This is a genomic window from Corynebacterium aurimucosum (assembly GCF_046895345.1).
Lineage (GTDB): Bacteria > Actinomycetota > Actinomycetes > Mycobacteriales > Mycobacteriaceae > Corynebacterium > Corynebacterium aurimucosum_G.
This window is the reverse complement of sequence record NZ_CP160096.1, coordinates 568,397-625,141: the sequence shown is the minus strand read 5'-3', so window position 1 is coordinate 625,141 and position 56,745 is coordinate 568,397. Positions and strand designations below refer to the sequence as shown.

At 60.0% G+C, this 56,745-nt stretch carries 54 protein-coding genes and 1 pseudogene (2 of these 55 only partly in view); 19 read left to right on the top strand and 36 right to left on the bottom strand.

The window, feature by feature from the left end; all coding sequences use genetic code 11:
• Positions 1-1,609: the end of an ATP-dependent RNA helicase HrpA gene (gene hrpA, locus ABZS45_RS03070; protein WP_412100588.1), read on the top strand. It extends 2,267 nt beyond the left edge of the window; 1,609 of the gene's 3,876 nt are visible here — the last part of the coding sequence; its start codon lies off the left edge, out of view; its stop codon occupies positions 1,607-1,609.
• Here hrpA and nrdR read toward each other — a convergent pair.
• On the bottom strand, positions 1,606-2,064 hold the full coding sequence (gene nrdR, locus ABZS45_RS03065) for a transcriptional regulator NrdR (RefSeq protein WP_010190258.1): 459 nt from the start codon (positions 2,062-2,064) through the stop codon (positions 1,606-1,608). The two genes, hrpA and nrdR, sit on opposite strands and share 4 nt — an antisense overlap.
• Before the next feature lie 750 nt (positions 2,065-2,814).
• Here nrdR and lexA point away from each other — a divergent pair.
• Entirely contained in the window at positions 2,815-3,537 is a 723-nt protein-coding gene (gene lexA, locus ABZS45_RS03060; RefSeq protein ID WP_070644943.1) for a transcriptional repressor LexA, read from the top strand.
• 368 nt (positions 3,538-3,905) lie between these two features.
• Positions 3,906-4,688 (top strand): DeoR/GlpR family DNA-binding transcription regulator, encoded by a 783-nt coding sequence (locus tag ABZS45_RS03055; protein WP_070446745.1) that lies wholly within the window; start codon positions 3,906-3,908, stop codon positions 4,686-4,688.
• Between the two features lie 83 nt (positions 4,689-4,771).
• On the opposite strand, the gene ptsP is transcribed toward ABZS45_RS03055, so the two are convergent.
• Positions 4,772-6,466 carry a phosphoenolpyruvate--protein phosphotransferase gene (gene ptsP / locus ABZS45_RS03050; RefSeq protein ID WP_395419918.1) on the bottom strand — a complete coding sequence of 565 codons (1,695 nt, stop codon included), beginning with the start codon at positions 6,464-6,466 and terminating at the stop codon, positions 4,772-4,774.
• A gap of 238 nt (positions 6,467-6,704) precedes the next feature.
• Between ptsP and ABZS45_RS03045 the strand changes: the two genes are divergently transcribed.
• The 4 genes from ABZS45_RS03045 (at position 6,705) to ABZS45_RS03030 (ending at position 10,582) form a co-directional block, all read left to right on the top strand.
• Positions 6,705-7,676, top strand: a complete 972-nt coding sequence (locus tag ABZS45_RS03045) for a 1-phosphofructokinase family hexose kinase (RefSeq protein WP_412100587.1) — start codon at positions 6,705-6,707, stop codon at positions 7,674-7,676.
• A 23-nt stretch (positions 7,677-7,699) separates the two neighbouring features.
• Positions 7,700-9,784 carry a fructose-specific PTS transporter subunit EIIC gene (locus ABZS45_RS03040; protein WP_412100586.1) on the top strand — a complete coding sequence of 695 codons (2,085 nt, stop codon included), beginning with the start codon at positions 7,700-7,702 and terminating at the stop codon, positions 9,782-9,784.
• A gap of 58 nt (positions 9,785-9,842) precedes the next feature.
• The gene (locus ABZS45_RS03035) at positions 9,843-10,112 is read left to right on the top strand and encodes an HPr family phosphocarrier protein (RefSeq protein WP_010190265.1); all 270 of its coding nucleotides are present in this window, start codon (positions 9,843-9,845) and stop codon (positions 10,110-10,112) included.
• Between the two features lie 146 nt (positions 10,113-10,258).
• Positions 10,259-10,582 (top strand): hypothetical protein, encoded by a 324-nt coding sequence (locus ABZS45_RS03030; protein ID WP_412100585.1) that lies wholly within the window; start codon positions 10,259-10,261, stop codon positions 10,580-10,582.
• A gap of 29 nt (positions 10,583-10,611) precedes the next feature.
• On the opposite strand, the gene ABZS45_RS03025 is transcribed toward ABZS45_RS03030, so the two are convergent.
• Together ABZS45_RS03025 and hflX are read right to left on the bottom strand one after the other, a co-directional pair.
• Positions 10,612-11,961 carry a uracil-xanthine permease family protein gene (locus ABZS45_RS03025; RefSeq protein WP_412100584.1) on the bottom strand — a complete coding sequence of 450 codons (1,350 nt, stop codon included), beginning with the start codon at positions 11,959-11,961 and terminating at the stop codon, positions 10,612-10,614.
• 34 nt (positions 11,962-11,995) lie between these two features.
• Positions 11,996-13,474 carry a GTPase HflX gene (gene hflX, locus ABZS45_RS03020; RefSeq protein WP_070731267.1) on the bottom strand — a complete coding sequence of 493 codons (1,479 nt, stop codon included), beginning with the start codon at positions 13,472-13,474 and terminating at the stop codon, positions 11,996-11,998.
• Positions 13,475-13,596: 122 nt separating this feature from the next.
• Here hflX and ABZS45_RS03015 point away from each other — a divergent pair, with 122 nt between their 5' ends.
• Both ABZS45_RS03015 and ABZS45_RS03010 read left to right on the top strand, forming a co-directional pair.
• The gene (locus ABZS45_RS03015) at positions 13,597-14,379 is read left to right on the top strand and encodes a hypothetical protein (RefSeq protein WP_070711317.1); all 783 of its coding nucleotides are present in this window, start codon (positions 13,597-13,599) and stop codon (positions 14,377-14,379) included.
• 20 nt (positions 14,380-14,399) lie between these two features.
• On the top strand, positions 14,400-14,933 hold the full coding sequence (locus tag ABZS45_RS03010) for a hypothetical protein (RefSeq protein WP_070446737.1): 534 nt from the start codon (positions 14,400-14,402) through the stop codon (positions 14,931-14,933).
• An 18-nt stretch (positions 14,934-14,951) separates the two neighbouring features.
• Here ABZS45_RS03010 and dapF read toward each other — a convergent pair whose 3' ends face one another.
• The 3 genes from dapF to ABZS45_RS02995 are packed head-to-tail and all read right to left on the bottom strand — an operon-like array spanning position 14,952 to position 17,358.
• The gene (gene dapF, locus ABZS45_RS03005) at positions 14,952-15,788 is read right to left on the bottom strand and encodes a diaminopimelate epimerase (RefSeq protein WP_070446736.1); all 837 of its coding nucleotides are present in this window, start codon (positions 15,786-15,788) and stop codon (positions 14,952-14,954) included.
• Between the two features lie 11 nt (positions 15,789-15,799).
• Positions 15,800-16,726, bottom strand: a complete 927-nt coding sequence (gene miaA / locus ABZS45_RS03000; protein ID WP_070446946.1) for a tRNA (adenosine(37)-N6)-dimethylallyltransferase MiaA — start codon at positions 16,724-16,726, stop codon at positions 15,800-15,802.
• Positions 16,726-17,358, bottom strand: coding sequence for a hypothetical protein (locus tag ABZS45_RS02995; RefSeq protein WP_070644956.1), 633 nt, complete (start codon positions 17,356-17,358; stop codon positions 16,726-16,728). The genes miaA and ABZS45_RS02995 overlap by 1 nt, the downstream gene beginning before the upstream one ends.
• 131 nt (positions 17,359-17,489) lie before the next feature.
• On the opposite strand from ABZS45_RS02995, the gene ABZS45_RS02990 reads away from it, so the two are divergent.
• Together ABZS45_RS02990 and ABZS45_RS02985 are read left to right on the top strand one after the other, a co-directional pair.
• Positions 17,490-18,806 (top strand): DUF349 domain-containing protein, encoded by a 1,317-nt coding sequence (locus ABZS45_RS02990; protein ID WP_412100583.1) that lies wholly within the window; start codon positions 17,490-17,492, stop codon positions 18,804-18,806.
• 15 nt (positions 18,807-18,821) lie between these two features.
• Complete coding sequence (locus tag ABZS45_RS02985; RefSeq protein ID WP_412100582.1) at positions 18,822-19,898, top strand: GNAT family N-acetyltransferase; 1,077 nt, start codon at positions 18,822-18,824, stop codon at positions 19,896-19,898.
• Here the strand turns inward: ABZS45_RS02985 and ABZS45_RS02980 are convergent.
• From ABZS45_RS02980 to ABZS45_RS02955, 6 genes and pseudogenes are all read right to left on the bottom strand, one after another.
• Positions 19,880-20,967 (bottom strand): annotated as a pseudogene (locus tag ABZS45_RS02980) (alkene reductase). The gene ABZS45_RS02985 and the pseudogene ABZS45_RS02980 sit on opposite strands and share 19 nt — an antisense overlap.
• Positions 20,968-20,995: 28 nt before the next feature.
• On the bottom strand, positions 20,996-21,628 hold the full coding sequence (locus ABZS45_RS02975; protein ID WP_412100581.1) for a hypothetical protein: 633 nt from the start codon (positions 21,626-21,628) through the stop codon (positions 20,996-20,998).
• A gap of 21 nt (positions 21,629-21,649) precedes the next feature.
• Positions 21,650-23,200, bottom strand: a complete 1,551-nt coding sequence (gene miaB / locus ABZS45_RS02970) for a tRNA (N6-isopentenyl adenosine(37)-C2)-methylthiotransferase MiaB (protein WP_412100580.1) — start codon at positions 23,198-23,200, stop codon at positions 21,650-21,652.
• A gap of 8 nt (positions 23,201-23,208) precedes the next feature.
• Positions 23,209-23,808, bottom strand: coding sequence for a recombination regulator RecX (recX, locus tag ABZS45_RS02965; RefSeq protein WP_412100579.1), 600 nt, complete (start codon positions 23,806-23,808; stop codon positions 23,209-23,211).
• A 9-nt stretch (positions 23,809-23,817) separates the two neighbouring features.
• Positions 23,818-24,951: a recombinase RecA gene (gene recA, locus ABZS45_RS02960; protein WP_412100578.1), complete on the bottom strand. Its 1,134-nt coding sequence runs from the start codon at positions 24,949-24,951 to the stop codon at positions 23,818-23,820.
• Between the two features lie 267 nt (positions 24,952-25,218).
• On the bottom strand, positions 25,219-25,740 hold the full coding sequence (locus tag ABZS45_RS02955) for a hypothetical protein (protein WP_412100577.1): 522 nt from the start codon (positions 25,738-25,740) through the stop codon (positions 25,219-25,221).
• Positions 25,741-25,851: 111 nt separating this feature from the next.
• Between ABZS45_RS02955 and ABZS45_RS02950 the strand changes: the two genes are divergently transcribed.
• Genes ABZS45_RS02950 through ABZS45_RS02940 form a run of 3 tightly spaced genes read left to right on the top strand, consistent with a single transcriptional unit; the run spans position 25,852 to position 27,740 of the window.
• Positions 25,852-26,424, top strand: a complete 573-nt coding sequence (locus ABZS45_RS02950) for a biotin transporter BioY (RefSeq protein ID WP_070711323.1) — start codon at positions 25,852-25,854, stop codon at positions 26,422-26,424.
• 5 nt (positions 26,425-26,429) lie between these two features.
• The gene (locus tag ABZS45_RS02945; protein WP_070446726.1) at positions 26,430-27,122 is read left to right on the top strand and encodes an energy-coupling factor ABC transporter ATP-binding protein; all 693 of its coding nucleotides are present in this window, start codon (positions 26,430-26,432) and stop codon (positions 27,120-27,122) included.
• A 3-nt stretch (positions 27,123-27,125) separates the two neighbouring features.
• Entirely contained in the window at positions 27,126-27,740 is a 615-nt protein-coding gene (locus ABZS45_RS02940) for an energy-coupling factor transporter transmembrane component T family protein (RefSeq protein ID WP_070446725.1), read from the top strand.
• Between the two features lie 3 nt (positions 27,741-27,743).
• Here ABZS45_RS02940 and ABZS45_RS02935 read toward each other — a convergent pair whose 3' ends face one another.
• The 4 genes from ABZS45_RS02935 to pgsA form a co-directional block, all read right to left on the bottom strand.
• The gene (locus ABZS45_RS02935) at positions 27,744-28,580 is read right to left on the bottom strand and encodes a PspA/IM30 family protein (protein ID WP_070446724.1); all 837 of its coding nucleotides are present in this window, start codon (positions 28,578-28,580) and stop codon (positions 27,744-27,746) included.
• Between the two features lie 105 nt (positions 28,581-28,685).
• Entirely contained in the window at positions 28,686-29,033 is a 348-nt protein-coding gene (locus ABZS45_RS02930; protein WP_049157573.1) for a helix-turn-helix domain-containing protein, read from the bottom strand.
• Positions 29,034-29,078: 45 nt separating this feature from the next.
• Complete coding sequence (locus tag ABZS45_RS02925; protein ID WP_412100576.1) at positions 29,079-29,564, bottom strand: nicotinamide-nucleotide amidohydrolase family protein; 486 nt, start codon at positions 29,562-29,564, stop codon at positions 29,079-29,081.
• Positions 29,561-30,151: a CDP-diacylglycerol--glycerol-3-phosphate 3-phosphatidyltransferase gene (pgsA, locus tag ABZS45_RS02920; protein ID WP_412100575.1), complete on the bottom strand. Its 591-nt coding sequence runs from the start codon at positions 30,149-30,151 to the stop codon at positions 29,561-29,563. The genes ABZS45_RS02925 and pgsA overlap by 4 nt, the downstream gene beginning before the upstream one ends.
• A 47-nt stretch (positions 30,152-30,198) precedes the next feature.
• Here pgsA and ABZS45_RS02915 point away from each other — a divergent pair, with 47 nt between their 5' ends.
• On the top strand, positions 30,199-30,489 hold the full coding sequence (locus ABZS45_RS02915) for a YciI family protein (protein ID WP_049157577.1): 291 nt from the start codon (positions 30,199-30,201) through the stop codon (positions 30,487-30,489).
• Positions 30,490-30,505: 16 nt separating this feature from the next.
• Here the strand turns inward: ABZS45_RS02915 and ABZS45_RS02910 are convergent, their stop codons facing one another.
• The 7 genes from ABZS45_RS02910 to dapB all read right to left on the bottom strand — a co-directional run bounded on the left by ABZS45_RS02910 (position 30,506) and on the right by dapB (position 40,333).
• On the bottom strand, positions 30,506-31,624 hold the full coding sequence (locus ABZS45_RS02910; RefSeq protein ID WP_412100574.1) for a TerC/Alx family metal homeostasis membrane protein: 1,119 nt from the start codon (positions 31,622-31,624) through the stop codon (positions 30,506-30,508).
• A 179-nt stretch (positions 31,625-31,803) separates the two neighbouring features.
• Positions 31,804-35,022: a DNA translocase FtsK 4TM domain-containing protein gene (locus ABZS45_RS02905; protein ID WP_412100573.1), complete on the bottom strand. Its 3,219-nt coding sequence runs from the start codon at positions 35,020-35,022 to the stop codon at positions 31,804-31,806.
• Between the two features lie 77 nt (positions 35,023-35,099).
• A complete protein-coding gene (locus ABZS45_RS02900; RefSeq protein ID WP_395419907.1) occupies positions 35,100-35,741 on the bottom strand; it encodes a TIGR03085 family metal-binding protein in 642 nt (213 codons plus the stop codon).
• A gap of 43 nt (positions 35,742-35,784) precedes the next feature.
• A complete protein-coding gene (locus ABZS45_RS02895) occupies positions 35,785-37,854 on the bottom strand; it encodes a ribonuclease J (protein WP_070446719.1) in 2,070 nt (689 codons plus the stop codon).
• Between the two features lie 2 nt (positions 37,855-37,856).
• On the bottom strand, positions 37,857-38,765 hold the full coding sequence (dapA, locus tag ABZS45_RS02890; RefSeq protein ID WP_412100572.1) for a 4-hydroxy-tetrahydrodipicolinate synthase: 909 nt from the start codon (positions 38,763-38,765) through the stop codon (positions 37,857-37,859).
• Positions 38,766-38,837: 72 nt separating this feature from the next.
• Positions 38,838-39,587: an FAD-dependent thymidylate synthase gene (gene thyX, locus ABZS45_RS02885; protein ID WP_070513046.1), complete on the bottom strand. Its 750-nt coding sequence runs from the start codon at positions 39,585-39,587 to the stop codon at positions 38,838-38,840.
• On the bottom strand, positions 39,587-40,333 hold the full coding sequence (gene dapB / locus ABZS45_RS02880; protein WP_412100571.1) for a 4-hydroxy-tetrahydrodipicolinate reductase: 747 nt from the start codon (positions 40,331-40,333) through the stop codon (positions 39,587-39,589). Before dapB ends, thyX begins: the two co-directional genes overlap by 1 nt.
• Before the next feature lie 423 nt (positions 40,334-40,756).
• Between dapB and ABZS45_RS02875 the strand changes: the two genes are divergently transcribed.
• From ABZS45_RS02875 to ABZS45_RS02865, 3 genes are all read left to right on the top strand, one after another.
• The gene (locus tag ABZS45_RS02875; protein WP_412100570.1) at positions 40,757-41,908 is read left to right on the top strand and encodes an HNH endonuclease signature motif containing protein; all 1,152 of its coding nucleotides are present in this window, start codon (positions 40,757-40,759) and stop codon (positions 41,906-41,908) included.
• 180 nt (positions 41,909-42,088) lie between these two features.
• The gene (locus ABZS45_RS02870) at positions 42,089-42,478 is read left to right on the top strand and encodes a VOC family protein (protein ID WP_144657746.1); all 390 of its coding nucleotides are present in this window, start codon (positions 42,089-42,091) and stop codon (positions 42,476-42,478) included.
• Positions 42,479-42,545: 67 nt separating this feature from the next.
• Positions 42,546-43,148: a hypothetical protein gene (locus tag ABZS45_RS02865; protein ID WP_412100569.1), complete on the top strand. Its 603-nt coding sequence runs from the start codon at positions 42,546-42,548 to the stop codon at positions 43,146-43,148.
• A 96-nt stretch (positions 43,149-43,244) separates the two neighbouring features.
• Here the strand turns inward: ABZS45_RS02865 and ABZS45_RS02860 are convergent, their stop codons facing one another.
• The 4 genes from ABZS45_RS02860 to ABZS45_RS02845 all read right to left on the bottom strand — a co-directional run bounded on the left by ABZS45_RS02860 (position 43,245) and on the right by ABZS45_RS02845 (position 47,902).
• Complete coding sequence (locus tag ABZS45_RS02860; protein WP_070547208.1) at positions 43,245-45,515, bottom strand: polyribonucleotide nucleotidyltransferase; 2,271 nt, start codon at positions 45,513-45,515, stop codon at positions 43,245-43,247.
• A gap of 140 nt (positions 45,516-45,655) precedes the next feature.
• Positions 45,656-45,925 carry a 30S ribosomal protein S15 gene (gene rpsO, locus ABZS45_RS02855; protein WP_010190317.1) on the bottom strand — a complete coding sequence of 90 codons (270 nt, stop codon included), beginning with the start codon at positions 45,923-45,925 and terminating at the stop codon, positions 45,656-45,658.
• 78 nt (positions 45,926-46,003) lie between these two features.
• Positions 46,004-46,921 (bottom strand): nucleoside hydrolase, encoded by a 918-nt coding sequence (locus ABZS45_RS02850; RefSeq protein ID WP_144657748.1) that lies wholly within the window; start codon positions 46,919-46,921, stop codon positions 46,004-46,006.
• Complete coding sequence (locus ABZS45_RS02845; protein WP_311520710.1) at positions 46,922-47,902, bottom strand: bifunctional riboflavin kinase/FAD synthetase; 981 nt, start codon at positions 47,900-47,902, stop codon at positions 46,922-46,924.
• Positions 47,903-47,939: 37 nt separating this feature from the next.
• On the opposite strand from ABZS45_RS02845, the gene truB reads away from it, so the two are divergent.
• A complete protein-coding gene (gene truB, locus ABZS45_RS02840; protein ID WP_070445674.1) occupies positions 47,940-48,833 on the top strand; it encodes a tRNA pseudouridine(55) synthase TruB in 894 nt (297 codons plus the stop codon).
• A 9-nt stretch (positions 48,834-48,842) separates the two neighbouring features.
• On the opposite strand, the gene ABZS45_RS02835 is transcribed toward truB, so the two are convergent.
• The 8 genes from ABZS45_RS02835 to nusA form a co-directional block, all read right to left on the bottom strand.
• On the bottom strand, positions 48,843-49,517 hold the full coding sequence (locus ABZS45_RS02835; protein WP_070643882.1) for a 4'-phosphopantetheinyl transferase family protein: 675 nt from the start codon (positions 49,515-49,517) through the stop codon (positions 48,843-48,845).
• Positions 49,510-50,331: a metallophosphoesterase family protein gene (locus tag ABZS45_RS02830; RefSeq protein WP_070643879.1), complete on the bottom strand. Its 822-nt coding sequence runs from the start codon at positions 50,329-50,331 to the stop codon at positions 49,510-49,512. The genes ABZS45_RS02835 and ABZS45_RS02830 overlap by 8 nt, the downstream gene beginning before the upstream one ends.
• A gap of 44 nt (positions 50,332-50,375) precedes the next feature.
• Positions 50,376-51,674 carry an MATE family efflux transporter gene (locus ABZS45_RS02825; RefSeq protein ID WP_311520708.1) on the bottom strand — a complete coding sequence of 433 codons (1,299 nt, stop codon included), beginning with the start codon at positions 51,672-51,674 and terminating at the stop codon, positions 50,376-50,378.
• Positions 51,675-52,637 carry a DHH family phosphoesterase gene (locus ABZS45_RS02820; RefSeq protein WP_070445659.1) on the bottom strand — a complete coding sequence of 321 codons (963 nt, stop codon included), beginning with the start codon at positions 52,635-52,637 and terminating at the stop codon, positions 51,675-51,677.
• Positions 52,638-53,081, bottom strand: coding sequence for a 30S ribosome-binding factor RbfA (gene rbfA / locus ABZS45_RS02815; protein WP_070445656.1), 444 nt, complete (start codon positions 53,079-53,081; stop codon positions 52,638-52,640).
• Between the two features lie 130 nt (positions 53,082-53,211).
• Complete coding sequence (infB, locus tag ABZS45_RS02810) at positions 53,212-55,929, bottom strand: translation initiation factor IF-2 (RefSeq protein ID WP_284761904.1); 2,718 nt, start codon at positions 55,927-55,929, stop codon at positions 53,212-53,214.
• A 109-nt stretch (positions 55,930-56,038) separates the two neighbouring features.
• Positions 56,039-56,374: a YlxR family protein gene (locus ABZS45_RS02805; protein WP_083276446.1), complete on the bottom strand. Its 336-nt coding sequence runs from the start codon at positions 56,372-56,374 to the stop codon at positions 56,039-56,041.
• Between the two features lie 120 nt (positions 56,375-56,494).
• Positions 56,495-56,745 carry the end of a transcription termination factor NusA gene (gene nusA / locus ABZS45_RS02800; RefSeq protein ID WP_412100567.1) on the bottom strand. Its footprint extends 766 nt past the window's final position, so 251 of the gene's 1,017 nt are visible here — the last part of the coding sequence; its start codon lies beyond the right edge, outside the window; the stop codon is at positions 56,495-56,497.

Genomic DNA, 56,745 nt, shown 5'->3' with positions numbered 1-56,745 from the left:
GACCACCCACCATCACTTCTTCCACGACAACAAGCGCAAGCTTGCCGAGGCCTCCGAGTATGAGGAGAAGGCCCGTCGGCGCGGGCTCGTGGTGGATGAAGACACTCTTTTCGACTTCTACGACCAGAGGATCCCCGAGTCTGTCACTACTGCTCGGCACTTCGATTCTTGGTGGAAGAAACAGAAGAACAGGCACTCTTTGGACTTCGACCCAGAAGCACTCCTCGAAGAGGACCACGCTGTTACTGAGGAGGCTTTCCCCGACCGTTGGCTGAAGGGAAGCATCGACTACGACCTCTCTTATAAATTTGAACCCGGTGACCCCCTCGATGGTGTCACACTCATGGTCCCTGTCCCCCTCCTTGCAGGATTGGACTCCGAGGGCTTCGACTGGCTCGTACCCGGCCTGCGGCTAGAGCTGGTAACGGAGCTGATTCGCTCACTCCCGAAGGCTCTTCGCCGCACTGTGGTTCCAGCGCCCGAATTTGCTGAACGAGCGCTGCCTCAGCTTGTGCCCTATGAAGGGGCGCTCACTGAGCAACTCGCTGCGGTTCTGCAAGAGATGGGCGGCCAAGGCATCAACGCAGGGGATTTCCGCCCCGACCAGCTCCCTCCGCACCTGCGCATGAACTATGCGGCAGTGGACAAACGAGGAAAGGTCATCGATTCCGATCGGGACTTGAAGGCGCTCGTGCAACGCCAAGCCGGGCATATCTCGTCCTCCGTCTCGCGTGTTGGCCGGGCAGCTGAATCTACCGCCGTCAAGGAATGGTCAAAGGACACGCTGGGCACTATCGATGAAGAGGTCACCACTGTCGTTGATGGGCACGAGGTCACCGCCTATCCAGCACTCGTAGCAACGAAGGAAGGCGTCGCTCTTAAGGTGCACCCGACAAAAGCGGCTGCCGACGCCTCCATGATCACCGCCACCCTCACCTTGTTGCTTCGGGAAATCTCCGTGAGTGCACAACAGATGGTCAAGGGCTTACCGCTACAGCAGCGGGTAGCTGTCGACTCCTACCCACACGGCGGAGCCGAAGGGTTGGTCAACGATGCACGAGTAGCCGCAGTGCGCGACATCATGATGGAGAAGGGCGGGCCCGTAAGAACTCCTGAGGAATTTACCGCCTTGCTGAACGCCGTAAAGCCTGAGGTCCCGGGGCGTGTGCGTCAGGCGGTGGTGGCCATTGCCCCAGGGTTGGCAGAGTACTCCAACCTCAACGCAGAGCTGAAGCACTGGGAGGGGCCGGCAATCGATGATATTCGCGCTCAGCTCGACTTCCTATTGCCACCGCACGCCATCACCGTGCATGGAATCCAACACTTGCGCCACCTACCGCGCTATATCCAGGCTGCACGTATCAGGCTTGATGATATGAACCTGGATCCAGATCGTGACGCTGACCGCCAGGCAGATGTCGACGAGGCCAAGGCCTACCTGAATAATCGTTTGCGCTCCTTGCCTGCAGGCCGCGAGAAGACGCGTGAAGTTAAGGAGATCTTGTGGATGATCGAGGAGTTGCGCGTATCGCTCTTCGCGCAACGCCTAGGAACCGCTCATGCGGTGTCTGTTCGGAGAATCCAAAAGGCCGCGGATAAATTGCGCTAGAAGCTATCGCGGTCACGCCGACGCATCAGGCGAATTTCCGATTCGAAGTCGTCTGCGCTTTCGAAAGACTTGTATACGGAGGCGAAGCGCAGGTAGGCGACCTCATCGAGATCGCGGAGAGGCTCCAAGATGGCAAGGCCGATGTCGTTGGCATTGACTTGGGAGGACCCATGACTGCGCACGGTCTCCTCGACTTCTTGTGCAAGCTTCTTCAGAGCATCATCACTTACATCACGCCCTTGGCACGCGCGTTTGACGCCGCGAATCAGCTTGTCGCGGCTGAAGGGCTCCGCTAAGCCATTGCGCTTGACTACCGACAGGACCGCCTTTTCGATCGTGGTAAAACGGCCTTTACATGCGGCGCATTCGCGACGCCGCCGGATTGAGGTTCCACTATCAATCACGCGCGAATCGATGACTCGTGACTGTTCATTGTGACAGAACGGGCAATACATAGTGCCGTAACCTTCCTCTCCGCCGATGCGCCTTGCTTCCCCGGCCCAAGGAATTCTAGCGCGAAGTTGCCTCCGCGGTAGCTGAAGCACCATTGTTACTAGGAACCTCACTATCGATGCTGAGGCCACCCCACACTGTTCCAATAAAGACTGCAGCGCCAAAGACCGCGCCCAAAACATAGTTACCTACGTTCGACCCTCCACGCCGGCTCCGCGACACACTCCGCGGGGAAGAAACACAGGATGGTGCCGAGCTGATCGTGCGCCCCTGTGTTCTACCCTCCGAAGAGAGCGTTCGAACAACAGACGAGCCACGAGAAGAAGTAGGTGATAATTCATGGGTTCGCACCTGGCGCTGCACAGGATCCCAAATTGCCGCCGGAGGGACCAGCACTGCCGTATTGCGAGGCTTCCGACGAACATCCCTACGCAGTACAGAGGCATTATTGAGAGCGATAGCCATGACGGCTCCTTTCTAGTTCTTCCTTCTCCATCGACGCAATATCCGAAGTATAAGAATCCAGGCAGACACTTTCGAACATCACCATCGACCAACCGTTCGATTTAGCGTGTATGTTCGATTTATAGCACCGTCTCGAAAATTTGTCCACAATTCGGCGACGCCAGTCGAACATTTTTTCCTGTCGTGCTAAAAAGGAAAGCGGAAGCACCACCGGCAGTCCCATACATGCCTGGCACGCCAAAGCCTCAACCACGAATGTGCACATCGCAATAGTTTTAGGAGAAAGAATGGCCCGCAAATCCAAGCGAAGCGACCACCCTTCCCTCGACACCCTGTCCGCCCGCCAGCGCCGCATCCTGGAGGTTATCCATGATGCCGTAATGCTCCGCGGATACCCGCCAAGCATTCGTGAGATCGGTGATGCCACCGGCCTACAGTCCACATCATCCGTGGCCTACCAGCTGAAGCAGCTTGAGGAGAAGGGCTTCCTGCGCCGCGATCCAAACAAGCCGCGCGCCGTTGATGTCCGCCACTTCCCCGGTGCCGAAGACTCGAAGAAGCCCGGCCGCAAGACAAGCCAGGCAAACAAGTCTCCGGATCTTTCCACCCCCGATATCCCCGAGGACGCAGCGACGCCGAACTATATCCCTGTTGTCGGCCGCATTGCCGCAGGTTCCCCAATTACCGCCGAAGAAAACGTTGACGCTTATTTCCCCATGCCGGGCGAAATCCTTGGCAGCGGCGAACTTTACATGCTACAGGTCGTGGGCGATTCTATGCAGGACGCCGGAATCCTCAACGGCGATTGGGTGATTATTCGCTCACAATCCGTCGCAGAGGAAGGCGAGTTCGTCGCCGCTCTCCTAGACGGCGAAGAAGCCACCGTAAAGGAATTTCACCGCGACTCCTCCGGCGTCTGGCTTCTCCCCCATAATGATGCCTACTCCCCCATCAAGGGCGACGAAGCTGAGATCATGGGCAAGGTAGTGTCAGTTTTCCGCAAGCTCTAGGAATCATCACTTCGCAGCCATCCCCCAGGGCCCTACCCACCCCGCAGCGCCAGTCCACTCGGTGCGGGCGTAAAGGGCCGGGGGATTGTTTCTTTCTACCCCCTTGTGTGTGTACATGCCCGATTCCCACCGCTTTAGCGTCCGACATCACACATTTGCATATGTGCAGGTTATGGCGGAATTTTTACACTAAGACAGAAATCTCAATGTGAGTTTTTCTTTGTTTCGTTCCGTTTTCTTCACCTTCAGTGGGACAATAGAAGCATCGCCGCAACATTCGTTGTTCTTTTCGTTCACACGCCCCAGCCCCGTTTCCTTTCCGCGGCGGGCGCAGTGACCACCACAGGCAGACTTCACCGGGAGGAACTATGTACGCAGAAGAGCGTCGCCGACAAATTGCCTCATTGACCGCCGTCGAAGGCCGTGTCAATGTCACCGAACTTTCTGAACGCTTCGATGTTACCGCTGAGACGATTCGCCGCGATCTCGCAGTTTTGGACCGGGAAGGAGTCGTGCACCGAGTCCATGGCGGTGCGGTTGCCTCCCAATCCTTCCAAACCGCGGAGTTAACCCTTGATACCCGTCAACGCTCGGCCACGGGCGCCAAGATGGCCATTGCGCGCGCTGCGCTGGAACAGCTCCCCGATGGCGGCAGCATCTTCCTCGACGCCGGCACCACGACGAATGCGCTTGCTGATCTCATTGGCCAGCGCTATTCGGCAGGTCAGTTCAGCATCGTCTCCAACAGCCTGCCGATCGCCCTTTCGCTAGCCAGCAACGGGGTATCCGAAGTCCAGCTCCTTGGCGGTACAGTACGGGCAATTACCCAGGCCGTGGTTGGTGATACCGCCCTTCGCACCATGGCGCTCATGCGTGCCGACGTGGCTTTTGTCGGCACCAACGCACTGACCATTGATCACGGTCTCTCAACGGCAGACTCGCAAGAGGCTGCGATCAAGTCCGCTTTCGTCACCAATGCGCACCGCGTCGTCGTACTGTGCGATTCTTCAAAGCTGGGCAATGACTACCTCGTGAGCTTTGCGTCCCTCGATGAAATTGATGTCGTTATCACCGACGCCGGCGCACCCGCTTCCTACGTTGAAGCGCTGCGTGAGCACGGCATTGAGGTGATCATTGCTGCAGAAAAGTAGGCGCCTTACGCCCACTAGATCGTTTCAGGAGGTGTGCACCCCGCATAGTAAGGGGCGCACACCTCCTTCGCATTCAAAATAATCTAGGACGCTTGGAATTGCTCCAATAGGTCAATCACTGCGGCGCGGGCATCAGCTGGGCCCTCAGCGTTTACTGCTGCATCCGCCATCTTCCGGCATTGCTCAAGAGTGACCTCAGCAAGCTGTGCGCCAACACCTGCGACCGCAGTCGACGCCGCAGACAGTGATGTCACACCAAGGCCAGTTAGCACGCAGGCGAGCATGGGATCAGCTGCTGCTTCGCCGCAGACGCCCACCGGAACGTTATTATCGCGCCCGACCACGCAGGTGTGCTGGATCAAACGCAACACGGCCGGTTGCCACGGATCGGTCAAGTAGGCCAGCTGGGGCGATAGGCGGTCAGCGGCCATAGTGTACTGCGTCAAGTCATTAGTACCGATGGACACGAAGTCGAGGTGCGGCAAGATAGTATCCGCCATCAGGGCTGCAGCCGGTACCTCAATCATCGCACCAGCCGTGAGCCCACGCTCGCGACAGAGTTCGGCGAACCACTTTGCCTCGACTGCCGTGGCCACCATCGGTGCCATAACCCACGTCGTGGCACCTTCGGCACGCTTTTCTGCGGCCTGCGCGATGGCATCGAGCTGACGGGTCAAAAGTGCCTCGTTATCGCGGGCGATGCGCAGGCCCCGGACGCCCAAGGCGGGGTTCTCCTCAGAGTCCAACGTGGCATAGGAGATCGGCTTATCAGAACCAGCATCGAGCGTTCGAACAACGACCTTGGAGTCCGGGAAAGCGTTGAAAACCTTGCCGTAGATGCGTGCTTGCTCCTCCACGGTGGGCTCTTCGCTCGCGGAGAGGAAGGACAGCTCTGTACGGTACAAACCGATACCTTCTGCCTGCGAATCAGAGGCGATGCGAGCTGCGTTGCCGTCGGCAACATTGGCGAGCAACTGCACGCGGTGTCCATCCTTGGTCTGGGCCGGACCCCGCCACTCGGCCACTCGTGCCGCCTTCTCGCGGTATTCCTCTACAGCCTTGAGCGAGGCAGCGCGATCCGCACCAAGGGCCACTGTTCCCACGGAGCCATCGACGAAGATCTGGGTTCCCGCCTCAATCGTGCGCAGCTCAGCGCCGACCGCCACGATGCACGGAAGGTCGAGCTGACGAGCGATAATTGCCGTGTGGCTGGTGGGACCGCCCAGCTCGGTCACAAGCGCCTTGATATGGGTGGTGTCCAAGGTTGCGGTATCCGCCGGTGCAAGGTCATCCGCCAGCAGCACCGCCTCCCCTTCAACCATGGGCAGGCCCGGCTCTTGCTCACCACGCAGTTGTGCGATGACGCGGTCGCGCACGTCCTTGAGGTCAGTCGTGCGCTCGGCCATTACGCCGCCGGCGGCCTCAAACATGGTGACAAACCTGTCTGTGGCACCAACAACTGCATATTCGGCGTTCTTGCCGCTGCGAATGCCCTTGCGCACTGCCTTGTGCCAACCTCGGTCCTTGACCATTCCAGCAGTAGCGCCCAGAACTTCTGCTGCCTGACCTTCAGCACCAGCGGCACGCTGTTCTAGCCTGCTGGCAACGATGTCGGCGGCTTCGAGGAAGCGATCGTATTCAGCATCACGTTGCTCTTCCGCCACGGTTTCTCCAGCCGTGGGCAGTTCTGGGCGTGGGCGAACCCACACCGCCTCAGCGTATGCAACGCCGGCGACGACGCCGGTGCCTTTAATGGTGGATGGGGATGCGTTTTCCATGACACATTTCCTTACGGAGACGATGTTTTTCTCTATCCAGATCATCACAAGTCGGTCAAAAATGCAACGAAAACCACAGTGATTCCGTTGACATTCGGACACATACGGGCAATAATCAACATTAAGCAACATTACTTTCACGCTGACCACGGGCAATCCGCACGGGAGTTCTCGTTTAAGCCGCCGAGGCGCGTTTGCCCCCAATATACGCACTCCGCGAAAGGGGACATTGTCCACAATGATCCTTACCTTGACCCCCAACCCAAGCATCGACGCCACCGTGCGCCTAAACGAGGAACTCGAGCCTGGTGCTGTACACCGCGCAGGGTCTGTATCCAGCGTTGCCGGTGGTAAAGGCGTCAACGTCACGCACGCCGTAACGCTCGCCAACGTCGACAGTCTGGCCCTTCTACCGGCTGTGGCCTCAGACCCTTTCTTAGCCCTCGCCGCTGACGCGTCTATCCCCGTGCACGCCGTGCCGGCACATGACGCGGTGCGCACCAATACCACCCTGACCGAACCGGATGGCCGTACGACCAAACTCAACGGACCCGGCCCCACGCTCGATGAATCAGTTCAGCAAGACGTGGCACAGGCCGTTGCTGAACTCTGCGCTGACGCCGAGTGGATCGTCATGGCGGGCTCTCTTCCCCAAGGCGTTCCTACAGATTGGTACACGCAGCTCATCTGTGTCGCGCGCGAAGCCAACCCCGGCATCCGTGTAGCCGTCGACACCTCCGATGCCCCTATGGTGGCTCTCGGAGAAAACCTCGAAACCGCCAGCCCCGACCTCATCAAGCCGAATGGTCTTGAGCTTGGCCAGCTAGCCAACGTGGATGGTCAGGCCCTCGAAGCTGCCGCCGAGAACGGTGATTTTAGCGGTGTGGTCAAGGCCGCGAGGGTCGTCGTCAAGCGCGGCATCCCCGAGGTTCTCGTCACCCTGGGTGGCGCTGGCGCAGTGCTGGTCACTGCCGATGAAGCGTGGGCCGCTACTCCCCCGCCGATTACCCTGCGCTCTACCGTGGGCGCCGGTGATTCTTCGCTCTCCGGCTATATCCTCGCCCGCCGCTCGGGTGCCTCCTACTCGGAAGCCCTGCGCCAAGCGGTGGCCTACGGCTCGGCTGCCGCAGCACTCCCGGGAACCCAGATACCAACCCCTGAAGAACTAGATATCGAACACACGACGGTTCAGGCCGTCACCGACTTTTAGCAGTACTGAGGAGTACGTACCCGATGTCATCAGAACTCATCACCACCGATCTTGTGGCGCTCGACGCCGACTTCGGTGACAGCATCGAATCAGTCATTACCAACCTGGCCACGCTTGTCCACGACACCGGCCGCGCCACCTCCGTGGAGGAACTGGCTGGCCCCGCCATCGAGCGTGAAGCAAAAGCTGGCACCGGTGTCCCCGGTGGCGTTGCCATCCCACACTGCCGCTCCGCCGCAGTGTCTGAACCCACCTTGGCCTTCGCCCGCCTCTCGCGCGGTGTAGACTTCTCCGGGCCCGATGGCGACGCCCACCTGGTGTTCCTCATCGCCGCCCCGGAAGGTGGCGGTAAAGCACACCTGAAGATCCTTTCCAAGCTGGCTCGCGCGCTGGTGAAGAAGGACTTCTTGGAGGCTCTGCGCACCGCGCAGACCAAGGAGGAAATCGTCTCCCTGGTACTCGACGTGGTTAACGCCGAAAAACCGAAGAAGAAGGCTACGGCCAGCGAATCGGCACCTGCAGCTGCGGCTGCTGTGCCTGCGGCGAGCAAGGCTGCGGATTCACAGAAGACCCGCATCGTGGCCGTGACCGCATGCCCGACCGGCATTGCCCACACATACATGGCAGCCGACGCCCTCACCCAAACCGCCGAGGAGCGCGACGATGTCGAGCTCACCGTAGAAACCCAGGGTTCCTCCAATAACACCGCTGTTTCTGCAGACACCATCGCGGCTGCCGACGCCGTCATCTTCGCTACCGATGTCGGTGTTCGCGACCGGGAGCGCTTCGCCGGAAAGCCCGTTATTGAATCAGGCGTCAAGCGCGCCATCAACGAGCCGGGCGTGATGCTCGATGAAGCTATCGCTGCGTCCAAGAACCCCAACGCACACAAGGTCGCAGGCACGGCAGGCGCAGCCTCCTCTAGTTCCGCAGAAGAAGGCGAAGGACTGGGCTGGGGCAAGCGCATTCAGCAGGCCATCATGACCGGTGTGTCCTACATGGTGCCCTTCGTCGCTGCCGGTGGCCTCCTCTTGGCCTTGGGCTTCCTCTTCGGTGGCTACGACATGGCCAACGGTTGGCAGGCCATTACCAGCGATTACTCGTTGACCAACCTGCCGGGCCATGACGTCATGGTTGATGGCGAAATGATGACCTTCAAGAAGGCAGGGTTCGCCCTGTACATCGGCGCCGTGCTCTTCGCCATCGGTCAAGCATCGATGGGATTCATCGTCGCGGCGCTCTCCGGCTACATTGCCTTCGCGCTGGCGGGCCGCCCGGGCATCGCGCCGGGCTTCGCCGGTGGTGCCATTGCGGTCACCCTCGGTGCGGGCTTCATCGGTGGTCTGGTCACCGGCCTTATCGCTGGCTTTGTTGCGATGTGGATTGGCAAGTGGAAGGTCCCGCGCTGGATCGGCTCCCTCATGCCTGTGGTCATCATCCCGCTGCTCGCCACCATGGTTACTGGCCTGCTCATGTACCTGCTGCTCGGTGCACCGCTGGCCGCCATCATGGAAGGCCTGCAGAACTGGCTGTCCTCTATGTCCGGTTCCTCCGCGGTCCTTCTGGGCATCATCCTGGGACTTATGATGTGCTCCGACTTGGGTGGCCCGGTCAACAAGGCTGCTTACCTCTTCGCTACTGCTGGCCTGTCCACGGGTGATGAGGCTTCCATGAAGATCATGGCCGCCGTTATGGCCTCCGGCATGGTTCCGCCGATCGCACTGTCCATCGCTACCTTCGTACGCAAGAACCTGTTCACGCCTGCGGAGCAGGAAAACGGTAAGTCCGCCTGGCTGCTGGGGCTGTCCTTCGTCTCCGAGGGCGCTATCCCGTTCGCTGCTGCCGACCCGCTGCGTGTCATCCCGTCAATGATGCTCGGTGGCGCAGTAACTGGTGCTCTGTCGATGTCCCTGGACGTCATGTCTCGCGCCCCGCACGGCGGTATCTTTGTTATCTTCGCTATCGAACCTGCGTGGGCCTACTTCGTGGCTATCCTTGCCGGCGTCATCGTGTCCGCCATTGCGGTCATCGCGATGAAGCAATTCTGGCCTAACAAGGCTGCTGAAGAAGCTGCTGCGAAGGCAGACAAGGCCAAGGCCGCCGCCTAGCGCCTAAGCCGCGTACACTTGTAAGCACGAAACACCGTAATTCGAAAGGATTATTATCATGGCTTCTAAGACCGTCAAGGTTGGCTCCTCCGTCGGACTGCACGCACGTCCGGCCTCCATCATCGCCGATGCCGCCGCTGAGTTTGACGAGGACATCTTCCTGACCCTCGTTGGCGATGAGGACGAGGATGAGACCGATGCTGCATCCTCCCTCATGATCATGGCTCTCGGCGCCGAGCAGGGCGACGAAGTCACCGTGACTTCTGAGAACGAGGCCGCTGTGGAGAAGATCGCCGGTCTCATCGAGCAGGACCTCGACGCTTCCTAAAGCACTTTCCGTCTATAGAACGGCAGAGCTCCCGCTTCCCTCTTGTACTGAGGGTGGCGGGAGCTTTTTGTTTCTCCGTGTCTGCGCGGGCTCTTTCTCTTGTCTTCTCCCCTCCACTGAGTGATCTACTGTGTAGAGTCAAAGAGATGACTGGCCAGCCAACAACGCCCCCAGACGTCGGCTACGAGGTCATGGGAGCGTTGACCCGGTTCCGCGGCGACCTCGATACCGAAACCCTCTACCACGGAGTCGCCTCACGCCTCTGGGCGGATCAATTAGCGGGAGATTATCCGATTGGAAAAGCAGACTTCGCCAACCCCGAAACCATTTCGTGGCCAACTCATACCGACGACGAGGTATACATACACACGGTGGAAGAGCTGCTGGACTACGCACAGGCTCATTCCGGCAGTGATGATGTCTGGCTGGATGATGAGTTCGTGGGGAGAGCTTTAAAGGGACCGAAGTAAAAGCACCTTATGCAGACTTCTGCACACATTCACCTGGGGTTTTCTAAATCAAAGCCTCCAGATGGTGCCTTTACTCCGTTCAGGCGGCGAGGGTATGTATAGTACTTCGCGCCGCGGCCCTCACCAATGGAGCCGTAGAGCTTCTTCATCACCGGGTAGAGCACGATGATGCCGACAGAGCCCCAGGCAATGCCCTCAAGCGTCACGCCAAAGACGTCGAGGGTGAGGTTGCCAATACCCGCGATGAGCGCCACCGCCGCAGCAGTGAGGTTCACCGGGTTATTGAAGTTGACCTTGTTGTCCATCCAGATGCGCACGCCGAGCATGCCGATGAGCCCGTAGAGGACAATGCAAGCACCACCCAGCACGCCGGTGGGGATGGTAAAGATGAGCGCGCCAAACTTCGGGATGAAGGCCAGAGCGATGGCTGTGATAGCAGCTACCCAGTAGGCGGCCGTGGAGTAGACGCGGGTCGCGGCCATCACGCCGATATTCTCCGCGTAGGTCGTAGTACCTGAGCCACCGAAACCACCAGCCAGGGAGGTGGCAAGACCGTCTGCAATGAGGGCGTCACCGGCCAGATCATCGAGATCGCGTTTGGTCATCTCCGAGACGGCCTTGACGTGACCGACGTTCTCAGCAATCAGCACAACCAGCACCGGCAGGGCTGCCGCGATGGCGGAGACGTGGAACTCCGGCGCATGGAACTGCGGGAAGCCAATCCAGGCTGCTTCGCGGATGGACTGCACAGCGCCTTCGCCAAGGTTGCCCGTGGCAGCCGCAAAAGCCCAACCGACAACGACACCGATAAGAATCGACAGGCGCGACACCATGCCGCGACCAGCGACGGTGGCCAGGATGATGACCGCCAGCGTCACCGTGGCAACCAGAGGCTGGCTCGAATAATTGGTGGCAGCATTGGGCGCCAAGTTAAGGCCAATCAGTGCCACGATGGCGCCGGTCACAGCCGGCGGCATGACGGCGTCAAGGACCTTCCGGCCCGCCGCCTTCACCGCGAAACCAATCGCCACCAGGACCAGGCCAGTCACTAAGACGGAACCCGCCTGTGCGCCAATGCCGTACTGCTGGGAGGCGCTCAGCGGCGCAATGAACGCGAAAGAGGATCCCAGGTAGGAAGGCAGGCGGTTGCGGGTAATCAGGAGGAATAGGATTGTTCCCAGGCCTGAAAACAGCAACGTCGTATTGACCGGGAATCCGGTCAGGGTGGGCACCAGCAGTGTCGCGCCGAACATGGCCACGACGTGCTGCATGCCAATGCCGATAGTGCGGCCCCAGCTCAATCGTTCTTCGGGTGCGACGACCGCGCCCGGCTTAATCGTTTTTCCGTCCCCGTGGACGGCCCAGCCAAAATTACTCACGAACCATAATTATGGCTCACGGGAGCACTGAAACCTAAGCGTCCTCACCGGCCACGCGAAATTCCCTGAGTTCGGCGGCAATAGAGGCGGGCAGGCGAACGTCGACAAGCGTGCCCTGACCCGTGTACTCCTCACTGCGCACGGTGCCCTGGGTATGGATGCGATCGACCACGTCCCCGCGGGTAAACGGAATGAGCAACTGCACGTGCTCGTCTTGGGAATTGAGGAACAGCTCCACACGCGCAGTGAGCTCATCGATGCCCTCCCCCGTCTTGGCGGAGACATAGACGACATTGTCGCGGTCGAGGGCGTGGCGCAGCTCCGCGAGTACCAGGGGGTCAGCCTGGTCAATCTTATTAATGACGATAATCTCCGGCGGGGCTTCCTCACCGGTGTCCTTCACAATGTCATAGATGACCTTGTTGACCGCTTCAATCTGCTTGAGCGGGAAAGGATCAGAGCCGTCCACCACATGAAGCATCAAGTCCGCTGCGAGGACTTCCTCCAAGGTGGATTTGAAGGCTTCCACCAGCTGCGTCGGCAGGTGGCGCACAAAGCCGACGGTATCGGTGAAGACGACCTGACGGCCATCGGCCAGCTCGGCGCGGCGCGTAGTGGGATCCAAGGTAGCGAACAGCGCGTCCTCCACCAGCACGCCAGCGCCCGTCATCGCGTTGATGAGCGAAGACTTGCCAGCGTTGGTGTAGCCAGCAATAGCGATCTGCGCAATCGTTGAGGATGCGCGGCGCGAGCGCTTGATCTCGCGTTCCGTCTTCATCCCTTTAAGTTCCTTGCGCAGCAGCGCCATCTGCGTGCGGATGCGGCGACGATCCGTCTCAATCTTGGTTTCACCGGGTCCGCGCAAGCCGACACCGCCGTTGGATCCGGCTCGGCCACCCGCCTGGCGCGAGAGGTTACCGCCCCAACCGCGTGTATGGGTGTAGAGGTACTCCAGCTGTGCGAGCGAGACTTGGACCTTACCTTCCTTGGACTTGGCGTGCTGCGCGAAGATGTCCAAGATGAGCATGGTGCGGTCGATAACCTTGGTGTTGAGCGCTCGTTCTAATGCCGTGAGCTGGCCCGGGGTAAGTTCGCCGTCGCATACCACGGTATCCGCGCCGGTGGCAGTCACGATATCCTTGAGCTCTTTCACCTTGCCGGAACCGATATAGGTTCCAGGATCCGGCTTGTCGCGCTTCTGATACAGGGCTTCGATGACCTCTGCACCCGCGGTCTCCGTCAACGCGACAAGCTCCGCCATCGTGGCCTCAACCTCGGCCACGGTGCCTTCGGTCCACACGCCCACCAAGATCACTTGCTCAAGGCGGAGCTTGCGGTACTCCACCTCGTAGATGTCGGTGCTGTCTTCTGAGCGGATTGTGGTCTTACGGTTCACTCGCCGGAAGGCATTGCGCTCCGCGAGGTCGAAATCACCGGTGGACGGCACCTGTGGCATGGGCGCGGGCTCACCAAAAGCCTGCGCGAGGAGATCATCATGGGTTTCTTGTGTCATATGTTTTCTATTCTTGCACGTCACGCCTCTTAACAGGGAATCTCCGTTGCACACGACCTTGTGCCGATCCCGGCGGCAAGGCTCACCGACAACATTTTTGAGTCATCGCGGCGCCAGATACAATGGGCCGCATGACCGTCAAAGAGACCACCCACCCAGAGATGCAGGCCATTGGCCTCAACTACGAGCGCTGGCAGGACGCCGTCGAAGCCGCCATTTCCACCAACCAGCTGGCAGTCACCGGGGAGGTTCGCGGAGGACAACTCATTCAGTTCTCGGATCCTTCCGGGGCGCAACTCAATATCCTTGCCGTCGAACCTTTCGCCACCTTTATCGGCTTCGAGGGCGTCACCCAAGGATTCGCTCACGTCTCTATGATCAACGATGTCTTGGCTTACCTGGACATCATCGATCCTTTCGGAAACGTTCTCGCGCAAGCAACGGCGAACCTGGCGCAGGGCCCGCTCTTGGCAGATGAGGACACCCAGCAGTGGCAACAGGTAGAGCTCACCGCGATGGGCCTCGACGTCACCGCCTTCGACAGCACTGAAGCCTACGAAGCCGAGAAGGGTGCCTACCCAGCCACGTTTGAATCCACTGGCGCGGCAATTGTTGCGGCCGGTTCCGGTTCCGAATCCCCCACGCCGGGCTGCACTTTTTCCGCACGGGTCATGGAATCCGAGTGGCGCCACAACCAGCTCACAGGTAAGCGCTTCATGCACCTCGTCATGGATGGCACCTTCCCCTTCGATCTGTGTCTGCCGGAGAGCTTTGGTGAGCTGCCACCGAAGGATTCCGTTCTTGCGGGTTCGGCGATGTTGACGGCCTCGATTGCGCTGCCCACCGGTGGTTGTGGCGGCGAAGGCGGCTGCGCTTGTGGCTCTGGAGGCTGCGGAGGCCACTAAGGTCTCGGAGAGTTGTCACCATGATTTTTTCCGCATCTCAGCGTCGCGGTCTAGCGCTGCTTCTCGCCGCAGTTACCGCTGCGGTGTTGATTGTGACGCTGAAGCTGCCGGGAGTCATCCTCGCTGCTTTCGTCTGCGGCGCGCTGTGGCTTTTCGCCGATGCCCGCCCCAACGCCTCGGAGCATGCGGCACTGCGGGCTTCCATTGCGCTCACGGTGGAGGACATCACGGGTGTCCTCGAGGACTATGCCACGTTTGCTACGAGCGATGACGCGGAGTCCTTAGCCGACCGAACATTGCACCGCCCCGCGCTTGTCGACGTCGACTGCGCAAACCCCGTCATCGAAGCGTTCCACTACGAGATGCATGGTGCGCAACGCTTCTTACGCCGCCTCGATGCGCGGGTGAACTCACCGCACGTTGAAACCAGTGAGCTGGAATCCCTGCTTAAAGTGGCCGACGAGCGCGCCGCAGAACTCAAAGAAGCCTGGCTCGCGGCCCGCCGCGCCGCCTTGGCCTTGGGCACCAACTACAAAAAAGAGGACGGACGCTAAACGCCGTCCCGAAAAGCCCTATAGTGAAGTTTCACCAGTTGCCACGATGCGCGAAGGCCCCGTCAGCGTGGAGCCGTCTTCGGTGATGTCCACCTCTACCTCGCCGCCCGGAACAATGACGCGGACGTGGCCGGTGACCTGGGAGGCATCGGCAAGCGCGGCGCACGCTGCCGCCACCGTTCCGGTGCCGCACGAGCGAGTCTCACCCGAGCCGCGCTCGAAGACGCGCATGTGAATCACACCATCGCGCAAAGGTGTCACCAGCTCTACGTTGACGCCTGCCGGGAAAAAATCAGTGTCAAAGACAGGCTGCTCAAGGCGCTTTCCAGCCAAGGCCTCTGCGCTAAGCCCCGGGATTACAGCCGCCAAATGGGGGTTTCCCACGTCCACTCCTAGCCCGGCGAAGCTCTCCCCCGCCATCGCAGCCGTGGAGACACCGAGCACCTGTGCTGGTCCCATCTCCACGCTAACTTCGGCCTCAGTCTCGCTGAAAGAGTGCACGGTAACCTGCTTGGCGCCGGCGCGCGTGCCCACGGTGAAGGTGTCTTCTTCCACCAACCCACGGGAACGGACCCAATGCGCGAAGACGCGGGTGCCGTTGCCACACATTTCCGCCACGGAGCCATCCGCGTTGCGGTAGTCCATGAACCAGTCATCGGCGTTAATACCCGGCGCGAGCTCATCGATTTCTCCAGAAGCGAGCAGTTCACCAGCGCGGATGACGCGCAGTACACCGTCGGCGCCGATTCCGGCTCGACGGTCACACAGTGCCGCCACCTTTTCCGGCGGTAGCGGCTCGGTTCCCTCCACAATAACGAAATCGTTCTCAGTTCCGTGGCCTTTAGCAAAGTTCATAGCTGTAGAGTCTAACGCCCTTCGAGGACACGCAAAGCCTGCGTGGTCGTGTCAGCCGCGGCATCCAACCAGTGGATCCGTTTATCGCGGTTGAACCAGGCGCGCTGGCGGCGCACATAGCGGCGGGTTCCGGTGATAGTGCGCTCCACTGCCTCCTCCCATGTCAGCTCTCCGCGCTGTGCTTGGAGAACTTGGGCATAGCCAATCGCCCGCCCGGCTGTGGACTCAGCCTTCAAGCCGCGGATTTGGAGGCTCTCCACTTCCTCCACCAGCCCCTTGTCGAACATGAGGCGGCTACGCAGCTCGATGCGCGGGTTCAACCAGCTGGCTTCCGTGCGCAACCCGAGGATTCTCGTGCCCCACCGGGGCGGGGCGTTCTTCGGTGGCTGGCTGGCTTTGAAAGGCTTGCCTGTAAGCTCGATGACTTCCAGCGCGCGCACGGTACGGCGCGGGTCCTTATCTTCAATGATGGCCGCGGCTGCCGGGTCCACGCTGGCAAGCTCTGCGTGCAAGGCATCGGTACCAATCTCTTGGCGCCGGGCTTCCCAGCGAGCGCGCACCTGCGGATCAGTGGGCGGGAATTGCCAATCATCCACGAGTGATTGGACATAAAGCATGGAGCCGCCCACCAAGATCGGAGTCTTGCCACGCGCTCGAATACTCTCGATATCCGCGATGGCAGCGGACTGATAGCGTGCTACCGACGCCGTTTCCGTCACGTCCCACACATCGAGCTGATGGTGTGGGATACCTTCGCGTTCCTCCATCGTTAGCTTGGCGGTGCCGATGTCCATGCCACGGTAGAGCTGCATCGAATCAACGTTGACAACTTCCCCATCAAGCTCGTGTGCAAGAGCTACGCCGAGAGCCGACTTTCCGGAGGCCGTCGGGCCGACCACTGCAATGGGGGTTGGCGCGTGCGGGTGAGTATGAGTCATCAGCACTGCCACCCCGCCACATAGCGCCCTACCCCGAGGGTTGAATCCGCTGCCCGAAGCTCCGCGTGCCGTGGGTGCACGCCTGCCAGCTGTGCCCAGAGGTTCGTCTCGAGCACACCTGCGGACCGCAGACGTGCCTCGTCGCAGTGTGCTTCCCCGCCGGCAAGAACGCTTTCGCACCACAAGTGGGCATCCCGTGCGCCGTCGACGAGGGCTAGTGGCGCGCGTTTGGTCAGGCCTGCTGAGCCATCAACACAGACAACGGTCAGGCGGGCGGGACGGACCTCACCGAGTTCAGCGCGGGAATCCTCCACCACGAAGCCTGGTTCATCGGGTGTGTGGGCAAGCGCGCGACAAAGCACGTAGCGGGCCATGATTTCTGGCAGAAAGTTGCCTCCGCCGACGTCGACCTGCGGCGCTCCCCATGCTCGCAAGCTTCCCGTATGCTCGGTGCGCCACCGAGTATCACGCGATCCCACGATATCTACCTTGAGAGGGCCTCCGCCGCTTATGCGTGCGGCATCGCGAGCGAGCTCGCAGGCCGCGCCGAGCAGCGCGCGCGAAGCGTCATCGCCGGGAGAGAGTTCTTCCGCCAGAGCCGGGGAGGCTGGCATAACCATGAGATTCTGCATCAACTCCCATCCTATAAGGTTTGTTTTTCGGGGTTAACACGCGGCTGCACGGCGGAAACGGTAGTGTTGTGTCACATAAGTTTTGGCAGCCGTGTCGCGCGGCGCGATAGTACCGAAGGTGGTTTCCTACCATGTCCGCTATTCCTTCTCCTGGAGCCATGCCCCGCAAGGGCGCTCGTCCCGGCCCGTCGGCTTCCGCCCCCGCCGCACGACCGGTGCAGCCGGCAAAGAATGATCCCGCTAAATGGGGCCGCGTTGATGCTGATGGTTCGGTCTTTGTGAAGTCGCCCGAAGGTGAACGCAAAATCGGCGAATGGCAGGCAGGCACCCCAGAAGAAGGCTTGGCGCACTTTGGCGCCCGCTACGACGATCTGTCTACCGAAATCGAGCTGCTGGAATCCCGCCTGCAGGCGCATCCGGACGATGCAGCGTCGATCAAATCAACCGCGGCAGAGCTCCGGGACTCCCTGCCCACGCAGGCAGTGATTGGTGATATTGCCGCCTTGGACAAGCGCCTGAACACCGTCATTGAGCATTCCGTGGAGGCCGGCGAGCAGGCGCAGGCTAACAAGGCTCGCCGCCGCGAAGAGGCAATCGCCAAGAAGGAAAAGCTGGCGGCCGAGGCCGAGGACATCGCCGCCAACTCGACGGAGTGGAAGGCCGCCGGCGACCGCATTCGCGCCATCCTCGAGGAGTGGAAGCAGATTCGTGGCATCGACCGTCAGACGGATGATGCACTGTGGAAGCGCTATTCCCGCGCCCGCGATTCCTTTAACCGTCGTCGGGGCTCGCATTTCGCCGAGCTCGATCGCAACCGCGCTGCAGCCCGCGCCAAGAAGGAAGAGCTAGTGGAGCGCGCGGAGGCTATTAAGGAATCCACCAACTGGGGTGAAACGGCGCGTGCTTACCGTGACCTCATGACGGAGTGGAAGGCCGCTGGCCGCGCTCCCCGCGAGATCGACGATAAACTCTGGGCCCGCTTCCGTGCCGCGCAGGACCACTTCTTCAACGCCCGCAACGCGGTCAACGACGAACGGGATAAGCAATTCGCAGAAAACGCCGCCGCCAAAGACGCGCTCATTGCGGAATATGACTCCCAGATTGATCCATCCAAGTCCATCGACGCTGCAAAGGCCAAGCTGCGGGAGCTGCAGGAAAAGTGGGAAGAGATTGGTTTCGTCCCGCGCAAGCAGGTGCGCGAATACGAGTCTAAGATCTCGGCTTTGGAAAAGCGCGTGAGCGACGCCGAGGATTCACAATGGCGCCGGACGGACCCAGAGGCCCAAGCCCGCGTGGCCCAGTTCCAAGCCAAGGTGGATGAATTCACTGCACAGGCGGAGGCCGCAGACGCCAAGGGCAATGCCAAAAAGGCAGAGGAACTGCGCGCCCAGGCGCAGCAATGGCAGGAGTTCGCGGATGCCGCTGCGGCTGCTGTCAACGATAAGTAGCGGCTCCCAGTCTGAGTGTTCGTTCAGATAGTCGCCCCGCCGGGCTCGGCACACGCTGAGCCGGCGGATTGCCTCCGCAGCTTTGTCTTCGACGCTAACCTCGCCGCACAGGAAGCCAGCGGTGATCCCGCGGCCAGTGGCTCTCCACGCCGCGTGCTCCAGCGCTTGCAAGGCTCCGCAGAGTCCGTGACCTACCTTTTCGGTCTCACTTCCACCGCGATAGGGACTGTTGGAAAGCTCGGGCTGCCGGTCATTTCGGCAGCCGAGCCCAGTCCAGAAATCGACTTCGACGGTTTCATCCATATCTCACTTCCTCTCTTGGAGGAAACGGACAACGCCGATATCGAATGCGTTCTCGCCGCGGATCTCTTGCCCTTGCCTGGGGAGGAACTAGAGCCAGAGGCTCTCGACGTTACGCGAGCCCTCGCCCGCGAGGCACTCCGGCTTACCCGCCAACTGGGCCGCAAGAATGCCCAGGTTGGCATGCTGTATCCGCCGGACGCGGACCATACCTACGATCCGATGTCGCAGGCCTACCTCGAACTGGGGTTTCGCCAGAAGCACGCCGAGCGTCAGATGTACGTCGACATCCAGCCCACTGCCCCGGTGCTCGGTGCGCAAGTGTGGCCGGACTATGACATCCCGAAAGAGCTTCTGGATGATGTCCTCCGCTTGCTCACCATTGCCTCCGCCGACGCCGTGTACGGTGACTTGAGCGTTGAGCCCATCGTGTGGACGCGGCAACGCCTCAACGAAGCTTACGCCCGGCTACGCTCCCGGAAGGCTCACACGTTGCTCGTCGGCATTCTCGAGCGCGGTCGAGTTGTCGCACTCACGGAGCTGTCGCGCCACGGCGATGCAGACCCCGAAGTGTGCGAGTGGACTCTCACAGTCACCGACCGCGTCTACCGCCGGCGCGGACTGGCCACGCGCGCCAAGCAGCATGCTCAGTACGCGGTGACACACCACTGGCCCACCGTTCGCCGGGCGTACTGTTCTGTGGCCCAAGCTGATCCAGCGATGAATGCGCTCTATGCGCGCCTCGGCGCGCATATCATCTCCGCCAGCAGCGCCTACGAGCTCACCGTGTAGAGCGGATAATCGGTGTAGCCGCGCTCCCCACCTGTGTAAAACGTTCCTTCGTCCGGCGCGGTGATTGGAAGCTGCTCCTGCCAGCGGCGAACGAGGTCCGGTTCGAGATGGCCAAGCGGCCCACGGCCACCGCATCACCATGCTGAACCAGCTCCTCGGCTTCGGCGCGCTGGGTGACCTGGCCAAATCCCGAATTCAGGATGACGCGGGTGCGCCCGTTAGCGCGTGCAAGGGTGCTCAGCTCAGTAATGAGCTCACCGGTAGGCTCTGCGTGGAGGAAGGAAACATAGGCCAGACCGAGGTCTTCACTTGCACGGAGCAGCCCTCCATACGTGGCAAGCACATCCGCGGCGTCAGTTTCCTCGATGCCCTGAATATTGTGTTGTGGCGACAGCCGCAGTGCGAGACGGTCTGCACCGATCTCATCGGCCACAGTACGGAGGATTTCCTCCACGAGGCGATAGCGATTCTCTGGGCTTCCACCATAAGCATCCTCTCGGTGATTGGAGCTCGGGGAAAGGAATTGATGCAGAAGGTAGCCATTGGCGCCATGGATCTCTACGCCATCCATCCCTGCGTCGATGGCGTTGCGAGCGGCCTGACGGAACTCTCCGATGATGCGAGGTAGCTCTTCAACGTCGAGGGCTCGGGGAACCGGGCACTCTTTGCGGGACTCAAAATCTCTGACCGCAGTCCCAGAGGCCACTGCGGAGGGCGCTACCGGCTGTGCCCCTTCGAGGAGACTGACATGAGACAGGCGCCCGCCATTCATTACCTGCATGAAAATGCGTCCGCCGGCCTCATGGACGGACTCCGTCACGCGACGCCACCCGGCAATCTGCTCTGGAGTTTCGACACCGGGCTGGCCAGGAAAGGCGCGGCTCGTCACCGAGGGGAATACGCCCTCTGTCACGATAAGGCCCATGGAAGCGCGCTGCGTGTAGTACGTCTCGTGCACATGTGTGGGGACACCGTCACGGCCTGCTCGTGAGCGGGTCAAAGCTGCCATGGTCACGCGGTTTGGCAGGGTTAGTCGTCCCAATTCAAGTGAGTCGAAGAGTGTAGTCATGCACTCCACAACACGAATCTCATAGCGCTTATTCCTCGTCCTGCTGACGGCGGTGGCGTGAGGCGGCGCGTGAGCGGCGGTCGTCGATAAGCAGCGGGTTCTGCTCCGCTGGCAGCTCAGTCGCGGCTTCGTTTTGCAAGACACCCACGTGGTCAAGCTGCCCCGAGACTTCACGGACACGCTCAGCGGCGGCTAGCTGCTCAGGGCTGCGGCGCAACGCAACTTGGCAGTACACAAGAAAGGCCACCAACGTCGAGACAGCACCCACGTACATGCCGATGGAAGCACCCTCAGCGGCGCCGCCGCGGTACCAGAAGCCCCATAAGTTGACGAAAAAGGAGATGGTCACCATCATCCATGCGGTGAGAGCCACAGATGTCCGCCGCGTGAGGAGTGTGGCCGTGGTCAGAATACCCACGCCACCCAACGCTAGCCAGGCGCTGACGGTCTCCATAAGCGAGATCCGGACTCCCTCGACGGTTCCTCCGACGAAGAGCGCTTCCCATCCGCGAGCCTCGCCAGCATAAGGAAGCACCAGGTACGCTACCCACGCCAGGACGGATACGATGAGCGCGTATTTGTGCTTTCCTAGTTCAATGGTTCTCGCTGCACGCTTCTCTGCCGCGACGGCGTCGCGCACCTGCTTCAAGTCATCACCCATAGGACCGGAGCCTACTCTCTTCTAACAGCCGCAGGAATCAGCCGGCGCGCTGGGCTTGCCGACGCCCGGCAGCCCCAGCCCCACCCCAATCGGAGCCGTCGTAGGTGTCTGCCCTGCCGCCGACATATCGCCGGCCTTCGTGCGGCGGTGCTCGCTGACGCCGGAGTCAGCAACCAGGAAGAAGGAGCCCGCACCCGTCACGGTGGTGTGCACGACATCACCGGGACGAATCTCCGCGGAAAAGTCCTTGCCCACAGGATCGACGGGAGCGAAGTGAACGAGGCGACCATCGCGGGCGCGGCCGGTAAGGCGGTGAGTCTCGGCGGACTTACGGCCACCTTCCGCCTGAACCAGAAGCTCCACATCGGAACCGACGAGCTTCGCGTTTTCCTCAGCCTGGATGGAGTCTTGCAGCGCTACCAAGCGCTCGAAGCGCTCCTGCACGACCTCTTTCGGTATCTGATTCTCCATTTCCGCAGCCGGGGTGCCTGGGCGCGGCGAGTACTGGAAGGTAAAGGCGGACGCGAAGCGAGCTCGGCGCACCACCTCTAGAGTGGCCTCGAAGTCTTCCTCTGTCTCGCCAGGGAAGCCCACAATGATATCCGTCGTAATGGCAGCATGCGGCATCTTCTCTCGCACTTCATCGAGAATGCCCAGGAACTTCTTCGTGCGATAGGAACGGCGCATGTCCTTGAGCACCTTGTCCGAACCAGACTGAAGCGGCATGTGCAGCTGTGGGCACACCGCTGGGGTCTCCGCCATGGCATCGATGACATCGGACGTGAACTCGGCAGGGTGTGGGGAGGTAAAGCGGAGGCGCTCAAGGCCCTCAATCTTGCCTACTTCCCGCAGCAGCTTGGAGAAAGCGAAGCGGTCCCGCGGCAGATCCGGGTCGGCGAAGTTGACACCATAGGCGTTGACGTTTTGCCCCAACAAGGTCACCTCGGACACGCCCTGGTCCACCAGTGCTTGAACCTCTGCGAGGATATCGCCTGGGCGGCGGTCCTCTTCCTTGCCGCGCAACGAGGGAACAATGCAGAAGGTACAGGTGTTATTGCAGCCTACGGATACCGATACCCACCCGGCATAAGCGGATTCGCGCTTTGCCGGCAGCACGGACGGGAAGGCCTCCAGGGCGTCGACGATCTCGACCTGGGCCTCATCGTTGTGGCGGGCACGCTCCAGCAATGCCGGCAGGGCAGCCATGTTGTGGGTTCCGAAAACAGCGTCTACCCACGGCGCATGGTCAAGGACTGTGTCCTTATCCTTCTGCGCCAAGCAGCCACCCACCGCGATTTGCATGCCCGGGTGGTTTTCCTTCGTCTTCTTTAACGCACCCAACGTGCCGTACAGGCGCTTATCGGCGTTCTCGCGCACGGCGCAAGTATTGAAAACGATGAGGTCAGGCTCAGTGCCCTCCGGTGCCGCCGAATAGCCGGCTTCCTCAAGCAGGCCGGAGATGCGCTCTGAGTCATGAACGTTCATTTGGCAGCCGAAAGTCCGCACCTCATAGGTGCGGGGCTGGGAATTAATTACGGGGGAGTTCACGGGGGGACATTCTAACTGGCCCATCCGACTACTCATAATGCCTTAAGTTCGGCAATGCGTGCGTCCAAGACCTCAATGGAGATACGCATAACGAGTTCCTGGTTATAGCCGCGCCGCGCGAGCGTGCCAACGATGCGACGCAAGAACTTGTCCCTCTCATGCCGGTCAGCGGGAACCCTCTTGAGGGTTCGCACCTTCTTTTCAGCTACCTGGCGGGCGACAGCCTCTTCAGATTCTTCAGTGATCTGCTCTAAAGCTATGGCACGGTCGGCAGCCTCGACGCCCTTCTCCTTCAATTCGAGGTTGAGGGCCCGGGCCGATTTTCCTCGCCGGGCGTGACGCTGACGCACCCACTCCTTGGCAAAGGCTTCATCATCAACAAGCCCTGCCCCTGCTAAGTCATCGACGACAGTGTCAACGACCTCTGGCTCAAAGTCCGCAGCGACGAGCCGGTCACGCAGCTCCTTGCGGGAACGCGCCCGCTGATCCAGTAGACCTAGCGCACGGGAACGCACGGGTGCCTTCGCCGCTTCGGCTTCCGCGTCAATGAGTTGCCCGCCGGCGTCACCCGACTCGTAGGCTTCGAGAGCGCGACGCAGCTTTTCGAGTTTCTCTGGTAAAGGTTGTGGCATTGATTCCGATTAGTCGTCGTCGAAATCGACGTTCGGTACAAGATCCACAGCCTCATCCGTCAGCGGATCGTCCGCGCCCGGCACGTCCATCGCTATATCCTCGCCCGCTTCGGCAGCGGCGGCACCAACGCCGAGTTTGACGAAGATCTTCTTTTCAATCTCATCAGCGAGATCGGGATTGTCCTTGAGGAAGTTACGGGCCTTTTCCTTGCCTTGGCCCAGCTGGTCGCCCTCATAGGTAAACCACGAGCCAGACTTCTTGATGAAGCCGTGTTCGACGCCCAAGTCAATGATGGAAGACTCGCGCGAAATGCCCTCGCCGTACATGATGTCGAACTCAGCGATCTTGAACGGCGGGGAAACCTTGTTCTTCACAACCTTGAGCTTGGTGCGGTTACCAATGGCATCCTGACCATCCTTCAGGGTCTGGATTCGGCGAATATCGCAACGCACCGAGGCGTAAAACTTCAGCGCCTTACCACCCGTCGTGGTTTCCGGCGAGCCAAACATTACGCCGATCTTTTCACGCAGCTGGTTGATGAAGATGGCGGTGGTGCCCGAGTTGTACAGAGCACCGGTCATCTTGCGCAGCGCTTGGGACATGAGGCGCGCCTGAAGGCCAACGTGGCTATCTCCCATCTCACCCTCAATCTCAGCCTTCGGTGTCAGCGCCGCGACCGAGTCAATGACAATGATGTCAATGGCACCGGAACGCACCAGCATATCGGCGATTTCCAAAGCTTGCTCACCGGTATCTGGCTGGGAAACCAACAGGTTGTCCGTATCCACGCCGAGTAGGCGCGCATACTCCGGGTCGAGAGCGTGCTCAGCATCGATAAATGCGGCGATGCCACCAGTTTTCTGCGCCGATGCAATGGCGTGCAGCGCAACGGTGGTCTTACCCGAGGATTCCGGGCCATAAATCTCCACGATACGCCCACGCGGGAAACCGCCGACGCCTAATGCGATATCGATAGCTGTGTTGCCGGAGGAAATGGCTTGGATTGGCGGGCGGTCATCATCGCCCAAACGCATGACGGCGCCCTTACCAAAATCCTTCTCAATCATCGCCATTGCGGCATCAAGGGCCTTTTGACGATCATCGCCCTTGTTCGCCGTCGAGGACTTCTTCTTCGTAGCCATTCATTTCCTCACTATCGTGCGTCAGTTGTTGTGCATTCTTGCTCGTTAATACGTGCGTGTTAATGCTTGAGTGTTAATTAAAGGTGGCACCTAGTTAGACTGCCGCCTCGTGACTTTGGTTCCCAGGCTTTGACTCAATTAGCCTTTCACCCTCACCACAAGCCACGAAAGCACCCTAACGCGCTCACCGGACCACGTCCCCACAATACACACACAAGTGTTCGATTGGCCATTCTGCCGTGACGCGTGTCCAGGGCGCCAAGTCCGTTACTGGAGCACCCACGGGCCACCCTGCTCCTGCCGAGAGAAAGTCACTTTCTCAGAAGCTGGAAGAACGGCCACCTCCTCCCCTAGTTGACCACACATGTCTAGCTCGTCAAGGTCAGCCCTACTGCTCATGAATGAGGAATACCCGGGCCTTTGCACATCCCGGTAGAGCTCAACCTGCCCCGCAGCAGGCGACACCCACTCATCGCCCTCATCACTACCGCCCTGCCAGGTACCTTCGCTCGCCGTTAGGACATCTTTTTCGGAAGCACCGGGGCAAATTAAGATCACCCGTTCATACTCGGAATCAAAGATGTCACCGATCTGCATGTCCACGCTGCCAGGATCCCCCTCCTTCACCCCGGCTGCCCTATCGATATTTTCAATGACATTCGCGGAATTCATCAACGAACATCCAGTCAGACCACCTATGACCAAGCCGGAGAGAAGCGCCATTGCACCCCCGCGCACGCTTAGGTGCATCACATCGTTAAACCGTGCTTGCCCCTGCCTATCTGCCATGCCCCGAGGGTACCCCGTTCGGGGTGATCGTGGGATCCAAAGCCCATGCTTGAACGGTGTTCAAAAGGGCTCATTTGCTGCACCGTTACCCCGCTGGATAAACTTTGGCCCATGAAAAAGAATTCCGTCGCGGCTGACATCGCGTACGTCGCGGTCTTCACCGCGCTCATCATAGTCTTTGCTTTCGTCTCCATCCCCACCCCCACCGCGGGTGTGCCCATCGTTCTCCAAAATGCCGTTATCATCCTGGCCGGCCTGGTTCTCGGCGGCCGGCGCGGCCTCTTCGTGGGCCTGCTTTTCATAGCTCTCGGCCTCGTTGGTCTTCCCATCCTGGCTGGCGGGCGCAGCGCGTTAAGTGCTATCGCCGGCCCCACGGTGGGCTACCTCGTTGGATATGTGGTCGCTCCGGCCATCACCGGTCTTATCGCCTACCGGGCGCCGCGCGGCAAGGGAGGCATGACCGCCATCCTCGCCATTGCTGGTCTTGTTGGCTTAGCTGTGCAATATTTCTGTGGAAGCCTGGGCCTAGTGTTCCGCTCTGACATGTCCTTCGGGGCTGCCATCATTGCCCAAGGCCCATTCATCATCCCCGATCTCATCAAGGTCGCCGTCATGGTCATTATCGCGGTCGGTGTTCATGCAGCATTCCCCGATCTGATGGGTCGACGCGCTCAAGCGAAGTAGCTCCCGTGCCGCAGATCGATTTCCGCAATGTTTCCGTCGCCTTCGACGAAACCCCCGTACTCAAAGACATTTCACTTTGCTTGAGCGAACAGCGCATCGGCATTATCGGTGCCAATGGTGGCGGCAAGTCCACGCTCGTTCGGCTCATCAACGGACTCGGTGACCCCACCAGCGGTCAGGTGGTGGTGGACAACCTGGACGTCGCCAAGCACGGCAAGGAAATCCGACGCCGCGTGGGTTTCGTCTTTTCTGATGCCGAGAACCAGATCGTCATGCCGCAGGTACGCGATGACGTGGAGTTCTCCCTGCGTCGTCTCAAATTGTCTCGGGAAGAACGTACCAAGCGTGTCGACGCCGCCCTCGAACGCTTCGGCCTAGGCCCCTTGGCAGAGCAGTCTCCGCACACGCTCTCAGGTGGGCAGAAACAGCTCCTTGCACTGGCCTCAGTACTGGTCATCGAACCGACCATCATCATCGCTGACGAGCCAACCACCCTGCTCGACCTGCGCAACCGCGACCGCATTCGCCGCGAGTTCGCACGTCTGGAACAACAGCTCATCGTCGTCACTCACGATCTAGACTTCCTCTCCGATTTCGATCGCGTTCTGTGCATAGACAACCACAGCGTCGTTGCCGATGGAGCACCCGAGGAGGTCATCCCCTTCTACACGAACCTTATGGAATCCCGCCCACTCTAACTCATGCCCAAGAACATCCCACTCGGCTTCTATGTCGACGCCGATACCATCATTCACCGCATCCCCGCCGCGGTGAAGTTCCTACTACTCATCGCCTTCATTCTCGTAACATCGCTGGCGGTGCACACGATCCCTTGGGCGGCGGTGAGCCTGGCTCTCCCCCTTGGCCTCTTCCCCATTGCCCGAGTTCCTTTCCGCGTTGCGTTTGGCCAACTCGCACCGCCGCTCTACCTTCTCCTCGCGCTCGCCGCGTTCCAGTGGTGGCAGAAAGACCTGACGGCGGCTGCCATCATGTTCCTCACCATCTACGCCGCCATTAGCGCGGCGGTGCTGCTAACACTCACCACAAAGGTCTCGGAGATGATGGACTCCCTGGATCGCGCCCTGGCTCCTCTGGGGCGCCTCGGGGTCCCCGTTGAGAACATCACGCTAGCGATGTCCCTGACCATTCGTTTACTTCCCCTGATGCTAGGAACGGTCGTCGAGGTGCTGGACGCACGAAAAGCCCGGGGTGCCACGGCATCACTAACCGCCTTTGGCACCCCGGTTATCATTCGCTCGATCCGTCGCGCACGCGCCATGGGCGAGGCCCTGCAAGCGCGCGGCGTCGGAGACTAAACTTTATTCACCGCGCAGCTCACGCAGGCGAGCCTGGACGGCATCATCCTGCACGTTCGGCTGAGCCTTAGCTTCAGCCGAACCGATTGCCTGCTGGGAGTTGCCCTCTACAGCCTTCGGATTGTTCATCTCGGCGCGAATCTGCTCAAGACGGGAGTGGCCAGCCAGCTGCACACCGGCCTGCTCAATCTCATGCATTCGGTTCGACACAGAGTTCTCCGCGAGCTCCGCCTGACCCAAAGCCTTGGAGTAGCGGCGCTCAATCTTATCGCGCACGGCATCTAGGGAAGGCGTGTTGCCATTCGCGGTAAGCTCGTTCATCGAGTTAAGGGAGTCGGAGACCTTCTCCTGCATCTTGGCCTGCTCGAGCTGGGACAGCAACTTCGAGCGCTCGTTAACCTTCTCACGCAAAGCCATGCCATTGCGCTCGACGGCCTTCTTAGCCTGCTCCGCCTGCTGCAGTGCCTGATCATGCAGCTTCTTGGTGTCTTCAACAGACTCCTCCGCGGTTACCAGCTGGGCGGCAAAGGCTTCCGCTGCGTTCTCATACTCGGTAGCCTTCTGCACGTCACCCTCAGCACGGGCCTTGTCCGCCAAGCTGAGAGCGTTGCGGGTGTTTTGCTGCAGCTTTTCAATCTCACTAAGACGACGGTTGAGCTGCATCTCCAGCTGACGCTGATTACCAATCACCGCAGCGGCCTGCTGGGATAGCTCCTGGTGCTGGCGCTGCGCGTCCTCGATCGCCTGCTCGATCTGCACCTTCGGATCAGCGTTCTCTTCGATCTTCGAGTCAAAGAGAGCCATCAAGTACTTCCAGGCCTTTACGAATGGATTCGCCATAACAGAAGGTGCCTTTCTCAGCAGTTCGTTGTGTGGATAAATGGGTAATCAGAGTATTCTCTGCCTGCCTAATATTAGCGAAGCAAGGAGAGCTACGCCGCAGTTCTATAACTCGGATGCAGCTGGCGCAGTGGATGCAAGTTCCTCATCCATCGACGGCAACGCCATGTAGCCGGCCGCCTCAATGAGGACATCGGAGACGCTGACATCGAGTGCATGGCAGACAGAGGCCAGCAGCTCGGAGGAAACCTCCTTGCGGCCACGCTCCAGCTCCGAAAGATATCCCGGGGAAACACGCGCCACACCGGCGAGTTCGCGGAGGGTCACGCCTTTATCCGCGCGGAAGGCGCGAAGCGTTAATCCGAGGGCCTCACGCAGCAGCGGTTCAGGAGTCCGCGTCGACCGCGCCGGGGACTGGGTGGGTTTATCGAGTAGTGCAACTGAAGTGTTCATCACCCCGTACAACGGCTCAGCAGTCGTACTTGTTCCCACAATCAACTATTTTTCTTCAAGAGTTGATAGGAGAAGGCTCAATGCCGCCTGAACCGCAGCAGCGCGGATCGCGTTACGCCCTTCAGCCGGAAGTTCATAGAGAACGCCACGCTTGACGACGCCCCCCTCGCCCCTCCCGCACAGCCCCACGTATACGGTTCCCGCGGGTTTGCCTTCCTGGAGGTCTGGCCCGGCAACACCGGTCAGCGCTATTCCCCAATCCGCACGCATGTCGACGACCGCTGCTTCAGCCATCTCCGCGGCCGTCGCGGCCGACACCACTCCCTGTGCCTCAAGAGCATCCACGGTTGTGTTGAGGAAATGTGCCTTGACCTCTGTCGCATATGTCACCAGACCGCCCCGCAACACCGCCGAGGCTCCCGGCACACTCGCCACCGTTGCAGCGGCCAAACCGGCAGTAAGGGACTCACAGAACGCCACGGTTTCGCCGCGTTCGCGGAGCGTGGATACTAATTGCACCTCAATGCTCACTGGTTCTCCCTACGGCCATCGATAAGGTACTGGATGCCGGTCACTACGGTCACGACGACAGCGGCCAACATCACGAGCAAACTCGGAATATCCATCCACCCTGGCAGCGGGCAGAGGTACAGCGCCACCGCCACAGTCTGCAACGCTGTCTTGAGCTTTCCGCCTTGGGAAGCCGGAACCACTTTTCCTTGACGCAGCAAGAGGAAGCGCCAAATCGTAATGCCGAATTCGCGAAACAGAATTAGCACGGTGATCCACACCGGCAAAGCCCCGGTGATATTGAGGCACACGAGGGCCGCGGTCATCAGGGCTTTATCCGCGATCGGGTCCGCAATCTTGCCAAAGTTAGTGATGAGTCCCCGCGCGCGTGCAATATCCCCATCTAATTTATCCGTAAGCATCAAGAGCGCGAAGCAGAGGAAGGCCCACCACTCATGGCCGGCGAGCACCAGCCAGGCAAACAAGGGGATAAAGAGGATGCGCAAACTGGTCAGGATGTTGGGCAGGTTCCAATTGGAGACCTCGGGGTTTACATCCGTGGTTCGAGATTGGTTGCGCGCAGCCTGAGAATCATTCACGCTCTTCATCCTACCGTGGCCTCCCTGCCGCTCGAGCGAGCACTACCATGGTCGTTATGAAGTACTTCGCAGTCTCCTATGAATACAATCCATCTAACCCGGTCATTGCTGAGGTGCGCCCACAGCACCGCGAGTTCATCGGCGCGCTCCACGACAAGGGCCAGATCTGTGGCTCTGGCCCCTACACCGATTCCAAGGGTGGGGCGCTCATCGTCCTGCAATTTGAGGATGAGTCCGTAAAGGTGGCCGATGTCATCGCTCTCATGGACCAGGATCCCTTCTACACCGAAGGCGCTGTCACTGGGCGCGCCTTCCGCGAGTGGAATCCCGTTATTAATTCCTTCTAAACTCCGCTGCCCGAGTTTAGGGCAGCTCGGACTTGGGAAGCTCGTCCGCCTTGCCGACGAGCTCACCCTCCTTGTTGCGAACGATCTTGTTGCCATAATCGTCCCAGTCGTAGTGGTTGTGGGAAATCACCACACCACCCTGGGCTTGGTCGCGTTTGTCCTTCCACACCGACAGCAACACCGTAACCAGGAGGACGCCAACGATGACCAGCAGCGACACCATGGTCGTAATTTCCGGTACCGCACTGACATTCTCGCCGCCGTTGATGAAGGGCACGTTGTTCTCATGCAAAGCGTGGAAGAGCAGCTTGACACCGATGAACAGCAAGATGATACCCAGGCCATAAGGCAGGTAAACCAAGCGATCCAACAGACCATCGATGAGGAAGAACATCTGGCGCAGACCCATGAGAGCGAAGGCGTTGGTGGTAAAGACCAGGAAAGGCTCCGAGGTAATGCCGTAGATAGCTGGGATGGAGTCGAAGGCAAACATGACGTCGATAAGCCCGATGGCCGCCAGCGCAATAAAAAGCGGGGTCAGGGCAAACTTGCCCTTCTTTTCACCTGACTCTTCACGGTGAGTGAGCTTGTCGCCGTGGTAGCGCGGGGTTACGTGGACCACCTTGCGCAGCCACTTGACCACCAGCATGTCATTGGGATCGGTCTCAGGCGTGCCATTAATCTCATCAATGAGCAGCTTCACTGCGGTGTAAATAAGGAAGATGGCAAACAGGTAGAAGACATCAGACCATGCCGCAATAATGGCCGCGCCCATCAAGATGAAGACAAGGCGGAAAACCAGCGCTAGGACGATACCGATGAGCAGGACCTTCTGCTGATACCTGCGGGGAATCTTGAAGGAGCCCATGACGAGCGAGAACACGAACAGGTTATCCACGCTCAACGCCTGTTCCGTCACCCAACCGGTGTAGAACTGTGCCGCATGTTCACTGTCCCACAGCACCCATACAACTCCGCCAAAGACAACGGCGACGGCCATGTAGAACAGTGTCCACCCACCAGATTCCTTGATGCTGGGCTCGTGGGGCGAGCGGACGTGGCTATAGAAATCGAAAACAAAAAAGCCCAAGATCACCGCCATGGTGATGGCCCAGACCCACAGTGGCACATGCATAATGAGATATCCCTCCGGTCGACACGACAATAAAGACCGGAGGTCTCCCCCGCTAGCAAGCCGATTTTAAAGCCTCGCTAGCCGGCGCGACCGGGAACTGTACCGCAGTTGCCGTGTTGACGATCGACGCCGTGGATTGGGGTACTCCCCTCCAAGACTCGTCCTATCCTACACGGAACTTAGAACGCACCTGTGGAGGGGTTAGCGGAGATTTCTACGGTGCGGGTATCGGCTTCAGCGTCGTCCGTCCCTCCGGTACCTTCAGCGTCTTGGACCTCCTTCGGGGCCTCTGCTGGGTCAGCGCCCTTGATCATCCAGATGATGGTGTCGAGCTCCTCCGGCTTGACCAATACCTCACGCGCCTTGGAGCCTTCGGAAGGCCCAACCACACCGCGCGACTCCATGAGGTCCATGAGTCGACCGGCCTTGGCAAAGCCGATGCGCAGCTTGCGCTGGAGCATCGACGTGGAGCCCAGCTGGGAGGTGACCACAAGGTCGACGGCCTCCAAGAGGTCGTCCATATCCTTGCCGATCTCTTCGTCGATCTCCTTCTTCGCCTCCGAGGCCTTATCGTCCGTCACACCTTCCGTGTAGTTCGGCGAGCCCTGTGCCTTCGCGGCATCGACAACCGCCTGCACCTCCTCGTCGGAGACGAACGCACCCTGCATACGCACTGGGCGGCCGCCCTGCGGGATGAAGAGGCCATCGCCCATACCAATGAGTTTCTCGGCTCCACCCTGATCCAGGATGACTCGAGAGTCCGTAAGCGAGGACGTCGCAAAAGCCAGACGAGAAGGAACGTTGGTCTTAATAAGACCGGTCACCACGTCCACGGACGGGCGCTGCGTTGCGAGCACAAGGTGAATGCCGGCTGCGCGCGCCTTCTGGGTGATGCGGACGATGGAATCCTCGATTTCCTTCGGGGCTGTCATCATGAGGTCTGCGAGCTCGTCCACGACACACACGATGTACGGGTACGGGCGCATTTCACGCTGGGAGCCGGCAGGAGCCTGGTATTCGCCACTGCGGACCTTCCGGTTGAAGTCCTCAATCTTGCGCACTCGGGCAGCCTGCATATCCATGTAGCGCTGCTCCATCTCCTCCACCAGCCACTGCAGGGCCGCCGCAGCCTTCTTCGGCTGCGTGATGATGGGAGTGATGAGGTGCGGGATACCTTCGTACGGCGTGAGCTCCACCATCTTCGGGTCGACGAGGATGAGGCGGACGTCTTCCGGCGTCGCGCGGGTCAACAGCGAGACCAGCATGGAGTTCACGAACGCCGATTTACCCGAACCGGTTGCGCCGGCCACGAGCAGGTGCGGCATCTTCTTCACGGAGAAGGAGGTGTACTCGCCTTCGATATCCTTGCCCAAGCCAATCAGCATGGGGTCATGGTCGGCGCGCAGTGCCGGGGAATCCAAGACATCGCGCAGACGCACCATCTCTCGGTCCGCATTGGGCACCTCAATGCCAACTGCGGACTTGCCCGGAATCGGGGTGAGCAGGCGCAGGTTATCCGTCGCGACGGCGTAGGCCAGGTTGGACTGCAGGTTTGTAATCTTCGAGACCTTGACGCCAGGGCCCAGCTCGATCTCATAGCGCGTGACTGTCGGACCACGACTAAAACCGGTTACCTGGGCATCGACCTTGAATTCTTCAAAGACCTCGGTGATGGCCTCGATGATGCGATCGTTAGCCTCCGTGCGTGCCTTCGCAGGTTTGCCGGCGGTGAGCAGGTCCGTCGTCGGCACATCGTAGCCGCCGCCCAGGGCAGTGTCTTCCGCACCACTCGGAGCTGCGGGTGTTTCTTCGGCTACGCTCTGGGCTTCATCCTCAATCTTGGCACCCGTTCGCGCATCACGTCCGGATCGTTCCTGGAACATACGCACTGCCTCGGAATGAGCGGCGGAGACCACGTCCTCTCCCGCTGAGCCAGCCGACGCTGCGCTTGCCGACGCCTCGGCAGCCGCCGCTCCCAGTGCTGCACCGGCGGCACCACCGACGTCCACGCGGGGACGCTTTTTCGGTGCTGGTTTGGATACTGGCTGCGGTGCCGCCGTCTGCTCCGACTGCGGAGCAGGTTCCGGTTCCGACACGACAGGGATCTCATCTGTGTCATCGACTCGGCTATCAAAGCTTGGGCGGCCGTGCTGTACCGGCTCCTGGGATACTGGCTGTGCCGCGGAGTCAAAGGAAACCGTGGCATTCTCATCCGGCATCTGCCTCGGGGGCTGCTTCGGTGTCAGCTTCGGGCGCGGGCGCGGAGTATACGCCGGGCGTGCGGGACGCTCGCGCCCTTCGGCGATGGCGTCGATGTCCTCGCTGGCGTAGCCGTAATCGTCCGCGGGGGCGTCGTCAAGCAGCTCCTCATCTGAGCGGTTCTTCCGATCGCGGAGTCCGCCGAGGAGCGCGGAAAACTGGGCGGCCACGAAGTCATATGCCTCGCGCAGGGTGATGCCAGTGATATTGAGCGCTCCGTACACGATGAGCAGGAAAAGCAGTGGCACCGCCACATAGCTGGAGAAGGCCGCTACCAATAGCTCGCCTACTAGATACCCGATGCCACCACCGGCCTCTCCGGCGGCATTGTCCTTCCAGGTCAGCTTCGGGAGCCCAGCGAAAATATGGATGAGGCTGAGCATGCACACCACGATGAGGGCGGTGCCACCCACGACGCGCGGCTTGAAATGGCCCGCAGGACCGGACAGGTCCATCATGAGCGCGATGGCAACCGCAATCAATGCCACGGGAAGGACATAGGCGCCAGCACCAATGACGTAGCGAACAGCATTGGTGAGGTATTCACCGATAATGCCGGCGACTTGGAACCACGTTGCACAGGCAAGGATGATGGCCACACCAATCAGCACGAGCGCAACCGCATCTGGATTAGAGACACGAATGCTCTTCTCCATGCGAGTAGGGCGCTCCATAACGGTCGTCGGCATATCACCGTCGACGTCATGGGCCCGGGTCACCTTGCTCTTCGACGAAGCAGCGCCCTCTGCCCTCTTGCTAGTTTTTTTATTCTTCGCGCGTCCAGAAATTTCCCCTGGCTCCCTCAACTCGTCGTAATCATCAATTGCCCCCTCATCATGGGGCGCATCATAAGCAGAATCGTAGAGATCCTCGTCCCGGCTTCCCGCTTCAGCTGGCTTAAGCCCAGCGAGGCCATGCCCGACTCCCCGCGCCATGCTTCCCATGCCCTTGGCGGTGGCGCCAAAAACGCTGCCGAGTCCGCGGCCAACGGCACGAAAGGCGCTGCCGGTCCTCTCCTCGGAGGTCTCGGCAGCGCGGGTTGCAGACGTCAGCGAGTAGCTTGTGCGGCCCGACGGCCGCGCCCGATTTACGGTGCGACCTCGACCGGAGGCGCGAGACGGAGCGTTCTTGACAGACATGCCTGCCACTCTAGTAGCAAACGCACCATTAACCACATGCGCCACACGCGCATGCTAAAGAATTTTCGCAGTTCAGCCTACAGGCTTGACCTAACGATGGCGGAGGTATCGCCCTCGATCTCAACCCGCGCGGCCTCGCGGCCGAAAGCCCACAAAAGCAATTCGGCCACGGTGCCACGCACCCGCACCACTGCATCGCCTTGCTCCGAAACGCGCCGCTTATCCGCGGCCACGATCGGTGGAAAGCCCTGTGGTTCCAGCACGACAGGACGGCGAGAACGTGATAACAGCCGTGTGCCTAGTAGTTTCAACGGCGCAAGAAGCTCGGCGTGTGCGGCTCGTGACAAATCCCGCGGTTCAGTGTGACCATTGGCGCGGCGAAGATCCTCATGATGCACAAAGTGCTCCGCAGCATTGAACACCGAGTCCGCATAGCGCAAAGGATTCAGTCTGCCCGCTCCCCTACCCCAGGAATCAACAAGCTCCTCATATGCCTTCTGCGCACGAATCTTCCTAGCGATGTCATCAGCATGAGAAGACAGTGCCGGGATAAAAGCCCCGATCGCAGCATCAGGGCGGTTCTCACGAACCCACAAATGCGTTATGAGGTCATGGGCCGACCAGCCCACGCACAACGTCGGTGCGTCGGGACCAAGTTCATGAAATAACGCCACCATTTTGGCGCGCTCGCTTGAGGAAAACGACATGCGCCCCAGCATACCCACCAAAGACGGGAACGCTGGGGCGCTGTTGGCCTAAAGCCTAGAGCGATTCACGGGAAGCGTGAACTTCGTCGTCGTCAGGCAGCAAGATATCCGAGTTCGTCGGCACAATGGTCGGCAGAATCACCGGCTCGCGCTTGTACTTGGAATCCATGAGCTTCGACACCTTGCGGCGCAGCTTCTGCACCATGCGGTAGGTATCGTTCTCACCCTCCGCTGCGAGGTCATTCATGGTGTTCTCCACCATCTCAGCCACCTCGGGCACGATTCCGCGGTCATCGTCGGAGAAGCCCGTTGTGGACACCGTCGGGTGCTCGAGCAGGCGCGAGGTGCGGTTATCAATGACGCAGGTGATGGAAACAACGCCGCCAGCACCCAGGTTGGTGCGGTCCGCCAGGGTATCTGCGTCGACATCACCCATCGACACACCATCGACGTAGAGGTTGCCCACAGGGATCTGGCCGACAACTTCAGCGCGGCCGTTGCGCAGATCGACGACAACACCGTTCTGAGCCAAGACCACGCGGTCGCGGGCCACACCGGTGGAAATAGCCAGCTCCTTGTTCGCGCGGAGGTGGCGCCACTCACCGTGCACCGGCATCGCGTTCTTCGGGCGGGCAGCGTTGTAAAGGAAGAGCAGCTCGCCCCCGTAGCCGTGGCCGGAGGCGTGAACCTTAGCTTCCTTGTTGGTGATGACTTCAGCACCAATCTGAGAAAGCATGTTGATAACGCCAAACACGGCTTCCTCGTTACCCGGAATCAGGGAGGAGGAGAAGATGATGAGGTCACCATCGCGAACCGTGATCTGGCGGTGCTCGCGGCGTGCCATGCGGGACAGCGCCGCCATCGGCTCACCCTGGGTACCGGTGGTAATGAGCAGCACCTTGTGCGGAGCCATCTTGGCCGCCTCATCGATCGGGATAATGGTGCCGCGCGGGACCTTCAGGAAGCCCATCTTCTCCGCAATTTCCATGTTGCGCATCATGGAGCGACCGTTGAAGGCAACCTTGCGGCCGGCGGCCACGGCGGCGTCGATAGCCGCCTGCACGCGGTAAACGTTGGAGGCGAAGGAGGCGATGATCACGCGCTGCTTGGCCCCAGACACCAGGCGTTTAAACGTTGCCGGAATGTCGCCCTCAGAGGCAGACACACCCGGTATGTTGGCGTTGGTGGAGTCACACAGCATGAGGTCCACGCCCTCATCGCCGTAACGCGACAGGGCCGGCAGATCCGTCGGACGATTATCCAGTGGGGTCTGGTCCAGCTTGATATCACCGGTGTGGATGATGTTGCCGGCCGGGGTACCCAGCATGACGCCAAGCGCATCCGGGACGGAGTGGTTCACTGCCCAGAAACGGCAGCGGAACGGACCGTAGTTCACATCGGACTTCTCGTTGACCTCTACGAACTTCGGCTTCTGGCGGTGCTCCTTACACTTGGCCGCGATCAGCGCAATGGTGAAGCGCGAAGCCACGATCGGGATATCCGGGCGCAGCTTCAGCAGCCACGGAATCGCACCGATGTGGTCCTCGTGTGCGTGGGTGACGACGAGCGCCTTGACCTTGTGAATCTTCTTCTCAATCGGGCCAAAGTCCGGGAGAATCAGGTCCACGCCCGGCTCACCGGAGGACGGGAAGAGCACACCACAGTCGATGATGAGCATTTCGTCCTGGTACTCGAAGACGGTCATGTTTCGACCGATCTCAGAAATACCGCCCAGAGCATAAATACGCAGCGAATCCTTCTGCTGCTTCGGCGGCTCTGGCAGACGCTTAGTCAAGTCCGCGCCCTGCATGGACTTGGGCACATTGCGGCGACCGCGGTTGTTGTTGCGGTTACGGTTGTTACGACCACCGTTGTTGCTATTGCCGTTGTTGTGGTTGTTGTTGCCGCCGCGGCCGCGACCACGGCCGCCACGGGAACCACGAGAACGGGAACGACGGTTGCCGTCGTCAGAGTTTCCAGACTCCTTAGAGGTGGCGCCGGAAGCAGCCGATTCGTTCGGCGCTTGGAAAACCGGCGAAGCCGCCTCATTCGAGGCGGTCTCAGTCTCCGAAGGCGGACCCGCCTTACGGGTTACCTTGCGGGAGCGATTACGGGATTCAGTCATTCTTAAAGGACTCCAGCCTTTTCCAAATCGTGGCGGAGAGCCTCGATCTCCTCCGCGTCAGCCGCGGTAACTGGGAGACGAGGTTCTCCAACTTCAATACCCTGCAGGCGCAGGGCAGCTTTAACAAGAGTTACTCCTCCGAGGCGACCTTGTGCCTCGACGAGCGGGGACAAAGTTTTCGCGTTAATCTCTCGTGCACGTGCAATATCGCCTTCATCGAAGGCTACGTAGAGATCAGCCAGGGCCCGCGGAGCAATATGGCCAATCACGGAAATAACGCCCGAAGCACCGAGGGCCAGCCACGGCAAGTTCAGTCCGTCATCTCCGGAGTACCATGCCAAACCGGTTTCCTGGATAAGCGGTGCGGCTGCTACAAGGTCGCCCTTGGCGTCCTTAACAGCCTTGATGTTCGGCACCTCCGCGAGGCGAAGAAGGGTCTCCGTCTCAATCGGAATGCCCGAGCGGCCAGGAATGTCGTACAGACAAATTGGGAGGTCCACGGCGTCAGCCACAGCGCTAAAGTGCGCGTACACACCAGCCTGGGAAGGCTTGGAGTAATACGGGGTCACGACCAGAAGGCTGTCTGCTCCCGCATCAGCGAAAGCGCGCGCTGCCTCAATACTGGTGGCGGTGTTATTAGTTCCCGCACCAGCGCACAACTTAGCGCGGCCGCCTACCTCTTCCTTTACAGCTGCGAACAGCTCCAGTTTCTCATCCAACGACGTCGTCGGTGATTCGCCCGTGGTCCCAGACAAAATGAGCGAATCTACGCCGTTATCAACCAAATGAGCTGCTAGGCGACGACCAGCGGACACGTCCAAGCCGCCGTCCTGGTCAAATGGAGTGACCATAGCTACGCCTACGCGTCCGAAGGTGTCGACGCCTGCCTGTGCTGTCATACCTGTGCTCATAGGCGTCAAGATTACCTGCTTTCGCCCCCATTGGCCGCATCGGGGTCGTGCGCGAGTCTCCTACTGAGTGCTTTAAGCGTAGGGACTCGAGGCCATTTCGGTACCGTCAGCCAGGGTGGTGATATGGAAGTCGTCGAAAAGCACCGGCGATTGCTCCCGCAAGAGCTTTAAACACGTGACGGCGAGCTGGCGCATCTCTGTATCGGCCTGTTCAGTCGCCCGCGCGCCAATAAAGTGGCGCCACGCACGATAGTTTCCCGTCACGACGATGCGGGATTCCGTGAGATTGGGTAATACCGCACGCGCTGCTTGTCGAGCCTGTTTCTTGCGCAGCAATGCATTTGGCTCCTCTTCCAGCTTGGACTCGAGAGCGTCAAGGAGCTCCTCGTAGACAAACCTCGCTTCGTCGGCCGCCTGCAAGGTCAACCGCGTTAGCTGTTCATCCTCCGCAATGAATTTGGGCAGAACTACCTCTGCTTCCTCGGAATGCACAAAGCGCTGCGAGAGCTGCGAGAAGGAGAAATGACGGTGGCGAACCAGCTCATGCGACGCCGACCGCGACAGTCCCCGTATATAGAGCGTCGCCGTGGCATGCTCCAGCAATGCGTCGTGGCCTACCTCCAGAATGTGGTGCAGATAGGCCTGATTTGAGGCGGTACGAGGGTTCGGCTTGTCGAAGGACTCATAACAGGCGCGCCCGGCAAATTCGACTAGAGCCTCGCTTTCCGACGCCCCCTCATCAACCTCCCAGTCCACTCCTCGCGGCGCATGGAATGCGGTTGCCGCAATGAGCTGGACATCAAGCTCAGAGACTTTTGCCATTACAGCCCCAAGTACTTCTCAAGTCCCACGGTCAAGCCTGGGTAGGATGCAATTTCTCGTACACCCAGCAAAACACCGGGGGTAAAGGAAGAGCGGTCATAGGAATCCTGACGGATGGTCAAGGACTGGCCTTGAGTGCCGAAGATAACTTCTTCATGAGCCACCATTCCCTGCATACGGACTGCGTGGACGTGAACACCATCGACGTCTGCGCCGCGCGCTCCATCGAGAGACTGCTCGGTCTTGTCCGGCATAGCGTCCAAGCCTGCCTCCTGGCGAGCCTTTGCAATGCCCTGCGCAGTGTGAACCGCGGTACCGGACGGCGCATCGAGCTTGTTCGGGTGGTGGTATTCAACTACCTCGGCACTGTCAAAGAACTTCGCCGCCTGCGCGGCAAACACCATGGTCAGTACAGCTGAAATAGCGAAGTTCGGGGCGATGAGAACGTTGCCGGCGCCCTCTTTCTTAGTCCACTCCTCCACCTTGGCTAGGCGTTCTGAATCGAATCCCGTGGTCCCCACAACAGCGTGGATGCCATGTGCGATGCAAAACTCTAGATTATCCATGACCGATGCCGGCTGGGTGAAGTCGACGGCGACCTCGGCACCAGATTCAACCAGCTTCTCCAACGGGGTCTCGCGGTCGATGGAAGCAACTAGCTCCAAATCCTCTGCCGCATTAACGCCTTCCACGATTGCTTGGCCCACGCGCCCTTTAGCCCCCAAGACGCCTACCTTGATAGTCATTGACAATCCCTTCATACGTGTTCGTGCGGTTAACTGTGCCCAGTCTATCCCTGACACCGGCGAGGTTTCAGACAGGGCTCAAAAGGCTGCCTTTAATACGCATCTTCTTCCTTTCGTTGCGGACACAGGCGACACCACTCAAATCATTCGGCATCGAATGTCCTGGCTAACCCATGGTGACTACCCCCGTTTATAGTGACAACTTGACATGAATTTAGCGCTAACTATGGCTATGTGGGGCGTGTGGTACTAGAATCATGGTTAGAACACTTCTTCTAACTCATGTTGATCTCGGGGGAGACCATGACCACTACTGCTACACGCCCGCCAACCTTCTTCTTTTCCACCACCAACCCTAATAACCCACATGCTATAGCCCGCTCCAAAGCACGACGTGCTACCTATGAGACCTGGCAGGCAGCCATGCCCAGCCTCGACGCCGATATCAACACCACCGCACTATCCCTGGTCGCGGCCTGGTCACTGCCAGAAGGCCACATCAAATCAGGCCTGCGCGCTATCCACCGCCTTAACAGCCTGCCGAAAGTCAAAGCCATACAAGACACCCACTGCCTGCTCGACATTGAATCCCTCATTGCTATTGATCAACCCATGTCAGCACTGACAGCCCTAACAAAAGAAACCCTGGATTTTATCGACACTATCCTGGCTGACTTCTTTACCCCTTCTAAACCGAATCAGGCTTTTCCTACACGTAGTCAAATCAGGCGCAAAGTCCGCGATATATGTAAAACACTGGATGATTCCATTGCCTATCGGGATACCCGCCCTAAAGATACCTACCGGTTTTCCTCTAACGGTACCTCTGCCTGGTTGGAACTGCAGGTTGAAGAAGACACCGGCATGAAACTTGATGCCTTCATCCACCAGACCGCCGCCAAGGAAGACATCACTGTCCCTGAGGCAGTCATCAAACTGCTTTCCGGTGAAATAAAGCCACCAGCTACGGTGGTGCTCCACACCTACCAAGCCCGCGATATTGATAACGCACCAACCTTTATCGAAGGCTTCGGCTGGCGAGCTGAACCCATGCCACATGACAAGGTGCGAGATTTAACCGGTGAGGTCGCCGAAGCCGACGGCTACCAACCCGGCCTGATTATGCGCAAACTTGTCGAAGGCCGCGACGGTACCTGCCGGGTCGGCGGATGCGGCGAGCCTGCTTTTCTCAGCCAGTTGGATCACCGACACAACTGGGCCGAAGGCGGACCAACCCACCCGAAGAACCTAGCGTGTTTATGCCAAAGCCATCACAACATGAAAACCGATGGCACCCTCAAATACCTGCTGGACCCCTACAGCGGGGATGTCATCTGGCTTTTTGAGGATGGCACCTGGACTATTACCGAAGCCGACGGGCCGCTAGCACCAAAACAGAAACGCTGGGCACAAACAGTCGCCCAACACATCACCGCCACCAGGAAACGCATCCGCGAGGAAGCCCAACATTTAAAACAAGAACTCGACGACTACGCACAACAACAAGCCAAGGCCGAAGCCGAGGACGCGGACACCACCGACACAGATGCCAGCACCGACGACATCCCCTTCTAAACCTCACCGTCGAATAAAACGACGACACCAATCCAGCAGAAAGGAAAGAACCCAAGAAACCAGGAACACAACCACCGTCGTCACAGACGACGACTGCACTGCCGAAGCCCAGTCAGGCTCGCCCCAACTGTTGCCATTTGGGGCCGGCTGGACTTAGTCATGCCGGTTAGGATGGAGTGAATGCAGATCTACATTGCCTCAGTACCCGTCGATGATGTTGCCCTCGCTCACGACTTCTATGTCAATACGCTCGGCTTTCGAGTCAAGGACGATGTAACCCACGGAGACTTTCGGTGGCTCACGGTCACCAATGCGGAAGGCCAAGGGGATATGGAGCTCCTGCTCGAGCCCAAGGCCCATTCCGCGGCCAAGGACTACGCAGCAGCACTCAAGGCTGACGGTGTCCCTGTCACCCAGTTCCTATCCGCAGACGTGGAGTGGGAATATAGCGAGCTCACTGAAAAGGGAGTGCATTTCACTATGGTGCCGACTGACGTCGGCCCCTCCATCATCGCCGTCTTCGATGACACCGTAGGCAACCTCATCCAACTGGTACAGCTCAAGAAATAGAGAATAAAGAATGTCACACTTACCTTCTTCCGTCGCTATCATCGCAGCCGTTAGCGCCCTATGCGTAATGCCTCTAACTGCATGCGCGGAGCGTGGGTCAGACACGACTCCGGCACCGCAGTTCAGTGCAATTCCGTCTAGCTCCGCTGCTATCGATGGGCCGGAGCCGCCGTCCAGTGACACGCAGAATGCTCTCTCACAACAGGATGCCAATGTTGCTGCCTTTGCGGGTATGGGGACGGCTGCGATTGATGACCAACACCACAAGCCAGATCGGTTGGGCGGCCTCATTCCGACGGGCGTGCGCGTAGGTGCTCACGACGGTTTCACGCGGGTGGTGGTTGACCTCGAGGGAGAAGGTGAGCCCGGCTGGTTCACCGCCTATACCGACGATCCTCGTCAGCAGGCATCAGGTCATCCAGTCGAAGTAAAGGGAAGCACTTTTCTCAATCTGGGGGTCGAAGGAACTCCGTGGCCTTCCACACCCGATCTCGAAGAAAGGTATATGAAGCCAGGAACTACTCCCGGTACTGGTGTGGTGAGCGAAGTCGTATACACGACCTCATTCGAGGCACAAACCCAATTGATCATTGGACTACAGAAGAAGACACCGTACTCAGTGACTTTCCTGGAGGACCCTAAACGCCTAGTTCTCGACTTCCAGGTTTGACGTGTGGTGAAACGATAAGGGCCCTGTCCCCAGCTAATTTCTGGGTTACAGGGCCCTTGATCTAGGAGGTCCTAGTGGTCCTAGCTAGTCCGAGGATTAGTCCTCCTCAACCGGAACCAGGGAGATTTTGCCGCGATTATCAATGTCGGCAATTTCGACCTGAATCTTATCGCCAACATTGACGACGTCCTCGACCTTCTCAATGCGCTCGTCGCCACCGAGCTTCGAGATGTGTACGAGGCCGTCACGACCCGGAGTCAGGGAAACGAAGGCACCAAAAGCCACGGTCTTCACCACGGTGCCAAGGAAGCGCTCACCCACCTTCGGCAGCTGCGGGTTAGCGATGCTATTCACGCGGTCGATCGCAGCGTCAGCTGCTTCACCGGTAGCGGCAGAGATATACACAGTGCCGTCTTCCTCGATGGAGACATCGGCGCCAGTTTCCTCAGTAATGGCGTTGATAGTCTTGCCCTTCGGGCCAATGAGCTCACCAATCTTGTTCACCGGGATAGTCACCGAGGTAATGCGCGGAGCTAGGCCAGACATCTCGTCTGGACCCTCGATGACCTCAGACATCGTGTCGAGGATGGCGGCACGGGCGTCGCGGGCCTGTTCGAGGGCGTCGGCAAGCACGTGCGAAGGAATGCCATCCAGCTTGGTATCCAGCTGCAGGGCGGTGATGAACTCGGATGTACCGGCAACCTTGAAGTCCATATCGCCGAAGGCATCCTCAGCGCCGAGAATATCGGTCAGCGCCACGAACTTTTCCTTGCCGTTGACTTCGCCCGAGACCAAACCCATGGCGATACCCGCCACCGGAGCCTTCAGCGGAACGCCCGCGTTGTAGAGGGACAGGGTGGACGCACAGACGGAGCCCATGGAGGTAGAACCGTTGGAACCAAGGGCCTCAGACACCTGTCGAATGGCGTAGGGGAAGTCCTCACGGGACGGGATCACCGGCAGCAACGCGCGCTCAGCCAGCGCACCGTGACCAATCTCGCGGCGCTTCGGGGAACCTACGCGGCCGGTCTCGCCGGTGGAGTACGGCGGGAAGTTGTAGTGGTGCATGTAGCGCTTGGACTCCACTGGGGTCAAAGAATCGATCTGCTGCTCCATCTTCAGCATGTCCAGGGTGGTCACACCCAGGATCTGGGTCTCGCCACGCTCGAAGAGAGAGGAGCCGTGTGCACGCGGGATCAGATCAACCTCCACGCCGAGGTCACGGATATCGGTCACACCACGGCCATCGATCCGGAAGCCCTCGGTGAGGATCTTGGTGCGCACGATGTCCTTCATCACGGCGTTGAAGGCGTTGCGGATCTGTTTGGATGCATCGGTCTCGTCGAGGTCATCAAAGTCTTCGATGAGCTTAGCCTCGACCTGCTCCATGTACTCATTAGTGGCGTCGTCGCGGTCCTGCTTACCCGGGATGGTAAGCAGCTTCTCCAGCTTCTTGGAGGCTGCCTTTTCGACGGCCGCGTAAACATCATCACCGTAGGGCGGGAAGAGCGGGAACTCCTGTGTCTCCTTAGCTGCACGCTCCGCCAGACCTGCCTGCGCTTCACACAGGGACTTGATGAAAGGCTTCGCAGCCTCCAAGCCCTCAGCCACGGTGGACTCCTGCGGAGCCGGTGCGCCTTCCTTGATGCGCTCGGCTACGTTCACACCAGCGCCGGCCTCGACCATCATGATGGCTACGTCGTCCTTGCGGCCCTTCTTCACGATGCGGCCGGCAACGACCATCTCGAAGAGGGCACGCTCGTGCTGCTCGTTATTCGGGAAGGCCACCCACTGGCCCTTCGGGTGCTTATCATCAGCAATCAGTGCCATGCGCACGCCGCCCACCGGGCCGGATACCGGCAGGCCAGAGAGCTGGGTGGAGGCGGAAGCGCCGTTGATGGCAACGACATCGTAGTACTCCTCCGGGTCCATGGAGAGGACCGTGACAACAACCTGAACCTCGTTGCGCAAGCCCTTAACGAAGGTTGGGCGCAGCGGGCGGTCGATGAGGCGGCAGGCCAGGATAGCTTCGGTGGAAGGGCGCCCCTCGCGGCGGAAGAAGGAACCCGGGATTTTACCCGCGGCATACATGCGCTCCTCGACGTCCACGGTCAGCGGGAAGAAGTCGAAGCCTTCGCGCGGCTGGTTAGAAGCGGTGGTCGTGGACAGCAGCATGGTGTCCTCGTCCAGGTAAGTGGTCACGGAGCCACCGGCCTGGCGAGCTAGCTGGCCCGTCTCAAAACGGATGGTGCGAGTGCCGAAATCGCCGTTGTCCAGGGTGGCGATGGCCTCGGTGATGCCGTAATCGTCGTCGATAAGAAACTCGACGGAATTGTTCGGTTGCTTTTTAGCGTTCTTAGCGCTCATGGATATAACTCTCCTTGGAGCTGTCATGGCGATCTTCGGTGCCGCCTCTTCTTCGATGTTTTCTGACAACGTCCAAGGATTTTAGCAGATGAGACAAGAAAACCCCCGCACACAAGGTGCGGGGGCCAAAAGTTAAGCGCTTAGCGGCGCAGACCCAGGCGAGAAATCAGGTCGCGGTAACGGTCAACGTCGTTAGCAGCCAGGTACTTCAGCAGGCCACGACGGCGACCAACCATCAGCAACAGACCACGGCGGGAGTGGTGATCGTGCTTGTGATCCTTGAGGTGCTCGGTCAGGTTGTTGATGCGGGAAGTCAGCAGCGCAACCTGTGCCTCCGGGGAACCGGTATCGGTCTCGTGCAGGCCGTACTCCTTGAGGATTTCAGCCTTCTTCTCGGTGCTCAAAGCCATGGAAAATCTCCTATTGTATTTCAGTCCACATGAAATGTTGCGCCATGAGGCGCTGCCCGTGACTACTGTGGACCGCAGTCAGCAAGCCGAAGTAGAAGTATAGAGGCTGCCGAGCTTCGACATCAAATCATCAACAAAGCGCGCGTCATCTACCGCAACGGCCACACGGGTGGTGGGGTTATCCAAGCGTTCCGGGTCACCGATTGTGCGGCCAGTATCCTCACACCGCAGATTGAGGTCGAGGCAGGTGACCAGCGAGGGATCGGCAGCCACAGCTACCGCTAAAGGGTCGTGGAGCCCGCAACCGCCAAGGTGCGGAGAGGTCGTCTTGTAGGCGCGAATGTAGTAGTCCACGATGTCTGCGTAGATACGACCAGTGGGTGTACCGCGCCATTGCTTCGTGTGCTCCCTGGTGAGCAACGTGCGCAGCGTGACATCGAGCCCCACCATCGTGAGGTCCTGAGCATGGCGGAATACATAGTCCGTGGCTTGGGGATCTTGGAAAACGTTGGCCTCGGCATAAGGAGTGACGTTCCCGGGTACGGTCAGCGCCCCACCCATCATCACGATGCGGGCGTTGCGGGCAAAGTCCGGGTCTTTGCGCATGGCGGCTGCAATGCTTGTCGACGGCCCCGTCGGCACGATAACCAGATCCTCGCCATGCTCACGGACCGAACGGATAAGAAAGCCCACTGCGTCCTCGTATGCCTTGCGGCGCGGCGGAGGCAGAAGTACTTCCCCAAGGCCATTGCGGCCATGGATGAAAGCAGAAATGGGAGCAACGCTAAAGTCCGGCCGCGTCGGACCGATGAAGACGGGGACATCCTCGGCGTCGAGAAGCTCGAGCAACGCCAGCGAGTTACGCACGCCCAACGCCACCGGAACGTTTCCATAGGTACCCGTAACCCCGATCAGCTCGAGATCGGGGTGCGCTAAGGCATAGGCGAGCGCAAGGGCGTCATCAATTCCGGTATCAAGGTCGAGAATGATCTTCATTTAAACCTCGCGGGCAAGAATTTCACGAACTCGGGCAACGTCACGTTCCATAGCTGTCAGGAGTTCCTCCACGGAGTTGAATTTTTCCATGTCACGCACGTGGTCGACGAAATGCACGGTGGCTTCGTGGCCGTAGAGGTCAGCGTCGCGGTCCAGCACGAAGGACTCCACCGAACGCTCCTCGTCACCAAAGGTAGGGTTGGTGCCTACCGAAATGGCTGCGGGATAGGGAACGCCGGGCTCCATATCACCTTCCAGAGGGGCGCCGGTGGGCTCAACCACGAACCAGCCCGCGTAGACGCCATCGGCTGGAATGGCGACGGATTCCGGGAAATACTGGTTGGCGGTTGGGAAACCAAGCTCCTTTCCACCACGTCCTGCACCACGCACAACGGGCCCAGTCACCGTGAAATGACGCCCCAGCGCCCAATTCGCGCGCGCAATATCGCCCTTGGCAAGGGCGGCGCGGATGTTGGTGGAGCAGATGCGCTCGCCGTCGTCGTCAAGCAAGGGCACGATGTCAACGCCGAAGCCGAACTCGGCGCCAAATTCCGCCAGCGCCTCCGCGGTGCCGGACGCGCCCGCTCCAAAGGTGAAGTTCTCCCCCACCACGACGTGCTCTGTGTGCAAACGCTCCACCAGGAGATCCGTCACATAGTCGCGCGGCTCGACGCCCCGGAGTTCTTCGGTGAAGTCGATGACGAGCACGGCCTCGATGCCCATTTCTTCCGCCAGCTGCATGCGGCGCTCGAAAGTGATCACGGAGAGAGGAGCGCGCTCCGGCAAGAATACGGAGACTGGGTGCGGATCGAAGGTCACCATGACCGCGCGCTGTCCATGTCTGTGCGCGTGCTCAACGGCCTTCCTCACGAGCTGTTGGTGCCCGCGGTGCAGGCCGTCGAAGACACCAATTGTCACCGAGGTCGGGCCAAGGTCAGTGGGGATGCTATCGATTCCGTACCAAATATCCACGGGCACCATGCTATCCCACTGCGGCCGGTGCCCTAGACTGCAGGGCATGACTGATCCGCTCGAACGTTCCGGCCTCGTGGTCGTCGACAAACCCGCCGGCATGACCTCGCACGACGTCGTGGGAAAACTGCGCCGCTTCTTCCGCACCCGCAAGGTGGGGCACGCAGGCACGCTTGATCCGATGGCTACTGGAGTGCTCGTCGTAGGCATCGAGCGCGGCACCAAGTTTCTTGCCCACATGGTGGCCTCCACCAAGGCCTATGACGCAACGATTCGTCTTGGCATGGCAACCCACACCGACGACGCGGAGGGGGAAGCAACGTGGGGCAAACCGGCAACCGCAGTGGAGGATTCCGCCATTGCGCGAGAAATTGCTGCCTTGACCGGCGATATTATGCAGCGCCCAGCAGCGGTCTCCGCCATCAAAGTGGATGGCAAGCGCGCGCATGAAAGGGTGCGGTCAGGTGAAGAGGTCGAGCTTCCGGCTCGGCCAGTAACGGTCAGCCGCTTCGATATTCTCGCTACGCGCCGCGAGGGTGAGTTCATCGACCTCGACGTCTCAGTGGCGTGTTCTTCGGGAACCTATATCCGCTCGTTGGCTCGGGATTTGGGCGAGGCCCTCGGCGTCGGCGGACACCTTACCGCGCTGCGCCGCACGGAAGTGGGCCCTTTCACGCTTGACGACGCCCTCCCTCTCGACGCCCTCGAAGACTCCCCGGAGTTGTCCTTAAGCCTCGACGAGGCGCTCGCTCGCAGCTATCCGGTTGTGGACGTCACCGATGATGAGGCCCAAGCTTTGGCCATGGGTAAGTGGCTGGAGCCGCGTGGGTTGAAAGGCACGTACGCGGCCGTCGACCCGCAGGGACGGTCGATTGCCTTGATCAAGGAAAAAGGAAAGCGCTTAGCCACGGTTTTCGTCGCGCGCCCCTCGACGCTATAACTGCCTGATTTAGCGGTCAAAGTTGAGCGCAGGGACAGCGGTGGCGACGATGACATAGCCATCTCGGATGATCCAGTGCCCAGTGATGAAAGGCACTGGGGTCGGCCGCGCCAAGAGGTAGGACACCAGAGTGCCATCGAGGCGTAAATCGATTTCGGCTTGGTCAAAATCCAGCCAGCGCCGAGTCATGGGGAACCATGTCTTGTAGGTTGCCTCCTTGGCGCAGAACAACAGGCGGTCCGGACAGGAAATACCCGCCGCTTGCAACTGAGCCAACTGCGGCATCTCCCCCGGCCGCGCGATCATCGTCAGCACGTGTTCCGGCAGGGGCTCCGCTGGTTCGGCGTCGAGCCCCATGGAGCGCACGTGCGTGGCAGGAGCTGCCACGGCTGCGCGCAAACCTTCGGTGTGCGTCATCGATCCGGTATAGCCCTCCGGCCACAGCGGCATGCCGCGCTCGCCGCGCAGAATCGGCTCGTCTCCCATGTAGTTGAGCTCCTTCAAGGCCTGGTGGGCGCACCAGCGCGCATCCCCGAACTCGGATTTGCGCACGTCCACGGCTTGGGAGACCACGGAGCGCTCTTCCGGGGAGAGATGATGATAATTGAGAAGATTGGTCATCGACTCATCCGTGCGCACATAGCAAAAACGAGCTGATTCCGGGAAGAGAGAAGGTTCAAGCATGCTCGGCCCTCCCTGTCTTCTCGTCGATGGTAAGCACTGGGTACGGCCACGGCTGAAGACCACCGTGCGCCTGCCACTCACGCGGATAGCCCAGGGACACCTCGATGTGGTCTACCCCATCGATGTTGGCGCGATTAGGCATGTGGAGGTGACCATAGATCACAGCCTTAGCGTTATAGCGCCGCGGCCAGGAGCGCGTGTGGCGGGTGCCGCACCACAAGGCCACTTCGGGCCAACGCAAGTAGAGAGTCGGCTCCTGTACCAGCGGCCAGTGGTTGATAAGAACCGTTTCGCCCTCGACCCGTGACAGCCGCTTGATCGAATAAGCCAGGCGGTCCCAGCACCACGCGCGCACATCGACGAAGGGGGCGATGGCAAATTCATCGGTCATGACGATCTGCTTCTCCTTAGCACTCGCAAGCGCTTGTTCCACCGTGGTGCCTGGTGGACGGAAGCTGTAATCGTAGAGCGTAAACAGCGGGACCACGGTGACGCCTCCGAATACCGGAAACGGATCCTCTGGGGTAATCACGCCGATTTCCCGGCAGCCTTCAACGAGGCGATCGTATTTCGAGCGTCCCTGGTAAACGTCCTGTGACCGAGAAAAAAGCTCATGGTTGCCAGGTGCCCAAATGACCGTAGCGTAGCGGTTCTTTAGGCGCGCCAGGGTGTTAATCACCAGATCAATGCGTTCGGCGACGTCTCCCGCAACAATCAACCAATCGTTGGGATTCGGCGGGACAAGTTCATCAATGCGGTCCCCGTTCACGCGTACCGCTGCATGGAGATCAGAGACGGCCCACAGAGTGGTCATAGCGCCTCCTTCGCACGAACAGTCCTTCTACTTGTACCACAGGCTTAGACCCGTGCCCACCGCATGGAGTAAAAGCGCCAAACCACGCCCACCATGCGGATGAGGATGAATGCGGCAATACCGCCCCACACCCCGGTCAGGCCGGTGCCGAAAACAAAGGCCAACCAGACCCCGGGCAGGAAGCCGAGAAGCACTGACGCGAGGGTCAGCGTGCGGAGAAAGGCTGCGTCCCCAGCACCCAGAAGGACGCCGTCCAAAGCGAAGACAACGCCGCCGATAATGACGAGGAAAGTCATAACCCACCAGGGGCCGGAGATGACCTCTAGGACCTCCGGACTCGTGGTGAATATCCGTGGGATAAAGGCGGAGCCAAGGCCCAATACCGCTGCCAGTGCGAGGGAGAAGGACGTCGAGTAGAGCGTCACCTTGGTTCCTACCGTGCGGGCATAGCGCGCTGATCCCGCTCCCAATGCCGCGCCGGTCAAGGCTTGGGCAGCGATCGCGAGGGAATCCAGAACGAGGGATAGGAAGTTCCACATCTGCATCATGATTTGATGCGCAGCGAGCTGCGCAGTGCCGATACGTGAGGCCACGGCCGCCGCTGACAGAAACGCCACTTGGAAGCTCAGCGAACGCACGATGAGGTCACGCCCCAGCACGAGCTGCCGACGAACCACGCTCCAGCGAATCTCCCACGAGCCGGTATGCTCGCGGCGCAGCTCCGCCACGAAGAACGCCGCGATGATCCCCATGCCCAGCACCGTGGCCAGAGCGGAGCCCGGTAGACCCCAGAAGTGCACGAAAATAGGCACCGCGATGGCGCCGGGAACCATACCTGCAAGGGTGAAGTAAAGGGGCTTGCGGGTGTTGTGAACACCGCGCATCCAGCCGTTGCCGGCCATGTTGATGAGGGTAAAAGGAATAGCGACGGCGGCAATCCGCAACCACTGTGCAGTCCCTCGCGCAGTATCCGGGTTACCTGTCAACCAGGTGGCAAAGACGCCGGCAAAGAGCCACATGATGACGGCGAGCACCATTCCAACACCCACGGCAACCCACGTTGCCTGGACGCCCTCGGCGACGGCCTCCTCGCGCTTCCCCGCGCCGAACAGCCGTGACGCACGCGCGGTCGTGCCATAAGACAGGAAGGTTAATTGGGTGGTAACCACCGAATGGAGTGTGGCCGCTGCGCCAAGCGAGGCCAGATCCTCCGCCCCTAAACGGCCTACGACCGCAGTATCCAGCAATAAATACAGCGGCATGGCCGCCAGAACGCCCAGAGCGGGGACGGCGAGGCGAAAGACCTCAGCGGCAGAAACCTTCACTGGTTGCTCGGAAGCCATCTAGGACAACGCACCTACCAGCTGTGCGATAACCTCTTCGGGCCTTCCGTGCGCGGTATAGCCGGCGGCTGGAATATGCCCGCCGCCACCGAAGGTGAGGGCCACTTCCGCGCAGTTGACGGCGGAGGAGCGCAAGGACACCGCCCACATTTCGGGAGCCTGTTCCTTGAAGACCACTCCGATGTCAGTGCCTTTCAAGGCCCGGACATAATCGACGAAAGATTCAATCGCGGAATCGGCGTGGGAGCTGACCTCCTCATGCGGGACGAAGAGAACAGCGAGACGGTGCTCCCCTGCTTCCTCAATCCTGAGGCCTGAGAGCACGCGTCCAATCATCTGCAGATCATCGGCGGTGCTGGAATCCATGAGTTCCAGCGCAATCTGCTTGGTGTCGAGACCATAGAGCATCAGGCGCGCAGCGATATCATGCATGGCTGGGCGCCCCCACCGGAAGTTACCGGTATCGGTGACTAGGCCCGCGTACAGGCAATGCGCGATGACGCGATCGATCTGGATGGACAGCCTGTCCAGAATGTCCAGCAGCACCACCGTGGTGGACTCACATACCGGATCCACCACATTGATGGCTCCAAAACCATCGTTGGAGGCGTGGTGGTCGATGCACAGGACGCGGCCCACGGCGGCCATGTCTTCGATCTCCCGGGCCACCGAACCCGTCCGATCTATCGAGCCGCAGTCCACAGTGACATAGAGGTCATATCCTTGTGGAAGCTCATCCACCAACTCAATCTCATCCACCGTGGGGATGGAAAACAGGTTGGCTGAAATGTCACGGCGTTGGCCAATCACGGTGCGGGTTTGTTTCCCGCGCTGGCGGAGCGCCAGGGTAAGGGCGGCTGCCGAGCCGACCGCGTCGGCGTCTGGGCGCAAGTGCGTGATGATGCAAATGCTGCTGGCTTGCACCAGCGCATCCACTGCGGCTTCGTAATTGGTTCGCGACACTTAGTCCTCTTCCCCATCCGAGGTCTTGTACGGGTTCGCGTCGCCTGCGGGCTGTGCACCTTCCTTCAGCTTCGCTAACTCCGCATCGCGTGCACGGGCGCGGGCGAGCAGTTCCTCCATGTGCGCGGAAGCCTCGGGGACGGTATCAAGCTCAAAAGACAGCGTCGGTGTAAAGCGAACGGAGAGCTCATCACCCACAATCTTGCGCAATTGCCCCTTGGCCCTGGTGAGGGCTTCGGCCGCTTGATCATAATCTGGCTCGGTCTCGATATCCGTACCACGCACCGTGTAGAACACGGTGGCATCGTGGAGATCACCCGTGACCCGGGCATCCGTGATTGTCACCAGCTCAAGGCGGCGATCCTTGATTTGGCGCTCAATTGCGCTGGCAACGATTGTCTGAATGCGCTTTGCCATGCGTGCGGCGCGTGCGTGATCAACCATAGTGAAGCTCCTTTACGTACGGTTACTGGCAACTAGTCTAGGATACCGATTCTGCACCTTTCGGCTGAAATGAGGAAAGCCCAGCCAGAATCTTTCCTGGCTGGGCTTCACTACCTGAGGTTTCCTGCGCTTAGTCGCGCGGGACCTCGACCTCTTCGTAGGCCTGGATGATATCGCCTACCTGAATATCCGGGTAGGACAGAACCATACCGCACTCGTAGCCGGCGTTGATCTCGTTTGCGTCATCCTTCTCGTGACGCAGGGACTCGATCTTGGCATCGGAGGTAATGACGTTTCCGTCGCGGACCAGGCGCACCTTGCCATTGCGCTTGACCTTGCCCTCCGTGACCATACAACCGGCGATGGTGCCAACGGCGGAGGACTTGAACAGCGCGCGGATTTCTGCCGCACCGGTGTCTCGCTCCTCGTAGATGGGCTTGAGCATGCCCTTCAGAGCTGCCTCAACCTCTTCGATGGCGCGGTAGATCACCGTGTAGTAGCGGATATCGACGCCCTCAGCGTTGGCTTCCTCGGTGGCCTTGCCCTCAGCGCGGACGTTGAAAGCGATGATGATGGCGTCCGACGCCGCAGCCAGGGAGACGTTGGTCTGCGTCACCGCACCCACACCACGGTCGATGATGTTGAGCTGTACCTCGTCGTCGATCTCAATGTCCAACAGGGCATCTTCGAGGGCTTCCACGGAACCTGCGTTGTCGCCCTTGAGGATGAGGTTGAGCGTCGAGGTTTCCTTGAGCACTGCATCCAGGTCCTCGAGGGAGACGCGCTTGCGAGCCTTCGCCTGCAGAGCAGAACGCTTGCGGGCATCGCGCTGTGCAGCAATCTGGCGTGCCACGCGGTCATCCTCAACAACTAGGAGGTTGTCGCCGGCGCCTGGCACACCATTGAGACCCTGCACCTGGACCGGGCGGGACGGGCCGGCCTCTTCCACATCGTGACCGAATTCATCGAGCATGCGGCGCACACGTCCGTGTGCATCACCAACCACAATGGAATCACCAATGCGCAGCGTACCGCGCTGGATGATGACCGTAGCCACCGGACCGCGGCCGCGGTCGAGGTGGGCCTCAATGGCAGAGCCCTGTGCATCCATATCCGGGTTAGCGGTGAGCTCCAAGGCAGCGTCCGCCGTCAGAATGACGGCTTCAAGCAGATCATCAATGTTGATGTTGTTCTTCGCGGAGATATCCACGAACATCGTGTCGCCACCGTACTCTTCCGGAACCAGTCCGTATTCAGTGAGCTGACCACGGATCTTGTCCGGGGAAGCCTCCGGCTTATCAATCTTGTTGACTGCGACAACCACAGGGATGTCTGCTGCCTTCGCGTGGTTGATTGCCTCGATGGTCTGCGGCATCACGCCGTCATCGGCGGCAACGACCAGGATGGCCAGGTCGGTGGACTTAGCACCGCGGGCACGCATGGCGGTGAAGGCCTCGTGACCCGGGGTATCCAGGAAGGTGATGGTGCGAGGACCATCCTCCAGGTCCACCGTGGTTTGGTAAGCGCCGATGCCCTGGGTAATGCCACCGGCCTCGCCGGCACCCTCGTTGGTCTTACGAATGGTGTCCAGAAGGCGAGTCTTACCGTGGTCGACGTGACCCATCACAGTAACCACTGGCGGGCGCTTCTCAAGTGCCTCTTCGCCACCCTCGTCCTCGCCGAACTGCAGGTCGAAGGACTCGAGCAGTTCGCGGTCCTCATCCTCTGGGGAGACGACCTGGACCTCGTAATTAATCTCCGAACCCAGCAGCTGCAGGGTGTCTTCGGAGACAGAAGCCGTAGCAGTCACCATCTCACCGAGGTTGAACAGCGCCTGCACCAATGCTGCAGGATCTGCACCAATCTTCTCAGCGAAGTCAGCCAGGGAAGCACCGCGACGCAGGCGCACGACCTTACCGCCGCCGTCAGGCAGACGTACGCCGCCTACCTCATGCTTCTGCTGCTCTTCAAACTCATGGCGCTTCTGACGCTTCGACTTCTTACCGCGACGCGGCGCACCACCCGGACGGCCGAATGCACCAGCGGTGCCACCGCGACGACCGCCGCGTCCACGGAAACCACCGTGGCCAGGACCACCGCGGCCGGGGCCGCCACCGCGGCCGCCGCGACCACGACCACCGCCGCCACTACCAGCGGCCTTCGACGGCATGCTGGCCGGGTTCGGGTGCGAAGGCATCATTGCCGGCGAAGGACGACGTCCACCGCTACGGTTGCCATCGCCCTGCGGGCGTGCGCCGCCCTTGCCGCCACGGTTATCACCGGGCTTGCCAGCGGAGCGCTGTCCCTTGGTGCCGCCTGGGCGAGGTCCGGGGCTCGGACGATCGCTGGAGCTACCCGTGGAGAACGGGTTATTAGCCACGCGGCGGGTGCCGCCAGGCTTCGGCATGCTGCGCGGAGTGACAGCGCGCTCGCCACCCTTCTCGGTGTTCTTGCGCTGTGCTCCAGGCTTCGGTGCGCCACCCGGCTTCGGAGCGGCACCCGGCTTCGGTGCACCGCCCGGCTTGGGGGCGGCACCCGGCTTGGGGGCGGCACCCGGCTTGGGGGCAGCGCTTGGCTTCGGGCCTGGCTTTGCCGCGGCGGCAGGCTTCTTTTCTGCCGGTTTCTTGGCAGCAGAAGCTGGGGTGGCTGCTGGCGCGTTCTTCTCCGCTGCCTTGTCCTCGCCACCCTTAGCTTCGTAGTGAGCGCGCATCTTCTTGATCACCGGGGGTTCGATGGTCGAGGATGCGGTCTTGACGAACTCGCCTTGTTCCTTCAGCGTGGCGAGTAGTTCCTTGCTGGTTACGCCGAGCTGCTTTGCCAACTCGTGTACACGTAGCTTTCCGGGCACTTGTCTCCTCTTTAATCTTTCTAGGAGCCAAGGCCGCGGAATACGGCCTGACCCCTAGTTAATGGCTATGGACTTTCATCGCTGATGCTGCTTCATGGTTGTGCGCTCATCAGTGTTCGGTCTTCCTTTTTAACTCTGGGTCGCACGGGCTGTTGCCCGCCGACTGCACCTGCTGCGTGGCAGCGAGGTACTCACGTACGTGACCTGTGTCCACGTCTGTGGACAATCGGAGCGCGCGCCTGAAGGCACGGGTCCGCTCCGCCAGCTCTACTGCTTCCAGATCAGGCCTTATCCACGCTCCCCTTCCGGGAAGGCGTCGGCCGGGATCCGGAACAACACGGCATCCTGTGGGATCACCCTTATCGGCGACAACCCTCAGCAGTTCCGTGTCGGGATGCTTTTGACGCGTAGCGATACAGGTGCGGAGACGCTGTCCTCGAGACATCCAACTCCTTAGGTCATATCGCTATTGCTGCTACGCCACAGCATTCCTGCATGTGGGCCGTTGTCTAGTCTACGCGAAAATAGGCCAAACCTTTAATTCCACCGCAGGCTGCTCGGAAAGCTAGTCCCGAGCGGCGTCGGAGTGAATATCAATCTTCCATCCGGTCAGGCGTGCTGCGAGGCGTGCATTCTGGCCTTCCTTGCCGATAGCGAGCGAAAGCTGGTAATCCGGCACGGTTACCTTGGCCACCTGCGCTTCCTCGTCGAGGATTTCTACGCGCACGACCTTCGACGGGGCGAGAGCATTGCCCACGTAAACAGCTGGGTCTTCGTTGAAGTCGATGATGTCAATCTTCTCACCACCGAGTTCAC

Coding starts and splice junctions, on each gene's coding strand:
- ABZS45_RS02975 (WP_412100581.1), bottom strand. CDS start 21,628: ATGGGTGATGACTTGAAGCAGGTGCGCGACGCCGTCGCGGCAGAGAAG.
- ABZS45_RS02990 (WP_412100583.1), top strand. CDS start 17,490: ATGTCCGCTATTCCTTCTCCTGGAGCCATGCCCCGCAAGGGCGCTCGT.
- ABZS45_RS02910 (WP_412100574.1), bottom strand. CDS start 31,624: ATGCATGTGCCACTGTGGGTCTGGGCCATCACCATGGCGGTGATCTTG.
- ABZS45_RS03040 (WP_412100586.1), top strand. CDS start 7,700: ATGTCATCAGAACTCATCACCACCGATCTTGTGGCGCTCGACGCCGAC.
- pgsA (WP_412100575.1), bottom strand. CDS start 30,151: ATGAAGAGCGTGAATGATTCTCAGGCTGCGCGCAACCAATCTCGAACC.
- recA (WP_412100578.1), bottom strand. CDS start 24,951: ATGGCTACGAAGAAGAAGTCCTCGACGGCGAACAAGGGCGATGATCGT.
- miaB (WP_412100580.1), bottom strand. CDS start 23,200: ATGGGCCAGTTAGAATGTCCCCCCGTGAACTCCCCCGTAATTAATTCC.
- miaA (WP_070446946.1), bottom strand. CDS start 16,726: ATGACTCATACTCACCCGCACGCGCCAACCCCCATTGCAGTGGTCGGC.
- ABZS45_RS02830 (WP_070643879.1), bottom strand. CDS start 50,331: ATGACCACTCTGTGGGCCGTCTCTGATCTCCATGCAGCGGTACGCGTG.
- ABZS45_RS02825 (WP_311520708.1), bottom strand. CDS start 51,674: ATGGCTTCCGAGCAACCAGTGAAGGTTTCTGCCGCTGAGGTCTTTCGC.
- ABZS45_RS03030 (WP_412100585.1), top strand. CDS start 10,259: ATGACTGGCCAGCCAACAACGCCCCCAGACGTCGGCTACGAGGTCATG.
- ABZS45_RS02905 (WP_412100573.1), bottom strand. CDS start 35,022: ATGTCTGTCAAGAACGCTCCGTCTCGCGCCTCCGGTCGAGGTCGCACC.
- ABZS45_RS02865 (WP_412100569.1), top strand. CDS start 42,546: ATGCCTCTAACTGCATGCGCGGAGCGTGGGTCAGACACGACTCCGGCA.
- dapF (WP_070446736.1), bottom strand. CDS start 15,788: ATGAACTTTGCTAAAGGCCACGGAACTGAGAACGATTTCGTTATTGTG.
- lexA (WP_070644943.1), top strand. CDS start 2,815: ATGGCCCGCAAATCCAAGCGAAGCGACCACCCTTCCCTCGACACCCTG.
- ABZS45_RS02995 (WP_070644956.1), bottom strand. CDS start 17,358: ATGCAGAATCTCATGGTTATGCCAGCCTCCCCGGCTCTGGCGGAAGAA.
- ABZS45_RS02900 (WP_395419907.1), bottom strand. CDS start 35,741: ATGCTGGGGCGCATGTCGTTTTCCTCAAGCGAGCGCGCCAAAATGGTG.
- ABZS45_RS02870 (WP_144657746.1), top strand. CDS start 42,089: ATGCAGATCTACATTGCCTCAGTACCCGTCGATGATGTTGCCCTCGCT.
- thyX (WP_070513046.1), bottom strand. CDS start 39,587: ATGGCAAAAGTCTCTGAGCTTGATGTCCAGCTCATTGCGGCAACCGCA.
- hflX (WP_070731267.1), bottom strand. CDS start 13,474: ATGACACAAGAAACCCATGATGATCTCCTCGCGCAGGCTTTTGGTGAG.
- dapB (WP_412100571.1), bottom strand. CDS start 40,333: ATGACTATCAAGGTAGGCGTCTTGGGGGCTAAAGGGCGCGTGGGCCAA.
- ABZS45_RS02935 (WP_070446724.1), bottom strand. CDS start 28,580: ATGGCGAATCCATTCGTAAAGGCCTGGAAGTACTTGATGGCTCTCTTT.
- ABZS45_RS02955 (WP_412100577.1), bottom strand. CDS start 25,740: ATGGCAGATAGGCAGGGGCAAGCACGGTTTAACGATGTGATGCACCTA.
- ABZS45_RS02895 (WP_070446719.1), bottom strand. CDS start 37,854: ATGACTGAATCCCGTAATCGCTCCCGCAAGGTAACCCGTAAGGCGGGT.
- ABZS45_RS03010 (WP_070446737.1), top strand. CDS start 14,400: ATGATTTTTTCCGCATCTCAGCGTCGCGGTCTAGCGCTGCTTCTCGCC.
- nrdR (WP_010190258.1), bottom strand. CDS start 2,064: ATGTATTGCCCGTTCTGTCACAATGAACAGTCACGAGTCATCGATTCG.
- rpsO (WP_010190317.1), bottom strand. CDS start 45,925: ATGGCTTTGAGCACCGAGAAGAAGGCTGAAATCCTCAAGGAGTACGGC.
- ABZS45_RS02875 (WP_412100570.1), top strand. CDS start 40,757: ATGCCCAGCCTCGACGCCGATATCAACACCACCGCACTATCCCTGGTC.
- ABZS45_RS02835 (WP_070643882.1), bottom strand. CDS start 49,517: ATGCTTGAACCTTCTCTCTTCCCGGAATCAGCTCGTTTTTGCTATGTG.
- ABZS45_RS02940 (WP_070446725.1), top strand. CDS start 27,126: ATGCCCAAGAACATCCCACTCGGCTTCTATGTCGACGCCGATACCATC.
- ptsP (WP_395419918.1), bottom strand. CDS start 6,466: ATGGAAAACGCATCCCCATCCACCATTAAAGGCACCGGCGTCGTCGCC.
- dapA (WP_412100572.1), bottom strand. CDS start 38,765: ATGAGCACAGGTATGACAGCACAGGCAGGCGTCGACACCTTCGGACGC.
- rbfA (WP_070445656.1), bottom strand. CDS start 53,081: ATGGTTGATCACGCACGCGCCGCACGCATGGCAAAGCGCATTCAGACA.
- ABZS45_RS02860 (WP_070547208.1), bottom strand. CDS start 45,515: ATGAGCGCTAAGAACGCTAAAAAGCAACCGAACAATTCCGTCGAGTTT.
- ABZS45_RS02930 (WP_049157573.1), bottom strand. CDS start 29,033: ATGAACACTTCAGTTGCACTACTCGATAAACCCACCCAGTCCCCGGCG.
- ABZS45_RS03015 (WP_070711317.1), top strand. CDS start 13,597: ATGGGCCGCATGACCGTCAAAGAGACCACCCACCCAGAGATGCAGGCC.
- ABZS45_RS02915 (WP_049157577.1), top strand. CDS start 30,199: ATGAAGTACTTCGCAGTCTCCTATGAATACAATCCATCTAACCCGGTC.
- ABZS45_RS03045 (WP_412100587.1), top strand. CDS start 6,705: ATGATCCTTACCTTGACCCCCAACCCAAGCATCGACGCCACCGTGCGC.
- ABZS45_RS03035 (WP_010190265.1), top strand. CDS start 9,843: ATGGCTTCTAAGACCGTCAAGGTTGGCTCCTCCGTCGGACTGCACGCA.
- ABZS45_RS02950 (WP_070711323.1), top strand. CDS start 25,852: ATGAAAAAGAATTCCGTCGCGGCTGACATCGCGTACGTCGCGGTCTTC.
- truB (WP_070445674.1), top strand. CDS start 47,940: ATGACTGATCCGCTCGAACGTTCCGGCCTCGTGGTCGTCGACAAACCC.
- ABZS45_RS02850 (WP_144657748.1), bottom strand. CDS start 46,921: ATGAAGATCATTCTCGACCTTGATACCGGAATTGATGACGCCCTTGCG.
- ABZS45_RS03055 (WP_070446745.1), top strand. CDS start 3,906: ATGTACGCAGAAGAGCGTCGCCGACAAATTGCCTCATTGACCGCCGTC.
- recX (WP_412100579.1), bottom strand. CDS start 23,808: ATGCCACAACCTTTACCAGAGAAACTCGAAAAGCTGCGTCGCGCTCTC.
- ABZS45_RS02845 (WP_311520710.1), bottom strand. CDS start 47,902: ATGGTGCCCGTGGATATTTGGTACGGAATCGATAGCATCCCCACTGAC.
- ABZS45_RS02805 (WP_083276446.1), bottom strand. CDS start 56,374: ATGTCTCGAGGACAGCGTCTCCGCACCTGTATCGCTACGCGTCAAAAG.